Annotated in this window: 58 protein-coding genes and 2 pseudogenes (1 of these 60 only partly in view); 31 read left to right on the top strand and 29 right to left on the bottom strand. The window is 72.1% G+C overall.

Annotated elements, in window-relative coordinates; genetic code table 11:
• Positions 1-772, bottom strand: the 5' portion of a protein-coding gene (locus J7I97_RS13235) for a DUF6493 family protein (protein WP_251058756.1). 2,153 nt of this gene lie to the left of the window's left edge; the window shows 772 of its 2,925 coding nt (coding positions 1-772); it begins with the start codon at positions 770-772; its stop codon lies beyond the left edge, outside the window.
• A complete protein-coding gene (locus J7I97_RS13230; protein ID WP_214934171.1) occupies positions 769-2,181 on the bottom strand; it encodes an SWIM zinc finger family protein in 1,413 nt (470 codons plus the stop codon). The genes J7I97_RS13235 and J7I97_RS13230 overlap by 4 nt, the downstream gene beginning before the upstream one ends.
• 151 nt (positions 2,182-2,332) lie before the next feature.
• Here J7I97_RS13230 and J7I97_RS13225 point away from each other — a divergent pair, with 151 nt between their 5' ends.
• The gene (locus J7I97_RS13225; protein ID WP_214934169.1) at positions 2,333-3,181 is read left to right on the top strand and encodes a serine protease; all 849 of its coding nucleotides are present in this window, start codon (positions 2,333-2,335) and stop codon (positions 3,179-3,181) included.
• Between the two features lie 67 nt (positions 3,182-3,248).
• Here the strand turns inward: J7I97_RS13225 and J7I97_RS13220 are convergent, their stop codons facing one another.
• Both J7I97_RS13220 and J7I97_RS13215 read right to left on the bottom strand, forming a co-directional pair.
• Positions 3,249-3,755 (bottom strand): GNAT family N-acetyltransferase, encoded by a 507-nt coding sequence (locus J7I97_RS13220; RefSeq protein WP_214934166.1) that lies wholly within the window; start codon positions 3,753-3,755, stop codon positions 3,249-3,251.
• Between the two features lie 25 nt (positions 3,756-3,780).
• On the bottom strand, positions 3,781-4,305 hold the full coding sequence (locus J7I97_RS13215; RefSeq protein WP_214934163.1) for a DUF4188 domain-containing protein: 525 nt from the start codon (positions 4,303-4,305) through the stop codon (positions 3,781-3,783).
• A 93-nt stretch (positions 4,306-4,398) separates the two neighbouring features.
• Between J7I97_RS13215 and J7I97_RS13210 the strand changes: the two genes are divergently transcribed.
• From J7I97_RS13210 to J7I97_RS13200, 3 genes are all read left to right on the top strand, one after another.
• Positions 4,399-5,040, top strand: coding sequence for a MerR family transcriptional regulator (locus J7I97_RS13210; protein ID WP_214934160.1), 642 nt, complete (start codon positions 4,399-4,401; stop codon positions 5,038-5,040).
• 187 nt (positions 5,041-5,227) lie between these two features.
• A complete protein-coding gene (locus J7I97_RS13205; RefSeq protein ID WP_214934158.1) occupies positions 5,228-5,704 on the top strand; it encodes a hypothetical protein in 477 nt (158 codons plus the stop codon).
• 156 nt (positions 5,705-5,860) lie between these two features.
• On the top strand, positions 5,861-6,478 hold the full coding sequence (locus J7I97_RS13200; protein ID WP_214934156.1) for an RDD family protein: 618 nt from the start codon (positions 5,861-5,863) through the stop codon (positions 6,476-6,478).
• A 188-nt stretch (positions 6,479-6,666) separates the two neighbouring features.
• Here J7I97_RS13200 and J7I97_RS13195 read toward each other — a convergent pair whose 3' ends face one another.
• A complete protein-coding gene (locus tag J7I97_RS13195; RefSeq protein WP_214934154.1) occupies positions 6,667-7,584 on the bottom strand; it encodes an MBL fold metallo-hydrolase in 918 nt (305 codons plus the stop codon).
• Between the two features lie 100 nt (positions 7,585-7,684).
• Between J7I97_RS13195 and J7I97_RS13190 the strand changes: the two genes are divergently transcribed.
• Positions 7,685-8,602, top strand: coding sequence for an AraC family transcriptional regulator (locus J7I97_RS13190; protein WP_214934152.1), 918 nt, complete (start codon positions 7,685-7,687; stop codon positions 8,600-8,602).
• Positions 8,603-8,654: 52 nt separating this feature from the next.
• On the opposite strand, the gene J7I97_RS13185 is transcribed toward J7I97_RS13190, so the two are convergent.
• The gene (locus J7I97_RS13185; RefSeq protein WP_308365865.1) at positions 8,655-9,314 is read right to left on the bottom strand and encodes a DUF4360 domain-containing protein; all 660 of its coding nucleotides are present in this window, start codon (positions 9,312-9,314) and stop codon (positions 8,655-8,657) included.
• Positions 9,315-9,531: 217 nt separating this feature from the next.
• On the opposite strand from J7I97_RS13185, the gene J7I97_RS13180 reads away from it, so the two are divergent.
• From J7I97_RS13180 to J7I97_RS13130, 11 genes are all read left to right on the top strand, one after another.
• On the top strand, positions 9,532-11,373 hold the full coding sequence (locus tag J7I97_RS13180; RefSeq protein WP_214934150.1) for a glyoxal oxidase: 1,842 nt from the start codon (positions 9,532-9,534) through the stop codon (positions 11,371-11,373).
• Between the two features lie 139 nt (positions 11,374-11,512).
• Entirely contained in the window at positions 11,513-11,728 is a 216-nt protein-coding gene (locus J7I97_RS13175) for an acyl-CoA carboxylase subunit epsilon (RefSeq protein WP_214934147.1), read from the top strand.
• A gap of 526 nt (positions 11,729-12,254) precedes the next feature.
• On the top strand, positions 12,255-13,355 hold the full coding sequence (locus tag J7I97_RS13170; RefSeq protein ID WP_214934144.1) for a SchA/CurD-like domain-containing protein: 1,101 nt from the start codon (positions 12,255-12,257) through the stop codon (positions 13,353-13,355).
• 97 nt (positions 13,356-13,452) lie between these two features.
• Positions 13,453-13,896: a cupin domain-containing protein gene (locus J7I97_RS13165; protein ID WP_214934142.1), complete on the top strand. Its 444-nt coding sequence runs from the start codon at positions 13,453-13,455 to the stop codon at positions 13,894-13,896.
• Positions 13,893-15,164 carry a beta-ketoacyl-[acyl-carrier-protein] synthase family protein gene (locus tag J7I97_RS13160; protein WP_308365862.1) on the top strand — a complete coding sequence of 424 codons (1,272 nt, stop codon included), beginning with the start codon at positions 13,893-13,895 and terminating at the stop codon, positions 15,162-15,164. Before J7I97_RS13165 ends, J7I97_RS13160 begins: the two co-directional genes overlap by 4 nt.
• Positions 15,161-16,420 carry a beta-ketoacyl synthase N-terminal-like domain-containing protein gene (locus J7I97_RS13155; protein WP_214934137.1) on the top strand — a complete coding sequence of 420 codons (1,260 nt, stop codon included), beginning with the start codon at positions 15,161-15,163 and terminating at the stop codon, positions 16,418-16,420. The genes J7I97_RS13160 and J7I97_RS13155 overlap by 4 nt, the downstream gene beginning before the upstream one ends.
• Positions 16,421-16,502: 82 nt before the next feature.
• On the top strand, positions 16,503-16,757 hold the full coding sequence (locus tag J7I97_RS13150; protein ID WP_214934134.1) for an acyl carrier protein: 255 nt from the start codon (positions 16,503-16,505) through the stop codon (positions 16,755-16,757).
• Between the two features lies 1 nt (position 16,758).
• Positions 16,759-17,241, top strand: coding sequence for an SRPBCC family protein (locus J7I97_RS13145; RefSeq protein WP_214934131.1), 483 nt, complete (start codon positions 16,759-16,761; stop codon positions 17,239-17,241).
• 77 nt (positions 17,242-17,318) lie between these two features.
• Positions 17,319-17,651: a TcmI family type II polyketide cyclase gene (locus tag J7I97_RS13140; RefSeq protein ID WP_214934128.1), complete on the top strand. Its 333-nt coding sequence runs from the start codon at positions 17,319-17,321 to the stop codon at positions 17,649-17,651.
• A gap of 381 nt (positions 17,652-18,032) precedes the next feature.
• Positions 18,033-20,096 carry an RICIN domain-containing protein gene (locus tag J7I97_RS13135; protein WP_251051534.1) on the top strand — a complete coding sequence of 688 codons (2,064 nt, stop codon included), beginning with the start codon at positions 18,033-18,035 and terminating at the stop codon, positions 20,094-20,096.
• A 97-nt stretch (positions 20,097-20,193) separates the two neighbouring features.
• Positions 20,194-20,880, top strand: a complete 687-nt coding sequence (locus tag J7I97_RS13130; RefSeq protein ID WP_214934125.1) for a hypothetical protein — start codon at positions 20,194-20,196, stop codon at positions 20,878-20,880.
• 23 nt (positions 20,881-20,903) lie between these two features.
• On the opposite strand, the gene J7I97_RS13125 is transcribed toward J7I97_RS13130, so the two are convergent.
• Genes J7I97_RS13125 through J7I97_RS13115 form a run of 3 tightly spaced genes read right to left on the bottom strand, consistent with a single transcriptional unit; the run spans position 20,904 to position 23,640 of the window.
• Positions 20,904-21,764, bottom strand: coding sequence for a DUF4097 domain-containing protein (locus J7I97_RS13125; RefSeq protein ID WP_214934122.1), 861 nt, complete (start codon positions 21,762-21,764; stop codon positions 20,904-20,906).
• Positions 21,761-22,417 carry a response regulator transcription factor gene (locus J7I97_RS13120; RefSeq protein WP_214934119.1) on the bottom strand — a complete coding sequence of 219 codons (657 nt, stop codon included), beginning with the start codon at positions 22,415-22,417 and terminating at the stop codon, positions 21,761-21,763. The genes J7I97_RS13125 and J7I97_RS13120 overlap by 4 nt, the downstream gene beginning before the upstream one ends.
• The gene (locus J7I97_RS13115) at positions 22,405-23,640 is read right to left on the bottom strand and encodes a sensor histidine kinase (RefSeq protein ID WP_214934115.1); all 1,236 of its coding nucleotides are present in this window, start codon (positions 23,638-23,640) and stop codon (positions 22,405-22,407) included. The genes J7I97_RS13120 and J7I97_RS13115 overlap by 13 nt, the downstream gene beginning before the upstream one ends.
• A gap of 176 nt (positions 23,641-23,816) precedes the next feature.
• Between J7I97_RS13115 and J7I97_RS13110 the strand changes: the two genes are divergently transcribed.
• Positions 23,817-24,260, top strand: coding sequence for a hypothetical protein (locus J7I97_RS13110; protein ID WP_251051530.1), 444 nt, complete (start codon positions 23,817-23,819; stop codon positions 24,258-24,260).
• Here J7I97_RS13110 and J7I97_RS13105 read toward each other — a convergent pair.
• The 3 genes from J7I97_RS13105 to J7I97_RS13095 all read right to left on the bottom strand — a co-directional run bounded on the left by J7I97_RS13105 (position 24,248) and on the right by J7I97_RS13095 (position 27,010).
• A complete protein-coding gene (locus J7I97_RS13105) occupies positions 24,248-24,559 on the bottom strand; it encodes a hypothetical protein (protein ID WP_374195468.1) in 312 nt (103 codons plus the stop codon). The two genes, J7I97_RS13110 and J7I97_RS13105, sit on opposite strands and share 13 nt — an antisense overlap.
• Positions 24,560-24,604: 45 nt before the next feature.
• Complete coding sequence (locus tag J7I97_RS13100) at positions 24,605-26,146, bottom strand: aldehyde dehydrogenase family protein (RefSeq protein ID WP_214934112.1); 1,542 nt, start codon at positions 26,144-26,146, stop codon at positions 24,605-24,607.
• 264 nt (positions 26,147-26,410) lie between these two features.
• The gene (locus tag J7I97_RS13095; protein WP_214934109.1) at positions 26,411-27,010 is read right to left on the bottom strand and encodes a HutD family protein; all 600 of its coding nucleotides are present in this window, start codon (positions 27,008-27,010) and stop codon (positions 26,411-26,413) included.
• Between the two features lie 283 nt (positions 27,011-27,293).
• On the opposite strand from J7I97_RS13095, the gene J7I97_RS13090 reads away from it, so the two are divergent.
• The 3 genes from J7I97_RS13090 (at position 27,294) to J7I97_RS13080 (ending at position 31,148) form a co-directional block, all read left to right on the top strand.
• On the top strand, positions 27,294-28,718 hold the full coding sequence (locus tag J7I97_RS13090; RefSeq protein ID WP_214934106.1) for a glycoside hydrolase family 16 protein: 1,425 nt from the start codon (positions 27,294-27,296) through the stop codon (positions 28,716-28,718).
• Positions 28,719-28,738: 20 nt separating this feature from the next.
• Positions 28,739-29,998, top strand: a complete 1,260-nt coding sequence (locus J7I97_RS13085; protein WP_214934103.1) for a glycoside hydrolase family 64 protein — start codon at positions 28,739-28,741, stop codon at positions 29,996-29,998.
• A 100-nt stretch (positions 29,999-30,098) separates the two neighbouring features.
• Positions 30,099-31,148, top strand: coding sequence for a LacI family DNA-binding transcriptional regulator (locus J7I97_RS13080; protein WP_214934100.1), 1,050 nt, complete (start codon positions 30,099-30,101; stop codon positions 31,146-31,148).
• Positions 31,149-31,258: 110 nt separating this feature from the next.
• Here the strand turns inward: J7I97_RS13080 and J7I97_RS13075 are convergent, their stop codons facing one another.
• A complete protein-coding gene (locus tag J7I97_RS13075) occupies positions 31,259-31,669 on the bottom strand; it encodes an organic hydroperoxide resistance protein (RefSeq protein WP_214934097.1) in 411 nt (136 codons plus the stop codon).
• Positions 31,670-31,797: 128 nt separating this feature from the next.
• Here J7I97_RS13075 and J7I97_RS13070 point away from each other — a divergent pair, with 128 nt between their 5' ends.
• Entirely contained in the window at positions 31,798-32,271 is a 474-nt protein-coding gene (locus J7I97_RS13070; RefSeq protein WP_214934095.1) for a MarR family winged helix-turn-helix transcriptional regulator, read from the top strand.
• 27 nt (positions 32,272-32,298) lie between these two features.
• Here J7I97_RS13070 and J7I97_RS13065 read toward each other — a convergent pair whose 3' ends face one another.
• Positions 32,299-32,739: a MarR family winged helix-turn-helix transcriptional regulator gene (locus tag J7I97_RS13065; protein ID WP_214934092.1), complete on the bottom strand. Its 441-nt coding sequence runs from the start codon at positions 32,737-32,739 to the stop codon at positions 32,299-32,301.
• 137 nt (positions 32,740-32,876) lie between these two features.
• Between J7I97_RS13065 and J7I97_RS13060 the strand changes: the two genes are divergently transcribed.
• A complete protein-coding gene (locus tag J7I97_RS13060; protein ID WP_214934089.1) occupies positions 32,877-34,397 on the top strand; it encodes an MFS transporter in 1,521 nt (506 codons plus the stop codon).
• Between the two features lie 22 nt (positions 34,398-34,419).
• Here the strand turns inward: J7I97_RS13060 and J7I97_RS13055 are convergent, their stop codons facing one another.
• From J7I97_RS13055 to J7I97_RS13035, 5 genes are all read right to left on the bottom strand, one after another.
• Positions 34,420-35,148: a hypothetical protein gene (locus tag J7I97_RS13055; RefSeq protein WP_214934086.1), complete on the bottom strand. Its 729-nt coding sequence runs from the start codon at positions 35,146-35,148 to the stop codon at positions 34,420-34,422.
• Between the two features lie 133 nt (positions 35,149-35,281).
• Entirely contained in the window at positions 35,282-36,760 is a 1,479-nt protein-coding gene (locus J7I97_RS13050; RefSeq protein WP_214934084.1) for a DEAD/DEAH box helicase, read from the bottom strand.
• A gap of 267 nt (positions 36,761-37,027) precedes the next feature.
• Positions 37,028-37,231: a cold-shock protein gene (locus J7I97_RS13045; RefSeq protein ID WP_030228921.1), complete on the bottom strand. Its 204-nt coding sequence runs from the start codon at positions 37,229-37,231 to the stop codon at positions 37,028-37,030.
• Positions 37,232-37,511: 280 nt separating this feature from the next.
• Positions 37,512-37,853, bottom strand: coding sequence for a MerR family transcriptional regulator (locus J7I97_RS13040; RefSeq protein ID WP_214934275.1), 342 nt, complete (start codon positions 37,851-37,853; stop codon positions 37,512-37,514).
• Positions 37,854-38,044: 191 nt separating this feature from the next.
• Positions 38,045-38,707, bottom strand: a complete 663-nt coding sequence (locus J7I97_RS13035; protein WP_214934080.1) for an NADPH-dependent F420 reductase — start codon at positions 38,705-38,707, stop codon at positions 38,045-38,047.
• A 217-nt stretch (positions 38,708-38,924) separates the two neighbouring features.
• Here J7I97_RS13035 and J7I97_RS13030 point away from each other — a divergent pair, with 217 nt between their 5' ends.
• Positions 38,925-39,065 carry a hypothetical protein gene (locus tag J7I97_RS13030; protein WP_214934078.1) on the top strand — a complete coding sequence of 47 codons (141 nt, stop codon included), beginning with the start codon at positions 38,925-38,927 and terminating at the stop codon, positions 39,063-39,065.
• A 38-nt stretch (positions 39,066-39,103) separates the two neighbouring features.
• On the opposite strand, the gene J7I97_RS13025 is transcribed toward J7I97_RS13030, so the two are convergent.
• The 4 genes from J7I97_RS13025 to J7I97_RS13010 form a co-directional block, all read right to left on the bottom strand.
• Complete coding sequence (locus J7I97_RS13025; RefSeq protein WP_214934075.1) at positions 39,104-40,465, bottom strand: FAD-dependent oxidoreductase; 1,362 nt, start codon at positions 40,463-40,465, stop codon at positions 39,104-39,106.
• A gap of 205 nt (positions 40,466-40,670) precedes the next feature.
• Complete coding sequence (locus J7I97_RS13020) at positions 40,671-41,204, bottom strand: GNAT family N-acetyltransferase (RefSeq protein WP_214934072.1); 534 nt, start codon at positions 41,202-41,204, stop codon at positions 40,671-40,673.
• 46 nt (positions 41,205-41,250) lie between these two features.
• Positions 41,251-42,216, bottom strand: coding sequence for an isopenicillin N synthase family oxygenase (locus tag J7I97_RS13015; protein ID WP_214934070.1), 966 nt, complete (start codon positions 42,214-42,216; stop codon positions 41,251-41,253).
• A 61-nt stretch (positions 42,217-42,277) separates the two neighbouring features.
• Positions 42,278-42,763 (bottom strand): cupin domain-containing protein, encoded by a 486-nt coding sequence (locus tag J7I97_RS13010; RefSeq protein ID WP_251050450.1) that lies wholly within the window; start codon positions 42,761-42,763, stop codon positions 42,278-42,280.
• Positions 42,764-43,092: 329 nt separating this feature from the next.
• Between J7I97_RS13010 and J7I97_RS13005 the strand changes: the two genes are divergently transcribed.
• Positions 43,093-43,839 carry a VOC family protein gene (locus J7I97_RS13005; RefSeq protein ID WP_214934268.1) on the top strand — a complete coding sequence of 249 codons (747 nt, stop codon included), beginning with the start codon at positions 43,093-43,095 and terminating at the stop codon, positions 43,837-43,839.
• Between the two features lie 6 nt (positions 43,840-43,845).
• Here the strand turns inward: J7I97_RS13005 and J7I97_RS13000 are convergent, their stop codons facing one another.
• Positions 43,846-44,889, bottom strand: coding sequence for a PHP domain-containing protein (locus J7I97_RS13000; RefSeq protein ID WP_214934067.1), 1,044 nt, complete (start codon positions 44,887-44,889; stop codon positions 43,846-43,848).
• Between the two features lie 196 nt (positions 44,890-45,085).
• Between J7I97_RS13000 and J7I97_RS12995 the strand changes: the two genes are divergently transcribed.
• Positions 45,086-46,447 carry an NAD(P)/FAD-dependent oxidoreductase gene (locus J7I97_RS12995; protein WP_214934064.1) on the top strand — a complete coding sequence of 454 codons (1,362 nt, stop codon included), beginning with the start codon at positions 45,086-45,088 and terminating at the stop codon, positions 46,445-46,447.
• 4 nt (positions 46,448-46,451) lie between these two features.
• Here the strand turns inward: J7I97_RS12995 and J7I97_RS12990 are convergent, their stop codons facing one another.
• Positions 46,452-47,333, bottom strand: a complete 882-nt coding sequence (locus J7I97_RS12990; RefSeq protein WP_308364947.1) for a UbiA family prenyltransferase — start codon at positions 47,331-47,333, stop codon at positions 46,452-46,454.
• 89 nt (positions 47,334-47,422) lie between these two features.
• Between J7I97_RS12990 and J7I97_RS12985 the strand changes: the two genes are divergently transcribed.
• From J7I97_RS12985 to J7I97_RS12975, 3 genes are read left to right on the top strand one after another with little or no spacing between them, the layout of a single operon-like run.
• Positions 47,423-48,484, top strand: a complete 1,062-nt coding sequence (locus tag J7I97_RS12985) for a type III polyketide synthase (protein WP_214934060.1) — start codon at positions 47,423-47,425, stop codon at positions 48,482-48,484.
• A 10-nt stretch (positions 48,485-48,494) separates the two neighbouring features.
• Positions 48,495-49,064 carry an isoprenylcysteine carboxyl methyltransferase family protein gene (locus J7I97_RS12980; RefSeq protein WP_214934057.1) on the top strand — a complete coding sequence of 190 codons (570 nt, stop codon included), beginning with the start codon at positions 48,495-48,497 and terminating at the stop codon, positions 49,062-49,064.
• Positions 49,061-50,086: an NAD(P)/FAD-dependent oxidoreductase gene (locus tag J7I97_RS12975; RefSeq protein ID WP_214934053.1), complete on the top strand. Its 1,026-nt coding sequence runs from the start codon at positions 49,061-49,063 to the stop codon at positions 50,084-50,086. Before J7I97_RS12980 ends, J7I97_RS12975 begins: the two co-directional genes overlap by 4 nt.
• Before the next feature lie 10 nt (positions 50,087-50,096).
• Here the strand turns inward: J7I97_RS12975 and J7I97_RS12970 are convergent, their stop codons facing one another.
• Positions 50,097-51,407, bottom strand: a complete 1,311-nt coding sequence (locus J7I97_RS12970) for an AI-2E family transporter (protein WP_214934050.1) — start codon at positions 51,405-51,407, stop codon at positions 50,097-50,099.
• A gap of 144 nt (positions 51,408-51,551) precedes the next feature.
• Between J7I97_RS12970 and J7I97_RS12965 the strand changes: the two genes are divergently transcribed.
• Complete coding sequence (locus J7I97_RS12965; RefSeq protein WP_214934047.1) at positions 51,552-52,061, top strand: DUF664 domain-containing protein; 510 nt, start codon at positions 51,552-51,554, stop codon at positions 52,059-52,061.
• A gap of 54 nt (positions 52,062-52,115) precedes the next feature.
• Here J7I97_RS12965 and J7I97_RS39920 read toward each other — a convergent pair whose 3' ends face one another.
• From J7I97_RS39920 to J7I97_RS38425, 3 genes and pseudogenes are all read right to left on the bottom strand, one after another.
• Positions 52,116-52,361, bottom strand: a complete 246-nt coding sequence (locus J7I97_RS39920) for a hypothetical protein (protein ID WP_308369310.1) — start codon at positions 52,359-52,361, stop codon at positions 52,116-52,118.
• A gap of 130 nt (positions 52,362-52,491) precedes the next feature.
• Positions 52,492-52,614, bottom strand: a pseudogene (locus J7I97_RS39915) (hypothetical protein); the annotation flags it as partial.
• A gap of 133 nt (positions 52,615-52,747) precedes the next feature.
• A pseudogene (locus tag J7I97_RS38425) lies at positions 52,748-53,050 on the bottom strand (amino acid permease); the annotation flags it as partial.
• Here J7I97_RS38425 and J7I97_RS12955 point away from each other — a divergent pair.
• Both J7I97_RS12955 and J7I97_RS12950 read left to right on the top strand, forming a co-directional pair.
• On the top strand, positions 52,956-53,471 hold the full coding sequence (locus tag J7I97_RS12955; protein WP_251050452.1) for a TetR/AcrR family transcriptional regulator C-terminal domain-containing protein: 516 nt from the start codon (positions 52,956-52,958) through the stop codon (positions 53,469-53,471). The pseudogene J7I97_RS38425 and the gene J7I97_RS12955 sit on opposite strands and share 95 nt — an antisense overlap.
• Before the next feature lie 64 nt (positions 53,472-53,535).
• A complete protein-coding gene (locus tag J7I97_RS12950; protein WP_214934044.1) occupies positions 53,536-53,844 on the top strand; it encodes an antibiotic biosynthesis monooxygenase family protein in 309 nt (102 codons plus the stop codon).
• Positions 53,845-53,857: the final 13 nt, after the last annotated feature.

The raw sequence follows: 53,857 nt of genomic DNA, 5'->3' as shown, positions 1-53,857 counted from the left end.
CCAGCTCCCGTACGTGCGGGTCCTCGCGCAGTGCGACCGACAGCGGGCGGCGATCGGAGCGCGGACGGGCGGGCATGACCATGGACAGGGCCCAGCCGTGTACGAACGCGTCGGTGGTGGGGACCGGGCAGTCGGCGAGCCCGACCAGCTCGCGGATCAGCGGATAGTCGGCCGCGGCGGTGGCGGCGCGGGCCGCGAGGCGGTGGGCGACGTCGCCGAGCCAGCCGGGGTCGCGGTCGGCGAGCAGCTCGCGGAACAGGGTGGCGGAGGGCTGCCGCCAGCTGCGCAGGTCGCGCGCGCCGATCCAGGAGGCCGCGGCGGCCGCGCCGGTGGCGCACGCGGCGCCCGCGAGGAGCAGGCCGGGGCGGATCCGGTCGCGTTCCTGGCCGCGTTGCCATTCCCAGCCGCGGATCTCGCGGCGCAGGGTGGTCAGTTCGGCCAGGAGGGCCCGGCGCTCCGGCACGGTCAGGGGCGCCAGCAGCCCGGGGAGCAGGTCGGTGCGGCCTTCGCGGACCGCGTCGAGGATCGGGTCCATCGCGTTCGCCTCCATCGCGGTCGGGGTCGGGACGGTCGGGGCGGTCGCGGTCGGCGCGGTCGGGTTCAGCGCGGTCGGGTTCAGCGCGGTCGAGGTCGGGACGGTCGAGGTCGGCGCGGTCGGGGCGGTCGGGGCGGTCGGGGCGGTCGGGACAGTCGGGGCGGTCGGGACAGTCGGGACAGTCGGGACAGTCGAGGTCGGGACGGTCGGGTCCAGCGTCGGGACGGCCGGGTTCATCGCGCCCCTCCGGTGGTGAGAGCAGGGGCGGTGAGCGCGGCGCGCTTCGCCATCCGGACGGCGAGTGCGTGCTTGCACGGCCCCCGCCGGCCCCGGTAGTCGGCCCACCACTGGCAGGTGCAGCTCAGCACCCCGCCGGGCGCCTCGCGGACCTGGTAGCGCCGCTCCCCGGAGGCCACGGTGGCGGTGGTGTCCGGCCCCAGGGTGACCGCGCCCCCGGCGAGCAGGGCGCGGGCGGCGACCAGCCGCGGGTTGTGGCGTTCCGCACGGCCGGCGTCGTACGGCAACTCGCGGTGGAAGTACGCGGCGTCGGCGACGTCGTATCCGACCCGGCCGGCCGTGCCGAGGCGGGCCAGGGCCGCGCGGACGCGTGCCACGGTGAGGCCGGACTGCTCGGCGAGGTCGGCGGTGTCGATCCGCGGTTCCCAGGCCAGCAGTACGGAGACGAGCTCGGCGTCGCCGGCGGCCTCGTCGGTGGCCAGCGCCTCCAGGACGCCGCCTTCACCGGAGAAGCCGCGGGCGGGCTCAGGGGAGAGGGTGAGGGTGAGCCGCATCCCGGGCATGGTCACCTCCCAGGCGGCGGCGGTGGCCGCGCCGTCATGGGCGGCCGGACCGTACACACGCAGTCCGGTGGCGTGCCGCAGTACCCGCTGGAGCGCGGCGAGCCGCTCGGGGCCGGGCAGGCAGACGGCGCCGGGGACCGGCCGCGTGGTGGGACGCAGGGTGCGCCCGGCGGGCACGACCCACATCGGCCCGCGTCCGCCGGCACCCCCGCCGCCGGTGGTGGCGGTACGCGGAAGCGCGCGGAGGAACCGCACCGCCTCGGCGGCGGTCAGCTCGGCCCGCAGATCGAAGCCGACGGAGATCACCTGTGACTCGGCGAACCCGCGCAGCCAGCGGTCGGGCAGCGGTACCTTCTTCTCCACGACGGGCCCGTCCAGCGTGGTGACGGCCAGTTCCTCGGGGCCGACGCGCAGGTGCAGCGGCTCGTCCCCGGACAGTCGCGAAAGCGCCTCGCGGAGCGGGTTGTTCACGTCCACGTTGGTGGTTCCGTGCCCGGTGTCCGCTCCGTCGAGGCCGTCCTGGAGCACATCGAGCCGGGCGTACACCCCGCAGCATCCGGAGAACGACTCGAACCGCAGCCGGTCGCCGTTGCCGGTGACCACCGGGTCCAGCGAGGCCCGCAGGGTGCGCTGGTAGTAGCGCGCGGCGGCGACGTCGGCGACGGCCAGCAGTCCCCGGGCGGCGGCCTGAGGCGACCTCAGGAACCCCGCGAAGAACTGCGGATGCGCCTCGGCGCCGACCGGGGTGAGCCCCCCGGCGGTCTCCAGCCCGAGGAGCCGCCCGGCTCCGTCGGAGGTGAGGGCGGATGGGCGTACGTAGGCGAGTGCCTGAACGGATCGGGTCATGAACGGCACGCTAGGTGCCAGCACTGACAACGCCGTCGTGCGGAGTTCCCGAAACACGCATGCCCTCTTGTGGGTTGGGATGGATGTCCCAACAATGCGCATGACAACCGGAGGATCTTCGGTTGCATCGCCATCAGAGGGGAACCCCCACATGTACAAGCCTCTCGTCGGTGCCGCGCTCTCCCTGCTCTTAGCGGGAGCGGCGGCAGCCCCGGCCGTTGCGTCAGCCCCCCAGGACACCGACAAGGCCGCCGTCGCGGTCGCCGTCGCGGTCAATTACGCGGGGACGGTCGCACTCAGCAACTGTTCCGGCTCCGTCGTCCGTGCGCCCGGCTCCCAGCCGGGCGACCCCGCGCTGGTCCTCTCCAACGGGCACTGCCTGGAGACCGGCTTCCCGGCGGCCGGTGAGGTCATCAAGGACCAGCCGTCCACGCGTTCGTTCTCGCTGCTCAACGCGAGCGGTTCCAAGGTCGGGACGCTGCGGGCCAGCAAGATCGCGTACGCGACGATGACCGACACGGACATCTCGATCTACCAGCTGACCAAGACGTACGCCCAGATCCAGAGCCAGTACGGCATCAGCGCGCTCACCCTCAACGACACGCACCCCACGCAGGGTTCGGCGATCAAGGTCGTGTCCGGGTACTGGAAGCGGACCTACAGCTGCAACATCGACGGGTTCGCGTACCGCCTCAAGGAGGGCGAGTGGACCTGGAAGGACTCGGTCCGCTACACCTCGTCCTGCAACACCATCGGCGGCACCTCCGGCTCACCGGTGATCGACACGACGACCGGCAAGGTCGTCGCCGTCAACAACACGGGCAATGAGGACGGCCAGCGCTGCACGGACAACAATCCGTGCGAGGTCGACGAGAACGGCAACGTGACCGTCCGCGAGGGCATCAACTACGGTCAGGAGACGTACATCATCGTCCCCTGCATAGGCGCCGGCAACACGATCGACCTGAGCCGCGCCGGCTGCACGCTGCCGAAGCCGTAACACGCCACACCGCCGGCAAGGGGGCTCCACGAACGCCGGGCCGCCCCCTTGCCGGCAGCTCGGTGCGTCACAGCACGCGGCGCATGCACACCCGCGGCCACCGGTCCAGGCCGTGGGCCGCTTCCCGCTCGCGGATGTCCCGTAGGCCGGGGCCGAGCGTGCTCTCGTCGAGGGGATCGAATCCGCAGCGCGCGTAGTACGGGGCGTTCCAGGGGACGTCCGCGAACGTGGTGAGGGTCAGGGCGGGGACCGCCTCCGTCACGGCCCGCGCCGCCAGATGATCGAGCAGCAGCCTTCCGATTCGGCGGCGCGCGCTGTCCGGGTGTACGGACACCTGCTCGACGTGAAGGTTGCCGTCGACGTGTTCGGCGATGAGATAGGCCACCGGGGCATCGGCCTCGTCGACCGCCACCCAGGCCAGTCCGGCCTGCCGGTAGCGGGCGAGTTCGTCGAGCGGCAGCGGTTCGTCGTCGGCGATCTCGGGCATGCCGATGTCGCGGAAGCACAGGCCGGCGGCCCTCTCGATGTCCTGGAGGAGCGGCAGTTCGTCCAGGCGCACGGCTCGGATACGCATGGCCGCATTGTCCCAGGCGCCCCGCTCAGGCTCCCGTGGTTTTTCCCTCCGCTGCCGACGGGCGGTGCGCGAAGCGGTCGGACGCGCGTCGGCCGCGGCTTTCGACGGGAAGCGCCCCGGTCGCGGCGGCCAGCCCGAAGGGCGGCATGTCGAAGTAGATCGACTCGTACGACCCCTCGGGCACGATGTACGCCTCGTGCCACAGCCCCACATGCTGGCGCTGCTTGGAAGCGCGCACCTTGCGGTTGATGATCCCCCACACCTTGTGGTGGAACATGTCCGGCGCCGCGGCATAGGCGTAGAGCTTTTCCTTGGACTCCCAGTACTGGACCACGTAGTACGTCCGCGGCGACGCGGTGAGGAGTACGTGGCCGAGCAGCCCCCGGCTCTTGTCCCGGCCCAGTTCGCGGAGCATGCGCGGCATGGCTAGGGCTACCGGCAGCCAGTGGTGCACCCCCCGGAAATGGTTGATCCGCATCCCGATCAGCAGGACGACGACGTCCCCTTCAGCGGCTGCTGTGGTGTAGCCCGGTAACGGTTTGGCGAACACACTGCCCCCCAGGGGTCACGTGGTTGGATAGCGGCGCTGTCCATGCCTGTCGGCTTGTTGGATAGTGGCACTCACCAAGGAAAGGCACAAGAGATGCGGCTGGCGGAGTTGAGTGAGCGGAGCGGCGTCTCCACCGCGACCATCAAGTACTACCTGCGCGAAGGGCTGTTGCCGCCCGGACGCCGGGTGAGCGCTACGACGGCCGACTACGACGAAATCCATCTGCGCCGGCTGCGCCTGGTGCGCGCGCTGATCCAGGTCGGCAACGTCCCGGTGGCCACGGCCCGGAAGGTGCTCAGGCACGTCGACGACGACTCCCTGGGCCGGACGATCCGCCTGGGGGCGGCACTGTGGGCCCTGCCGCAGGGGCCCGAACCGGACGACGAGGACGAGGCCGTGGCCGTCGCGAGCCGTGAGGTGGACCGGCTGCTGGAGATGTTGGGCTGGTCGACCGCCCGGGAACTGGGCGCCCTCTCCCCCGTCCACCGCTCTCTGGTGGCGGCGGTGGCCGCGCTGGTCCGGCTCGGCTACCTGTGGGACGCCGCGCTGATGGCTCCGTACGCCCAGCTCATGCACCAAGCGGCCATGCGCGACCTGGACTTCGTGGAGACCCACCCCACCGAGGCGGAGAAGGCCGAGATCGCCGTCGCGGCGACGATCCTCTTCCAACCGGTGATGAAGGCGCTGCACCGGCTGGCCCAGGAGGAGGAGTCGGCCCGGCGGTACGGCCTGTGAGCCGCTGTGAGCGGCTCTGAGGACGTAGGACGCGACGGCCCGCGCCGGGCCGGCGGCGCATTCAGGACGCCTACAACCTGGCCTGGAAGCTGGCGCTCGCCGTCAAGGGCGGCGCGAAGTCGTCGCCAGCACCGTCCGGCACGCCGCCGAGGGAGTCCAGGCGGACCCGACCGATCCGGCGACCCTGATGCTCCGCCAGGCGCAGCTGCTCGTCGGCTACCGGGGCAGTCCGGTCGTGGGGCGGCCGGAGCCGTCAGACGCGTCCGGGCCCCAGCCCGGGGACCGCGCTCCGGACTGCGGCGGCCTCGGCGGGGACATCGCCGCCTACCCGCTGCGGCTGTACGACCTGCTGCGGGACCGCGGGCACGTGCTGCTGCTCTACGGGGACGACCCGGCGGCCGGTGACTTCGCCGGACTGGCGGCCGCCGCACGGGAATTGTCGCAGGACCGGGTGGAGGCCTGCCTGCTGCTCGCCGAAGGCGCGCCGGACGACGGCACGCCGTTGCCGGTGTACCGCGACGGCCGGGGCGAGTTCGCGCGGATCTACGAGGCGCGGGGCGGCACGGCGTTCCTGATCCGTCCGGACGGCTACCTGAGCGCCCGCCTCCCCCTGCCGGCCGGCCGTGAACTGGCCGCCCAGCTCGCCGCCGTCTTCCAGAACTGACCATCGGGCTGCGATCAGAATTGGACAAGAAGTCGATGTTGCGACCACGATGAACCCGCAGTATCGCGGCAGCACGGGGGAAATACCCGCTTGGTTCATGAAGTCCCTCCGCGTTCACCGCTCGTCCCCGTTCCACAACCTGGAGAGACCTCGCCAATGAGCTTCGGCGACCCGAACAACCCCTACGGCCAGCAGCCCCCGCAGGGCCAGCCCGGCTACCCGCAGGGCCAGCCCGGCTACCCGCAGCAGGCGCCTCAGGGCGTGCCCCAGCAGTACGGCTACCCGCAGCAGACGCCGCCGCCGCCGTACGGCGCCTACCCGCCGGCGGGGATGCCGGGCATGCCGGGCGCCGGGATGCCTCCGCTGGCCCACTGGGGTCAGCGCGTGGGTGCGTACCTGCTCGACTTCCTGATCACCATCGTTCCGTTGTACGTGCTGGTCGGAATCGGCCAGGGCATGAGCGACGACCCGGACGACGTCTCGCCGCTCGGCCTCATAGGACTGCTGTACACGATCGGTATGGTCATCTTCCAGCTCGTCAAGGAGGGTTCGACCGGCCAGACGATCGGCAAGAAGGTCCTGGGCATCAGCCTGCTCCGGGAGGCCGACGGTCGCACGCTCGGCTTCGGCATGGCGCTCGTCCGCAAGCTCGCCCACTTCCTGGACAGCGCCGCCTGCTACGTCGGCTGGCTGTGGCCGCTGTGGGACGACAAGAAGCAGACCTTCGCCGACAAGGTGTGCAGCACCGTCGTCATCCAGGTCAACAAGGGCTGAGCAGCGCCCACCGGGCCTGCGCGGCACGAAGGGGCCGGCCTTCGGCGGTACGGACGCCGAAGGCCGGCCCTTTGCCGTACCCGGCCCGGCGGCCCGGCGGACCCGGTGGCCCGGCGGATCAGGCAGGTTCGGCGGATCAGGCCGGTCCGGCGGGTTCGAAGCCGCTCGGCATCTCCAGGGCCCGCTGGTTACTCAGGGCCGTAAGCCGCCCACCGGTCGAGGGTGAAGCCGGCGCCGCTGCGGCGGACCTCCACGGCTCCCGTCCCGCCGAAGTGCGCGGGGATGACCAGCTCCCGTGTGTCCGAGGCCCGTTCGAGAATCCGGCGTCGGCTGGCCGCGGCCTGTGCGGCGTCCATGCAGAAGCAGCTGTTGCAGGACGGTTCGAGGATCTGCACCGGGCTGTGCAGCAGATCGCCGACGAAGACCGCCCGGTCCCCGCCGGAGGCGAGCCTCAGCACGGACGAGCCGGGCGTGTGGCCGGGAGCGGACTCCAGGGTGAGGTGCTCGTCGATGCGGTGCGCACCCTCCCACAAGAGGACCTGTCCGGCCCGGTGCAGAGGTGCGACGCTGTCCTCGTAGATCAGCCGGTCGTCATCCCGCAGGCCGTTCCCGTACGCGTTCCCCGGACCGAAGTGGAAGTCGTCCGCGGCCGGGATGAGGTACTGGGCGTTGGGAAACGCCGGCATCCACTCCTCCGCGCCGGCCGCGACGGTGTTCCCGCCGACGTGGTCCCCGTGGACATGGGTGTTGACGACGAGGTCGACGTCCTCCGGCCGGACGCCGACCCGCTCCAGGCCGCCGAGGAAGTCGCCCTGCCAGTGATGGAACTGCGGCGAGGTCGGCCGCTCGCGCCCGTTGCCCACCCCTGTGTCGACCACGATCGTCCGCCCGCCGCTGCGCAGCACCCAGGTCTGGAGCGCGACCACCGCCCGGCCGCTGTCCGGCTCCCAGTGGTCCGGTGCCAGCCAGTCCTCGTTGTCCTTCCACACTTCGGCCGCGGCCTCCGGCACGAGCGCCACGGCTGGCGCGAACGCCCCCTGCCACTCGACGACCCGGATGACCTCGACGTCTCCCAGGACCAGGCTCTGCTTGCTCTCGCTGTTCATGTCGTCCAGCCTAGGAAGGGCAGTTGAGCCTTTCAATGCTCGTGCGGCTCACCCGGATACGCAGCCCGCTCACTCCTGATGCCGGGGATACGCTGGCCCGATGGATGTGGTGAGTGACGCGATCGGGGCCGTCCGGATAGGAAAGCCGTCCTCCAACCGGGTGCGGGTCAGCGGAAGCTGGTGCGTGCGGTTCGCCCCGTATGACGGCGCGGGCTTCCACGTCGTACTGGAGGGCAGCTGCTGGCTGCTCCCCGACGGCGGCGCCCCGGTCTCCCTCGGCACGGGTGACGCGGTACTGCTGCCGCACGGCACCGGGCACGTCATCGCGGACTCCCCCGTCGACGCGGCGGCCGTGGCGCGGGCGGTGCCCTTCGACGGGTCCGAGGGGAAGGGGGCGCGCCGGGCGCCGGACGCGTCCGGCGGGGTGGAGATGCTGTGCGGCAAGTACCGGCTCGACCGCAACCGGGTACACCCGCTCATGACGGAGCTGCCGAAGGTCGTCCATCTGCCGAACCGGGTGGGCAGCCATCCCGAACTGCGCTCCGCCATCGACCTGTTGGGCCGCGAGGTGGGCGAGCAGCGGCCCGGCTCCTGTATCGCGGTCCCCAGCCTGCTCGATCTGCTGCTCGTCTACATGGTCCGATCCTGGATGGACGAGGGCACGACGGGAGTCTGGCCGGCCGTACTGGGCGACCCGGTGGCGTCCGCGGCGCTGCGGGCGCTGCACTCGGATCCGGCCGCCCCGTGGACCAGCGACCGGCTGGCCGCCGAGGCCGGCGTCTCGCGGCCGACCCTGGCCCGCCGGTTCACCGCCCTGGTCGGCCGGCCTCCGATGGCGTACCTCACCTGGTGGCGGCTGACCTTCGCCGCCACCCTGCTCCGCGACACCCAGGACCCGCTGGCCGCCATCGCGCGCCGCGTGGGCTACGGCACCCCGTACGCGCTCTCGCACGCCTTCAACAGGGAGTTCGGGACGACACCCGGACGCTACCGGGCGGCGGCCGCGGGGCAGTCGTGAGAGCGCGCCGCAGGTGCCGGGGCACCTGCGGCGCGCCGGCCGCCCGACCGCGTCAGCGGCCGGGGCACTGCTTCCACGAGAAGTGGTAGACGCTGTTGATGCTGCCGTCCGTGGAGTCGAGTGCCATGAAGCTGGTCTTCGACGGGTCGGAGGTGCCGACCTCGGCACGGAGCTCGGTGTTGATGTTGAAGTTGCGCAGCTCGCCACAGGGCGCGAAGGCCAGGGCCTCGACGCCGGTGGTGTCGGTCACCTGCCAGTTGTCGTCCAGCTGGCCCGCGAACTTGTGGGTGCGCTGCGCGGTCTGGCTCATGCCCTGGAAGTAGTAGCTGGCCTTCTGGGTGCCGATCGCGCCCTCCTGGAGGCTGCCGAAGCCCCGGTAGTCCGCCTGGGCCACGGCGTAGGTGTAGCCCTGGGGGACGTGGACGACCAGGGAGAGCTGGCAGTTCTTGCGGCCTTCGGTCGCGGGGGCGCCCCCGCCGGCCGAGGCCACGTACTCGCTGTAGGTGACGGTGAAGGCCGTGTTGTCGGGGGATACGGCGACGGCGGCGCTGCCGGGACGACAGCCGGTGCCGTTGACCGTGGCGACGTCCACGGTCACCTGGTCCGTGGGGGCCGAGGCGGACGGGGCGGTGGCTCCGGCCGACGGGGTGAACGAGACGAGAGCCGCGGTGACGGCGGCTGCGGCGAAGGTGGTGCGAAGTGGCTTGATCACGCCGATATGGAAGCGGTATTCGGCCGCCGCGGCCCGTGACCGGGTGCGCGGTCTCACCCTGATGGACGGCCAGGTTCACCGCAGAAGCGTATCGGCAGTGCGGACCCGACGGCCGAATGGCCCACACGGGAGGCGCGGATGCCCTCCACACCCGATGAGCGCCAGGATTCGTCCATGTTTCTCCTACTATGGGCATCCCGTTGACTGAGGAGGGCCCATGGCCGGTCAGTTCGCACGGCGGTCCGCCGTGCTGTCCGCAGGTCTGCTTCTCGCCACCCTCTGCCCTTTGGCGAGGGCGCAGGCTCATGAGGCGGAGCCGAGGGCCGACGAGGTCACGGCGACGGCCGGCACGGGCACGGCGACGGCCGGCGAGGTGGCCCTGCTCGGCGAGGAGCACGCCCGGGAGCACGCCAGGCGCCGGCTGGCGGTCGAGAACACCGGCGAGTATCCGCAGGCGACCCGCACAGCGAGCCTGGCCTCCCTGACGGCCTCCCAACGGCAGGCCAACAAGAAGTTCGACCCGGTGCGGTTCGGCCGGTTCACCGACTTCTTCCCCTCCCCCGACTTCGGCGTCCACATCGCCCAGCTGCCCACCGGCAAGGTGCTGCTGTTCTCCTTCGAGCGTGTGGAGGTCAATCCCACCAAGGAGACCGGCCCCACGGACAGGATCGGCCGGACGAACGCGGGCCGCGCCTTCCTGTGGGACCCGGCCAGGGGAACCGGAGCGGGGGCCTTCAAGAAGGTGCCGCCGCCGACCGTCCTGATGCCCGACGGTACGTATGTCCCGCGTCCCGCACCGTTCTTCTGCGCCGGGCACGCGTTCCTGCCCAACGGCATGGTCGGGGTGTTCGGCGGCAACGCGGGCGGGAAGGGGGGCAGCGGCGCCAAGCTGTCCTTCGTCTTCGACCCGTGGACCGAGATCTGGTACCGCAACCGCGACATGTCCGTCGGCCGGTGGTATCCCTCGGTCGTGACCGGGGCGGACGGACGGCAGATCATCATGTCCGGCCAGTCCGAGCGCGGTACGGGCACCCCCACTCCGGTCGTGGAGCGCTTCCCCGCGCTGAGGCATCCCGTGCCCCGGCGGGCGTACGACATCCCGCTGGACATCGCCTCGGAGCGGTTGCGGTCCGACGCGCCGTTCAGGAACGACTATCCGCACCTGTTCTCGCTGCGCGACGGCATGATCTACGGGCTCGGCCGCGACGCCGATCAGCAGTGGCTGTTCGACCTGGTCAAGGAGACCCGTACGGACCTGCCCAGGCGGCCGGCCGACTTCCGCGGCTACGGCTCCGCCGTTCCGCTCCCCGCCGGATTCCGCGGCCCCGACTCCGTGCTGGTGCTCGGCGGCGACCCGCGCGACCCGAACACGTACCGGCTGTCCGGCGGCGGCTGGAGCACCGAGGAGCCGCGGGCGTTCGGCCGCACCCAGGACGACACCCTGATCCTGCCGGACGGCACGCTGCTCACCGTCAACGGGGCGCTCGACACCCGGGACTACGGCCACGGGCCGTTCAACCCGAAGGCCGACCTCAAGTACCGGCAGACCGAACTGCGCGACGCGCGGGGCCACTGGAGGCTCGGGCCGGCCCAACGGCTGCCGCGCGGCTACCATTCCAACGCCCTGATCATGCCGGACGGCCGGATGCTGGTCACCGGGGACGAGCTCCAGCAGATCGCCAACGACCCCGACATCGGGGACGGCATGGACGGCAGCATCGAGCTGTACGAGCCCGCGTACCTGCACCGGGGCAGCCGGCCCGCCCTCGACCAGGCACCCGCGGGCGAACTCGCCCACGACGCGGAGTTCCGCGTGCGGACCTCGACCCCCGCCGACGTCAAGCGGGCCGTCCTGCTGGCGCCGACGACCGTCACCCATGCGGTGAACACCAGCCAGCGCCATCTGGAGCTCCGTTTCACCGGCGTCCGGGGCGACACCGTCGGGCTCCGGACCCCGCCGACCACGGCCGATGCCCCGCCCGGTTACTACATGCTGTTCCTGCTCAATGCGAAGGGCGTGCCCAGCACTGCCAAATGGGTGAAGCTCGGCCTGCGGTGACCTGGTCACAGCCCGGGCGTGTCGCCCGGACGGGTGTGGACAGAGCCCCCTGACACGACAGGCCCCCGGCGGGCTCGTAGCGTCGTCAGCGTCAGGGGTCCTGGTGGCCCGACAAGGAGAACTCTCCTGATGAGAGGCCATGTCGATGCTCAATGACGTCCCGATATCCAGCCTTCTGCGCATCCACCGCGGCTGCGCCGAACCCGAGGAACTGGCCGCGATCTCCGTCGTGGTCGCCTGTCTGGCGGGCCGGGCCGCCCACACCGCGCGAAGGTCCGCCGGCGGTATGCACCGCCGCCCGGGCCCGGTGCTCAGGAACCACGGCTGCTGGGCGGGGTGCTGGGCCTGCCGGTGACGCCGGCAGGTCTGTGCCGACAGCTGTTCGGCCACCTTCCCCGCCCCCTCCCGCCAGGGCGTGCCCTGGCCGCCGAGCAGCACGGACGACCGCTCGTACAGGTCCAGCGTGGAGATGCGCGGCCCGGCTCTCGACACCCACGCAGGAGTACCGCTCCGCGACCCGTTCGGCGGCGTGCCAAGGGGCCTTCCCGCTGATGTCCACGCCGTTGCCCGTCTGGGGGACGCGCAGCGCCTCCCGGACGGAGCTGCGCGGGCCGTCCGCGGCGACCTGTGCGGGGCAATGGATTCCCGATGCCACCGATCGGCTCATGAGCCCAGGCGATTCGCCGCTTGTCACCCGCTTGATCCTGAGATCTAGCGGTCTGTGCCCGACCGGATGACGATGAGCGACAGCGGCTTCCCCTCAGGTGCGCCGGCCTGCCGTTCCCGGGCGGCGTGGCCGCCGGCTCCCGGCGGATTCCGCCGATGACGGACGAGGAGTCCGTACGCGATGGGTTTCCAAGCCCTCACGAAGGAGTGAATAGATGACAACCACCCTGTCCGAACGGGTGTCACAGTCCGCCTTCGACGGCTCCATGCTCCGGGTCGTGCTGCTGATGGACCTGCACGAGGGGGCCCAGCAGCAGTTCTTCGAGGCGTACGAACAGCTCCGCCATGACATCGCCTCGGTGCCGGGCCACCTCGGCGACCAGCTCTGCCAGTCCTTCGAGAACCCCTCGCAATGGCTCATCACCAGCGAGTGGGAGAGCGCCCCGCAGTACCTCGCATGGGTCAACAGCGAGCGGCACGTCGAGCAGGTCCGGCCGCTGGGCGCCTGCGCGCGCACCATGCGCCCGCTCCAGTTCACCGTGCTGCGGGAGACCGGCAGACGGTACGACGAGGTGTCGCAGGCGCCCCGGGGCAGGCTCCAGCCCGCCCCGCGCCTGGGCGCCGGAATCGTCCGGCACGCCCTCACCTTCACGGTCAAGAAGGGCAGCGAGAAGGCGGTCGCGGACATCCTCTCGTCGTACGCCTCCCCGGCGGCCCAGGTCGACGACCACACCCGACTGTGCCGCACCTCCCTCTTCATGCACGGCAACCGCGTGGTACGTACGGTGGAGGTCCAAGGAGACCTCATGGCGGCGCTGCGGCACGTTTCCGAGCAGCCCGAGGTCCGCGCCGTCGAGGAGGCCATCAACCCGTATCTGGAGCAGGACCGGGACCTTTCCGACCCCGAGTCCGCCCGGATGTTCTTCATGCGCGCCGCCCTCCCGGCGGTGCACCACATCGACGCGGGCGGGCGCGAGTCGGCCGAGGTGCGCCGGCACGCGCTGTTCTACCCGGCCAAGCCGGGCTGCGGGACGGCGCTCGCCAAGTTCCTGTCCCAGCAGGACGAGGCCTCGGCGCAGTGCGCGTCGAGCCCCGTTCGGAGCAGCAGCATCTTCCAGCGCGACGACATCGTCGTGCGCCTCTTCGACGTGGCGGGCCCGCTCGACGCCCGCCCCGGCACCGCCTTCGGCGTCGAAGGGCCGCGCAAGGCGGCGGTACTGGACCGGCTGCTGGCCAAGCCGTCCGGCAGCGGACCGGCCGCGCCGCCCCACCCCATGAACCTGATCACCGACCGCCGGGCTCCGGCGAAGTCCTGATCCGGACGGGCCCACGGGTTTCCCGTTCCCGGCCTGCACCACTCACCACATCGAGGGCCCGCATCCAGGCTCCTCACTTCCCAGGAGGAAGTCAGCCATGACGAAACACCGCCCACGAATCGTCGATCTCAGCGAGACACAGCCCAACCGCCGTCGTGGAGGCGATCTGCGAGCCGTGCTCACCCCGACCTCGGTCGGCTCGACCAGCGGCTTCATGGGCCTGGCCGTCATGGCCCCCGGGGAGTCGATCGCCGAGCACTACCACCCGTACTCCGAGGAGTTCGTGTACGTGGTCAGCGGAATGCTGGAGGTCGACCTCGACGGGGACGCCCACCCGCTGCGGACCGATCAGGGGCTGCTGGTGCCGCTCAACGTGCGCCACCGGTTCCGCAACGTCGGGGACGTCGAGGCCCGGATGGTCTTCCACCTCGGCCCGCTGGCCCCGCGTCCGGAGCTCGGCCACGTGGACACCGAGGAGGCCCCGCACCCGGAGAGCACCGGATGGGACCGTCCGCCGGAGCACACCCGGGTGGTCTCGTGAACGGGCGGCGGGTGGCCGTCACCGGAGTCGGCGTCGTGGCGCCCGGCGGAATCGGCGCCCGCGCCTTCTGGGACCTGCTGTCCAACGGCCGTACGGCCACACGCGGCATCACCCTGTTCGACCCGGCCGGCTTCCGCTCCCGGATAGCCGCGGAGGTGGACTTCGACCCCGCCGCACACGGTTTCGACGACGACGGGGCCGCGCGGGCGGACCGTTACATCCAGTTCGCCCTGGTCGCCGCGCGTGAGGCGGTGGCCGACGCCGGCCTCGACCTCGGCAGCGACGAGGCGTGGCGCACGGGGGTCTCCCTGGGCACGGCGGTCGGCGGCACCACCCGTCTGGAGCACGACTACGTCGCCGTCAGCCAGGAAGGCGCGTGGTGGGACGTGGACCACCGGCTCGCGTCGCCCCACCTGCACCGGGCGTTCACGCCCGCCACCCTAGCGTCGGCCGTGGCGGAGCAGACGGGCGCACGCGGCCCGGTGCAGACGGTCTCCACGGGATGCACCTCCGGGCTGGACGCCATCGGCTACGCCGTCCACTCCATCCAGGAGGGCCGGATGGACGTGTGCATCGCGGGCGCGTCGGACTCCCCCGTCTCCCCCATCACGGTGGCCTGCTTCGACGCCATCAAGGCGACGTCGGCGAACAACGACGACCCGGCGCACGCCTCACGGCCGTTCGACGCCAACCGGGACGGCTTCGTACTCGGCGAGGGCGGCGCCGTCCTCGTGCTGGAGGAGCTGGAACACGCCCGGGCCCGCGGCGCGACCGTGTACTGCGAGATCAGCGGCTACGCGACCTTCGGCAACGCCCACCACATGACCGGGCTGACCGCCGAGGGCCTCGAAATGGCCCGGGCGATCGAAACCGCCCTGGCGCAGGCCCGCGTCGACGCCAAGGACATCGACTACGTCAACGCGCACGGCTCCGGGACCAAGCAGAACGACCGCCATGAGACCGCGGCGGTCAAGAGGGTCCTGGGCGACCACGCGTACAAGACGCCGATGACCTCCATCAAATCCATGGTGGGGCACTCACTCGGCGCCATCGGGGCGATAGAACTCGCGGCCTGCGTACTTGCCATGAGGCATCACGTGGTGCCGCCGACCGCGAACTACGAGACCCCCGACCCCGAGTGCGACCTGGACTACGTGCCGCGCACGGCGCGCGGCCACAAGCTGCGCAACGTGCTCTCCGTCGGCAGCGGATTCGGAGGCTTCCAGTCCGCCGTGGTCATGACCCAGCCGAAGGAGGTGCGCGCGTGAACAGCCGAACGAGCAGTACCGCGGGCCGCACAGTCGTCACGGGCATCGGGGTCGTCGCCCCCAACGGGATTGGCTCCGACGCCTTCTGGAAGGCGACGCAGTCCGGCGACAGCGTCCTGGACCGCGTCACCCGGCAGGGGTGCGAGCACCTCCCGCTGCGGGTCGCCGGCGAGGTGCGGGGATTCGACCCCGGCTCGCTGGTCGAGGAGCGCTTCCTCGTCCAGACCGACCGGTTCAGCCACTACGCGCTGGCCGCGGCGGACCTCGCCCTGGAGGACGCGCGGCTCGGCCGGGCCGACTACGAGGACGACCCCTACTCCGTGGGCGTCGTCACGGCGGCCGGATCGGGCGGCGGCGAATTCGGGCAGCGCGAGCTTCAGCGGCTGTGGGGGCAGGGCCCCCGCCATGTCGGCCCGTACCAGTCGATCGCCTGGTTCTACGCCGCCAGCACCGGCCAGATCTCGATACGGCGCGGGTTCAAGGGCCCGTGCGGTGTGGTGTGCGGTGACGAGGCCGGCGGCCTGGACGCCTTCGCGCACGCGGCCCGGGCGATCCGCCAGGGCAGCCGGGCGATGCTGGCAGGCGCGACCGAGGCACCGCTCGCGCCCTACTCGGTGGTCTGCCAGCTCGGTTACGAGGGGCTGAGTACGGAGGAGGACCCCGAGCGGGCCTATCGGCCGTTCACCGAGAAGGCGTGCGGTTTCGTCCCGGCGGAGGGCGGCGCGATGTTCGTCGTCGAGGACGAGGCCACGGCCGGGCGGCGTGGCGCGACGGTGCGGGCCGTACTGGCCGGCCACGCCGCGACCTTCACCGGTCCGGCCCGCTGGGAGGAGTCCGGGGAGGGCCTGGCCCACGCGATCCGCGGCGCGCTCCGGGAGGCCGGATGCGCCCCGGAGGAGGTCGACGTCGTCTTCGCCGACGCCCTGGGCACACCGGAGGCCGACGCGGCCGAGGCGCGGGCCATCTCCGACGCGCTGGGCGGGCACGGGAGGCGGGTGCCGGTCACGGCGCCCAAGACCGGTACCGGCAGGGCGTACTGCGCGGCCGGCACCCTCGACGCGGCCGCCGCGGTCCTGGCACTGGAGCACGGCGTCGTACCGCCGACCCCGAACGTCTTCGACGTGTGCCACGACCTGAACGTGGTCACGGGCGGCGCGCGCGCCGTGGAGCTGCGGACCGCGCTCGTACTGAGCCGGGGCCGGATGGGCTCGAACTCGGCGCTCGTGATCCGCAAGGGACCCGAATACCCGGGTTAGGGCTCGGGATCCACCCGCGGGACTCGCGGGACCCGCAGGACCGCAGGACCGGCAGGACCCGCAAGAAGAAAGAAGGCAACCCATGTCCGACCGACTGACCATGGAAGAGCTCGCGGCCCTGATGAAGACCGCCGGCATCACCGTCGACCCCGCCGAGATGGCGAAGCGTCCGGACTCCAAGTTCGACGACTACGGCCTCGACTCGCTGGGCCTGCTCGGCATCGTCGGCGAGCTGGAGAACCGGCGCGGCCGCGCGCTCCCCACGGACGCGGACCGCTGCAAGAGCCCGGGCGAGTTCCTCGACCTCGTCAACAACAGCCTCATGACAGGAGCTTGAGATGCCTGGACACACGGAGAACGAGATCACCGTCAACGCACCTGTGGACGTGGTGTGGGACATCACCAACGACCTCCCCAACTGGCCGCGGCTCTTCAGCGAGTACGCGTCCATCGAGATCCTCGACAAGGTCGGCGAGACCACGAAGTTCCGCCTGGCCATGCACCCGGACGAGAACGGCGTGGTCTGGAGCTGGGTCTCGGAGCGGACCATGGACCGCGACGCGCTCACCGTGAAGGCCCGCCGGGTCGAAACCGGCCCGTTCGAGCACATGAACATCCACTGGGAGTACGCCCCCGTACCCGGCGGCGGCACGCGGATGCGGTGGGTCCAGGACTTCGCGATGAAGCCCGAGGCCCCGGTCGACGACGTGTGGATGACCGACAACATCAACCGCAACTCCAAGATCCAGATGGCCCTCATCCGGGACAAGATCGAGCAGCGCGAACGGGAAAGCCGTACGCCCGTGGCCGGCCGCCGCTGAGGCATCGGCCCCGGACACCGCGCCGGCCCGTTGACGGACCGGCCCGTTCAGCCCCCAGACGAAAGGCACCCCTCCCGATGCACCAAGCTCTCATCGTGGCCCGCATGGCGCCCGGTTCGGCGCCGGATATCGCCGGCCTGTTCGCAGCCTCGGATGCGGGCGAGCTGCCCCACCTGGTCGGAGTCAGCCGCCGCAGCCTCTTCCAGTTCGGGGACGTGTACCTCCACCTGATCGAGTCCGACAGCGATCCCGGCCCGGCGATCGCCAAGGTGACCGGGCACCCGGAGTTCAAGGACCTCAGCGACCGGCTGTCGGCGTTCATCAGCCCGCACGACCCGGAGACCTGGCGCAGCCCGAAGGACGCGATGGCGCACCGGTTCTACAGCTGGGAGCGCGACGCCCGCAGGTAGACCAGCGGCAGTTCGACGCGGCCGGCATCCCGGATTTCCGGGATGCCGGCCGCGGGCGTGTGCGGATCTGACGATTCCTCACCGCTCGTGACGGAAGGAATTCGGCAGGTAGTAATTAGATGAATCCCTGACTGAATCACCGTCAATAAGCATTTCCGTATATCTCGATTCGATAACGACATCCCCGAAAAAGGCCTGGACCATTCACCCTCAACGCGCGTAACTCCCTTGATTTTAAAGGGAATTGACGGTTCATCAAATAAAGACTCGAAGGTAACAGACAGGTATCTCCCATCGGGCTCCCGTTTGTCCGAATTCTCCACCACGCCCGTCTGGCAGGCTTCCGCGCACCCACTCTCCTCACTCAGAATTGAGGTGCGCATGACCAGACATCGCAGGCAGCGTGAACAGCGTGAACACCGCCGCAAACCCCGGCGGTTGATACTCGTCACCGCCGCCATGGCCACGGCGGCGGTGATAGCTGGAGGCATTGCCTACTCCGGACTGGGCGACAAGGCCGAGGCGGTGCTCCCCGCACAGGCCGGAGCCCCCGCCGCGGAGACGCTCGTGCCGGCCGCCGCACCGGCCCGGGACGACGAGCCGGCTCCCATCGTGGGCGAGTCCGCCAACGAGGACGCCCGCGGCATGGTCTACAACGGCCTGAAGCCCGCGCCGAAGGGAGACCGCTGCGTCGGCGTCTACCGCACGGAGGCCGGACTCTGCACGCACGGCCCCGACGCCCCGCCCAAGGGCGTGGACATCAAGAAGGAGATCGCGCCCGTCGTGAAGACGACGGCGCCGGCCGCTGACCCCACCCGGCCCGCGAGCGCCGACCCGGCAACCACGGAAGGTGGCGGGCGTCCTCAGGACGCGCCCGCCGCCGACGCCTCGGCCGCCAAGTCCGCCAGCACTCCGTCGCCCGCCGCGGCGTCCGGCAGCCAGACCGTCGCCGCCGGACCCGCGGGCCAGACCGTCCAGTGCGACGGCGACGGCAGCACCGGTAACCGCGTCCAGGTCGTGTACGTACACGGCTCCGACCGCGACCGGTACTCCGAGTACGTCGCCTCGTTCCGCAAGTGGGCGGCCGACGCCGACGTCATCTACTCCGCGAGCGCCAAGGAGACCGGCGGCGTACGGCACATCCGCTACGTGACGGCCGCCGACTGCACCCCGACCGTGCTCAACATCGAGCTGCCGGCCTCCGCGCTGTCCGAGTTCAGCGCGACCAACGCCGCCCTCGCCGGCAAGGGCCTCGACCGCCGCGACCGCAAGTACATGATCTTCGCGGACACGCAGGTCTACTGCGGCATCGGCACCTTCAACGGCGACGAGCGCCCCGGCCAGAACAACCTGAGCAACTTCGGTCCGTCCTACGGGCGTACGGACTCCGGCTGCTGGGGCGGCCACACCGCCGCGCACGAACTGGGGCACAACCTCGGCGCGGTGAACAACAGCGCCCCCAACACCAGCCGCGGCGCGCACTGCACGGACGAGTGGGACGTCATGTGCTACTCGGACACACCGTACTACCCGCAGATGCGCAACGTCTGCACCAATCAGGCGTCCGAGAACATCCTGGACTGCAACCACGACGACTACTTCCACACCAGCCCGAAGGCCGGCAGCTACCTGGCCACGCACTGGAACATCGCCGACAACCAGTTCCTGATGCGCACCAACGGCGGCGGCACCGACCCGGATCCGAACCCCAAGCCGACTCCGAAGCCGACACCGACGCCGACCAAGAAGCCGACCGGCGGACCGGATGTGACGGCCAGTCAGATCCAGTCGGGCTCCGTCGTGGTGAGCTGGCCCAAGGTGGACGGCGCCGCGTGGTATCAGGTCCTGCTGAACGGCAAGCACCTCACCTGGGTCCAGTCCCAGGCGCTGCGCATCTACAACCTCCAGCCCGGCACCGGGTACACCGTCGCCGTCTCCGTCCGTGACAGCTCCGGCCGGGACAGCGGGCCCGGCAAGGCCGCCTCCTTCCGTACGACGAGCGCGGGCGGCGGGGCCACCACCCCCAACACCCGCTACCTGCTCGGCAACGGCAGCACCGGCATGGCCGCTGAGCTGTCGGGCGGCCGTACCGCGAACGGCACGGTGCTCGTCGGCGGGCGCGCCAACGGGTACGCGCAGCAGCAGTGGTACTTCGACGACGCGGGCAGCGGCCTCGTCCGCATCCGCTCCGCGGTCTCCGGCAAGTGCCTGCAACTGGGCGGCGAGGCCACCGCGGGCATGTGGGTCGCGCAGCAGACCTGCGGGAACTCCGGCGCCCAGCAGTGGCGGCTGACGTCCCGCGGTGGCGCGGTGACCGTGTCGAACCCGGGCGGCGGCTACGCCCTGGCCGTGAGCAACCGCCCGTACTACGGGGACTGGCTGCTGGAACTCCAGCGCGCGGACGGCCGTCCGGCGCAGGTCTGGACGGTCCAGAAGGCCGCCTGACCGGCCGTAGCCCTGTGACACCCACCCGGCGGGCGGTCGCCTCGTGCGACCGCCCGCCGGGCACCCCTCATCTCAACTCGCCCGGAGGACCGAGACGATGCGCTCAAGACACGCTTTCCCGCCCTTCACCGGAGTCGGCCTCTGGTTCGTGCTTCTTCTCCAGGCCGTGGCCGTCGCCGTGGCCGTACCCACCACCGCGTACGCCCATGGAGACACCCTGAAGGTGGTGGTGACCGGGCAGAAGGCGGGCCGTGTCACCGCCGACATCACGTGGGAGAACGACGGGGACGCCGTCGACGAGACGGTCGCCGGCACGGTCAACGCCGTCAGCGCCGACGGCGCCCGCTCCGCGGGTCCCTGGCGACTGGTCCGCGATACCGGCGACAAGGCGGGCTGGACCACGGCCGAGGTTCTTCCGCCGGGCACCTGGAAGGTCAGCGTCGACGTGGGGTTCCCCTCCCTCGGGCACGGGGACCGCGAGGTCAACGTTCCGGTGGTCGACCCGGCGCCGCCGGCCACGCCCTCGGTACCGGCGACCCCTGAGCCGACGGTCTCGTCCGCCACGCCGGCCACGTCCCCCGCGCCGGCCACGCCTGCCACATCAGCGGCGCCGTCGCCCGCCGCCCCCTCCGCGTCCCCTACGGCCAACGGCCGCGACAGCGGTGACAGGACTGACAGCGGTGACGGCACCGTCTGGTGGACCACCGCGGGCGTTGCCGCGACCGCCCTGGCCGGCGCCGCCGGCGGCCTGTTCCTCCGGCGCGCCCGGGCCCGCAGGCGCTGAAGGACGGCCTGGTCAGGGACCGCTCACGGCGTCCGGTCCGGATAGCCGGCGTACGCCCGCCCCGAGTCCGCCGAGATGTCCAGGCGCCGGGGCGAGGCGGGGTCGTTCAGGGCTTCCGCCGCCTCGCAGCGGCCCTGCCCGGTCACACAGCGGACGCGGAAGCGGGTGGCCGGGGGCACGGTGAGCGCCAGCCGGCCCGAGCCGGCCCGGGCGGTCACCCGGTCCGGCGGAGTGATGAAGGCGGCGACGGCCCGGCCGGAGCCGACCCGGATGTCGGCCTGCGCAGAGGTGAGGTCCGTGGCACGGAGCATGCCGGATCCGACGTCCGCGCGCAGGGCGCCCCGCAGCCCGGTCAGGTTCACCTCTCCGGAGGCGACCTCCACGTCCACGGTGCCGCCCAGGCCGCTGATGTCGACCCGGCCGGAACCGGCCGTGACCTTCACCGGAATTCCGACGGGTACCGCCACCCCCAGTTGGATGGAGCAGCCCACTCCGGCCGTCAGCACGGCCCCCTCACCGGGGCAGCGCGGGCTCAGCCTCAGGGTTTCGCCGAGCCAGCTCGCCTCGATGGTGGGCGCCTTGAGCGACCAGCTGACTTCGGCCCGGTAACCGACCTGCTGGTCCGAGCGGGGGGTGACGGTGACGTTCGCGTCGCCGGCCACGATTTCGAGCGCGGTCACCGGCCGGCCGTCGCTGCCGCCGAGCAGGGTGCGGCTCTCGGTGCTCCCGTACGCCCACACCTGCAAGGTGGCCGGCACCACGACGAACACCGCGCTCAGCAGTGCGCTGACGATCCAGGCGAGGCGATGTCCAGGGCGGGGCGGGGCGGAGCGCGGCTCACCGGAGCGCGGCTCACCAGAGCGCGGCTCACCGGCGCGCGTCACCGCGTACCGTCCAGGAAGCGCAGCACCGCCAGTACCCGGCGGTGGTCGCCGTCGGCCGGGGACAGGTCGAGCTTGGCGAAGATGTTGTTGATGTGCTTGGCCACCGCGCTCTCGCTCACCACGAGTCCGGCCGCGATGCCGCCGTTGGAGCGGCCCTCCGCCATCAGCGCCAGTACTTCGCGCTCGCGCGGGGTGAGTCGGGAGAGCGGGTCCGGCCCGCCGCCGCGGCGCAGCAGGAGCTGGGCGACGACCTGCGGGTCGAGCGCGGTACCGCCGGCCGCCACCCGGCGCACGGCGTCGATGAAGTCCTCCACGTCGGCGACCCGTTGTTTGAGCAGGTAGCCGATGCCCGCGCCGCTCTGGGCGGCCAGCAGGTCGGCGGCGTAGCGCTCCTCGACGTACTGCGAGAGCAGCAGCACGGCTGTGCCGGGGTGTTGTTGACGGATCATCAGGGCAGCCCGGACGCCCTCGTCGGTGAAGCCGGGCGGCATCCAGACGTCGACGAGGGCGAGTTCGGGGCGGTGTTCCTCGACGGCGGCGAGCAGGCCCTCGGCATCGCCCGTCTCGGCGGCCACCTCGAATCCGGCCATTTCGAGGACTTTCACCAGTCCTATGCGCAGCAGGACAGAGTCCTCGGCGATCACAGCCCGCACGGCAGCTCCACAGTGATGACGGTCGGGCCCCCGAGGGGGCTGTTGATCATGATGGTTCCGTCGACCGACCCTACGCGCTTGCGCAGGCCCACCAGCCCGGTGCCGCGGACGGGGTCCGCGCCGCCGGCGCCGTCGTCGGTGACGGTGACGCGCAGCCGGTCTCCGGGGCGTCGCCCGCTCACCCGGCTCACCCGCACCGAACAGTGCCTGGCACGGGCGTGCTTGGCGACGTTGGCGAGAGCCTCGGAGACCACGAAGTACGCGACGGCCTCCACGGTCGGCCCCGGCCGCGCGCCGATGTCCACGGACAGCTCGACGGGGAGCGGGGCGCGGGCGGCGATGCCGGAGAGGGCCGCGTCGAGCCCGCGGTCCTCCAGTACGGCCGGGTGCAGGCCCCGTACCAGGTTGCTGAGCTCCTCGATGGCTTCCTTGGCCTCGCGGTGGGCCTCGTCGATGACGGCCTTGGCCTCGGGTGGCAGGACCTTCAGGGTGGCGCGGGCGATACCGAGGTTCATCGCGAGGGCGACCAGCCGCTGCTGGGCGCCGTCGTGCAGGTCGCGTTCGATGCGGCGGCGTTCGAGGTCTGCGGCGTCCAGGACACCGGCCCGGCTCTCCGCGAGGTCCTCGACCCGCCGCTCCAGCTCCTGGGCCCGGTTGGGGCCGAGGAGGGCGGCCGCCGCGATGGCGTCGAGCCGGGTGAGGAGGGCGGCCAGCCAGGGGGCGGCGAGCAGCAGCAGGACGCCGGAGGCCGTGATGACGTCGTAGTCGGCCCATCCGGGGGTCCGGGCGTCCAGGGGCATGACCCCCCAGCCGTACACGGTGGCGGCCGCGGCGCCACCGGCCCAGGTGAGCACCAGCAGGGCGCCCGCGACTCCGGCGAGCGGGCTGACCAGGAAGTGGTAGCAGTACTGGCGCCAGGTCGCCTCGGAGCGCACCCGCTCGGTGAGCCCGCGCAGGCTCGACCAGCTGTGTTCGCGCGGGATTTCGGGCACGTCGAGGCCGAGCAGGGACCAGAAGCGGCTGCGCTGGAGCGAGCTGAGCAGCGGCCCGAGCACGAGTACGAGGAGCAGCCAGACCGGCTTGGAGGCGAATCCGAGCGCGGCGGGCAGGGCGGGCGGGATCGCGGCGACCGCGAAGGCGGTGTTGCGCCAGGCCCACGCCGACCACGGGGCGTGCGCGGCGATCCATGTGTACGTACGCCTCAGCGCGCCGCGAAATGCCATAGCCGTACGGTAATCGCACTGATCGGAGCGCTCACACCCCACTGGTGCCCGCCCGGGGGTGTAGCCAGCACCACCCCCGGTTCGGACAGTGGGGTTACTGATCTCGGCGGCCTGGCGGACGAGTGTGGTGGTGTGCCCGGGGGACGGACCGCCGGGCCGGAAGGAGACCCGCCGCCATGGCCCTTGTCGCCCCGCAGCTCCACGCCCGTCGCAGCCCGGCCGGCGGCCTCCGGCTGGGGCGTCCGGACCGGCGTGTGTCCCGGCCTCGGCTCGCCACGGTGCTCACCGGGGCCGGGATCGCGCTGCTGCCGTGGATGGTGGTGCTGGCGCGGACGGTGCCGCAGACCGCCGAGGTCTCCAACTGGTCCACCGCCTGGATCGGCCTGGACCTGATGCTGGCTGCCGGGTTGACCGGGACCGGCGTGCTGCTGCGCAAGGGCGACCCGCGGGTGTCCCCGGTGGCCGCGGCCACGGCCGCGCTGCTGGTGATGGATGCCTGGTTCGACGTCACGACCTCGGCCGGGAGCGGCGGTCAGGGGATGGCGCTGCTGCTGGCCGCCGGAGCGGAGCTGCCGCTGGCGCTGGCCTGCGCGGTCGTGGCCGCCCGTCAGTCCGCCTGACCGGCGCCCGCGCTCGCGCCGCAGCGCAGGGCGGCCGTGAACCAGGTGAACACGGGAGCGAGACTGGGCGGTGTCGGCCATCCGTTGATCACGGACAGGAGCTGCCAGTAGCGCTCGGCACTGGGGTCGGCGGCTGTCTCCAGGCGGGCGAGGAGCCAGCGGCGCAGGTCGCCGTCGTCGGCACGCTCGAAGGCGTGGGCGTAGAGGGCGGTGAGGGAGGGCCGGGCCAGCTCCCCGATGGAGTAGAGCGCGTCGCGTTCATGTCCCCACCTTGCTGTCTCCCCCTGCGGGAGACTCAAGTCCGTCCCGGGAGACGATGATCGCCGACGCGCTCCGGTCCCCCCTTACGGCATCAGCTGGTACTCCGGGAAGTTGCCCGGCAGGCGTTCGCCGTCCGGGCCCTGGGTCACGGCGTGGATGAGCAGTTCGCCGCCGACGAAGGCGCCGCGCCAGGAGGCGCCGAACCCGCCGAAGAGTTCCTCGCGGTCCCCACGTGAGCGGGGCGTGCCGTGGCCGAGCTTGAAGGCGCGGATCTGCGGGGCGAGGCGGGCGAAGGTGGCCGGGTCGTCGGTGGACAGGGTGGCCACCAGCGCGCCGTTTGAGGCGTTCATCGCCGCCAGCAGCTCCGCCTCGGTGTCGACGAGGACGATCGTGTCGACCGGGCCGAACGGCTCCGCGTGGTAGAGCGGCGAGGAGGCCGGCGGGCTGAGCAGGGTGAGCGGGGCGACGTACGCGGACACGTCCTGGCCCGGCAGGAAGCGGGCCGGGTCCAGGTTGCCGCGGAAGAGCGGTACCGCGCCGCGGTCGATGGCCTCCGCGGCGTGGTCGGTGAGCTCTTTGGCCTTGGCGGCGTTGATGAGGGGACCGAAGTCCAGTTCGGGCGGGGGATCGTCCGGGTGTTCGACGGCGAGCGGGTGGCCCGTTCGGATGGCCGCGACCGCCGGGAGGTAGGCGGCGAGGAAGGCGTCGAAGGCGGTGCGCTGTACGACGAATCGGGGGTAGGCGGTGCAGCGCTGTTTGCCGTAGTCGAAGAGCTTGGGGATGACCGTGCGCAGGGCGTCCCAGTCGGTGTGCTCCCAGACGCCCCAGGTGTTGAGGCCCTCCTGTTCCAGGATGTGGCGTTTGCCGAGGTCGGTGACGGCGGTGGCGATCCGGGCGCCGGTGTCGCGGCCGCCGACGAAGGAGACACAGCCGATCTCCGGGGAACGGACCAGTGCCTCGGAGAGCTCGCTGCCGCTGCCGCTGACCAGGGTGACGGGAATTCCGGCGCGGTGGATGAGCGCGCAGGCGAGCGTGAGGCAGGCCAGGCCGCCGTCGGTCGGGGTCTTCGCGATGACCGCGTTCCCGGCGAGGGCCTGCACCAGCATCGCGTGGACCAGCACCGACATCGGGTAGTTCCAGCTGGCGATGTTGGAGACGGGGCCGTCGAGGGGGGCGCGGCCGTCGAGCATGCCCTCGATGTGTTCGAGGTACCAGCGGACGCCGTCCACGGCCCGGTCGACGTCGGCCCGGGCGAGGCGCCAGGGTTTGCCGATCTCCCAGACGAGGAGGAGGGAGAGCAGTTCCCGGTGTTCGGCGAGGGCGTCGAGGGCGGCCGCGACACGGGCCCGGCGGTCGGGCAGCGGGACGTGCCGCCAGGCGCGGTGCTGGTCGAGGGCGGCCCGTACGGCCCGGGTGGCCGACGCCGCGTCCAGACGCGGCGGGCCCGCGACCGGGCTGCCGTCGACGGGGCTGGTGGCGGGCAGCGGGCGGCCGTCGGGCTGCCAGGCGCCGCCCCAGAGGTTGAGGACGTGGTCGGCGCGGAAAGCCTCGGGGGCGACGGCCAGGGCGCGCCGCCAGGCGTCGGACCAGGCCGTGCCGGGCTTGAGGGTGAGGGTGGGTGCCATCTGTGGTTCTCCGCTCAGAGGTGGGCGGGGCAGGGAGGTGGCTCGTCGTCCACGGCCGCCTTCGCACGGGCGTCCGCACATCGAGGTTACGGGGACGCCCGGTCCGGCCGTACGCGGTACTCGTGCGGCATGAGCGAAGTCACGTACGCGCGGCGCGCCACCCGAGGACGAGCCGCCGAGCCGGCCACCGCCGGGACGGCCACCGCCGAGCCGGCCACCGCCGAGCCGGCCGCCGCCGGGCCTGCCGCCGCCGCTCAAGGGCGGCTACCGGGGGCGTGGCCGGAAGGTGACCACCGCCGCGCGGCCGGGTGTGCGGACGCGGCAGGTGAGCCCGCCCGTCGCCAGGGCCGCGTCGTGCGGGGCGAGCTGGACGGGCGAGTCCGGGCCGCCGGTACGGTCCAGGACCGCGGGGCCCTCCAGCGCGACCACGAGCAGTGTCTCCCCCGGCGGGACGGTGACCGCGAGAGCGCCCCGTACGACGGCGGTATCGGCCTCCGTGGCGTCCCTGCGGTACATCACGTTGAAGTTCACCACGGGGCCGTGCAGGAGACGGCAGTCGGTCGGCCGGTCCCCCGGGAAGTCCTGCGGCGCGTAGCGTTCGTCCACCACGCGGTGTACGCCCGCCACCGCGAGGTCCATGCCGGAGCCCTCGGCCAGGGTGAGGGTGCGGTCGACGCCGGGGAACGCCGAGAAGGGCCCGTCGGCGGCCACCTCGGCCAGGCTCACCCGCCACGCGAAATCACTCATCCCGGCGCCCTCGGGCCAGGCCGCGATCTCCCGGGTGACTCCCCCGCCGTTCTTCCACACGGCGGCCGGACGGTCGGCCGCCCTCAATACCCGGACGACCTCGTTTCCGCTGGTCATGACCGTGTCCCTTCCCTCGACTCCGCGGCCGACCCTATCCGGCCCGCACCGCCCGGGGCGCCACCGCCGGGCCGGCCCGGCGCGCGGTGGCCGCGAACGCTTCAACGCCTTCAACGTATGAACTCCCGCTGCCCGCAAGGCTCTTGTCGGCTCCATCTCTTGACGCCAGGTGCGGTGGGGAGCACAGTGACGGGCGGCGCGCCTTGAGAGCGCTCTCAAAACGCGTCCCTCCCCCTGTCGCTCCCCCCACACCGCGCCCTACGGCGCCTCAGAGAGGGCACCCATGCGTGAGACATCCAGTAGAAGGCGGCGGCCGTCCGTCCGGCGGGCCGTCGTGGCCGCGCTGAGCATGACGGCCTTGGCCGCGGCGGCCGCCGTGACCGTCGTCCTGCCCGCGAACGCCGCCGCTCCCCCGGTCCCGGCAGGCTGGTCCCAGGTGTTCCTGGACGATTTCAACGGGGCTGCCGGCACCGGGGTGAACACCGCGAACTGGCAGTACACGACGGGCACGAGCTACCCCGGCGGCCCCGCGAACTTCGGTACCGGCGAGGTCGAGACGATGACCGCCGACACCGCCAACGTCTCTCTGGACGGCGCGGGGAACCTCCGCATCACGCCGAGGCGGGACGCCGCCGGCAACTGGACCTCCGGCCGCGTCGAGACCAAACGCGCCGACTTCCAGCCCCCGGCGGGCGGCAAGCTGCGCACCGAGGCGCGGATCCAGATGCCGAACGTGACCGGCCCCGCGGCCAAGGGCTACTGGCCGGCGTTCTGGATGCTCGGAGCCCCCTATCGCGGCAACTGGTGGAACTGGCCGGGCATCGGCGAGCTCGACATCCTGGAGAACGTCCAGGGCATCAACAACGAATGGGCCACCATGCATTGCGGCACGAGCCCGGGCGGCCCGTGCAACGAGACCTCCGGCATCGGCGGCCAGCGCGCCTGCACCGGCACCACCTGCCAGGGCGGCTTCCACACGTACGCCGTGGAATGGGACAGGTCCACCGCCGTGGAGGAGATGCGCTTCTACCTCGACGGGGTCAACTTCCACACCGTGCGCGCCAATCAGGTTGACGCCACGACGTGGACCAACGCCACGAACCACGGCTACTTCATCATCCTGAACGTCGCCATGGGCGGCGGCTTCCCGGACGCCTTCGGCGGCGGACCCGACGCGGGCACGCAGCCCGGATACCCGATGGTCGTCGACTACGTGTCCGTACTCCAGTCGACCGGCACCACCACCCCGCCCACGACTCCCCCGACCACCCCGCCGGCCACGCCTCCGGCCGGCAACCGTGACGCGTACACCGCCATCCAGGCCGAGTCGTACGACGAGCAGTCGGGGACGGTCAAGGAGAACACCACCGACACCGGTGGCGGCCAGGACCTCGGCTCGCTGGCCAACGGCGACTGGGCCCTCTACCGGGGCGTCGACTTCGGCACCGGCGCGGCGAAGCAGTTCTACGGACGGGTCGCCAGCGGCGCGGCCGGCAGCGTCAGCGGACTCGTCGAGGTCCGGCTGGACAGTCGCACCAGCGCGCCCATCGGCAGCTTCGCCGTCGCCAACACCGGTGGCTGGCAGAGCTGGAGGACGGTCCCGGCGAACACCACGGGCGTCACGGGCACCCACGACGTCTATCTGACCTTCACCAGCGGCCAGCCCGCCGACTTCGTGAACGTCAACTGGTTCGACTTCGGACACTGACCGGACCGAGGAGTGCGCTCATGAACACACCGCATCCACGCCGGCTCCCCCTCCTTCTGCCGGCCGCGCTGCTCGCCCTGCTGGGATCGGTCCTGGCCGCCCCCACCCGGGCCGCGGCCGGCCACACCCAGGCAGTCACGGCACAGGGCACCGGCTCCGCGCAGATCCGGGTCAAGGCCGGGAGTTTCCCGATCACCTTCCAGAACAACACCCGCGGCACCTACTCCGATGCGCAGATCCACGTGACCGTCCTCGGCCAGGTGACCCCCGGCCAGTGGTCCTACATGAAGCCCGACGGCACCATGGCCCACATCAACCACCTCGACGCCACCGCACCCGGCCACCTCGTCAAGAACGGCGTCGATTACCCCGACATGTCGTTCACCCTGGCCCAGGTGGGCGGGACGGTGCCCTCCCCGCCGGCCATCCGCGGGGGCCGGATCTACCTCTCGCTCGGCTCCCCGGTGTTCATTCCGGTCTCCCCCGACGACCAGGGCTGGGGCGGCCCCGATCCGCGCAACCCGGGGGACCCCAACAGCGATGTGTACTACGACTGGTACGAGTACACGTACGTCCACGGTGAGGTCGCCTTCGGCGGGAACACCACCCAGGTCGACCAGTTCGGCTTCCCCATCACCTCGTGGCTCCGCCAGTCCTCCACCGGCTACGACAACACCCAGGGCATCACCCGTACCCGCGCCGATGTCGTGCAGCAGTACGCGGCGTCCGTCGGCGCCGCCTTCGCACCGCTGCGCGGCACCTACCGGATCACGGCGCCCCGCTCCTCGGACCTCTTCCTGGAGGGCGGCGCCCAGCAGAACCATCTCACCGCCGCCATCGACCAGGCCTGGGCCTACTACACCACCCACCAGTTCACCCTGAACCGCCTCGGCGAGACCTTCTCCGGGCGGGTCACCGGATCCACCCTCACCTTCAGCAAGAACGGCGCGGGCCCGTTCACCCTCCGCAAGCCGACCTCGCCGGACGTCATGGCCTGCGCGGGCCCGCTGGCCTCGGGCAACGACACCGAGAAGCAGCTCGGGGCGGAGTTCTGCGCCGCGCTCAACCGGGGCGTCGCCCTCGACACCGCCGTCTGGTACACCCCGGCGGCCTACTACACCGGCGCGGCGAAGAACGACTACGCCGGGTTCTTCCACACCGTCGGCCTGGGCAAGCGCGCCTACGGATTCCCGTACGACGACATCAACGACCAGTCGTCCGTGCAGATCCTGAACAACGCCGACCCGCCGACCGGCCTCACCCTCGGCATCGGCTGGTGACGACTCCGTACCGCCGGGAGCGCTCTCAGGCACCCGGCGGTACGGGTTACCCTGCTGCCCGGCGAGCCAACCGCCCCCGGATACGCGTGAGGAGCCGCCGGTGCCCGAACAGCTTCCCGCGCCCGGGAGCCGCCCCACGCTGGAGGCGGTGGCCGCACGCGCCGGGGTGTCCCGGGCCACCGCGTCCCGCGTCGTCAACGGCGCCGAGGGGGTCCGTACGCACGTGGCGGACAAGGTCCGGGAGGCCATCCGGGATCTCGGCTACGTACCCAACCAGGCGGCCCGGACCCTGGTCACCCGGCGCACCGGGGCGGTCGCGGTGATCATCGCCGAGCCGGAGGTCCGGATCTTCTCGGACCCCTTCTTCTCCCGGCAGATCCGCGGAATCAGCAAGGAGTTGACCGCGCACGACACACAGCTGGTGCTGCTGCTGGTGGAGGACCGCGGGGACTACGACCGGATCGAGCGCTACCTGGCGGGCGGCCATGTCGACGGGGCGCTCGCCTTCTCCCTGCACACCGACGACCCGCTGCCTTCGATCACCCGGCGCATCGGGATGCCCACGGTCTACGGCGGCCGCCCGGGCTGGACGGCGGGGTCCGGGGAAGACGGCGTCGAATACGTCGACGCGGACAACCGCGGCGGCGCGCGCGAGGCCGTCCGGTACCTGCTGGACCAGGGCAGGCGGCGCATCGCCCACATCGCGGGCCCGCTCGACCAGACGTCGGCGACCGACCGGCTGGACGGGTACCGGGACGTACTGCCCGACGGGGACCCGGCGCTGATCGCCGAGGGTGACTTCACGACGGCGGGCGGGGCCCGCGCGATGGCGGAGCTGCTGGACCGCGGCCCGCGGCCCGACGCGGTGTTCGCGGCGAACGACCTGATGGCGACGGGCGCGCTGAAGGTGCTCCGCGAACGCGGCCTCGCCGTTCCCCGGGACGTGGCGGTGGTCGGCTTCGACGACGCCGAGCCGGTGGCGGAGGCCGCCGACCCGCCGCTGACGACCGTGCGCCAGGACATCGAGGGCATGGGCCGCCTGATGGCCCGGCTGCTGCTGCGCGCCCTGGCCGCCGAGCCCCAGGGCGCCCACGGCCTCCCCGGATCGGTGATCACCCCGACCGCGCTGGTGCGTCGCGCCTCGGCCTGACCTGTGCTGACGGGATGACGGGATGACAACGCACAGAGCCCCCTGTCGCACCGCTCCGGGAGGGCGATGCGACAGGGGGCGGCAGGACCGCGGGGGCGGCCGTCGGGGAGTTACTCGATCACGAGCTCGACGGGGATGTTGCCGCGGGTCGCCTTGGAGTACGGGCAGACCTCGTGCGCCTGCTTGACCAGCAGGGTGCCCGTCTCGCCCGCGAGGGACTCGGGGAGCTCGATGCGCAGGGTGACGGCCAGCGCGAAGCCCGTGGCGTCCTGGCCGATGGAGGTCTCCGCGGTGACCGAGACGTCGCTGGTGTCGACCTTGGCCTGACGGCCGACCAGGCCGAGGGCGCTGGCGAAGCAGGCGGCGTAGCCGGCCGCGAAGAGCTGCTCGGGGTTGGTGCCCTGACCGTTGCCGCCCAGCGCCGGCGGCATGGCGAGCGCGAGGTCGATCTGGCCGTCGGAGCTGACGGCACGGCCTTCGCGGCCGTTGGCGGTGGCGACAGCGGTGTACAGCGCGTCCATCGGGGTTCCTCTCACAGGCGGTGAAACCGTCGCGGCCGGTGGGTCGACCGCTGTCCACTAATAGAGCACACAATTCAGTTGTGCACAACTAAATGGCTTACAAGCGTCCCCCGGGTACACTTGCCACCATGACCGAGCAGCCGACCGACGCCCTCCGCGACCAGGACTTCCTCCGCCTGGACGGCCAGATCTGCTTCGCGCTGAACGCCGCGAGCCGCGCCTTCGGCGGCCTCTACCGCGTCGTCCTCAAGGACCTCGGCCTGACCTACCCCCAGTACCTGGTGATGCTGGTGCTCTGGGAGCACGGCGAGATGCCGGTCAAGGAGCTCGGAAACCACCTCCGGCTCGACTCGGGCACGCTGTCACCGCTGCTCAAGCGACTGGAAGCGGCCGGCCTGATCAGCCGCGAGCGGAGCGCCGAGGACGAGCGGTCGGTGCATGTCGGCCTCACCCCGGACGGCGCCGCACTGCGCGCCCGCGCGGTGGAGGTGCCCCGCCGGATCGCCGCCGCCACCGGTTTCGAGCTGGCCGAGATCCGGGATCTCCAGGCCCGCCTGAACCGGCTCACCACCGCCCTCGACGCCGCCGCGCTGGAGGCGTAGCAGGGGCGAGCGCGGGGACAGGGCTCGTCAGGCGTCCTTCTCCAGGGGCCGGCGCAGCCGCTCCAGCAAGGCGTAGAGCGTCTCGCTCTCCGCGGCGTCCAGCGTGTCCAGCGCGCCGTGGGTCGCCTGCATCTCCTCGCGCACCCGCCGGATGATGTCGCGGCCCTCGTCGGTCGCAACGACGTTCTTGACGCGGCGGTCGGCGGCGTCCGTCTCGCGGCGCACGAGCCCGCGCCCCTCCAGTCGGTCCACGATGCCCGTGACGTTGGACGCGTCACACACCAGCAGCGTGGCCAGGCCGCGCATCGGCAGCGGGCCGTTGAGCTGGGCGAGGACCCTCGCCTGGGTGGACGTGAGCCCGTGACCGGCGGCCGCGGCGGCGAAGTCGCGCCACTGGGCGGCGCCGATGGCGGCGAGCAGCTCCAGCAGCTGGAGCTTGGTGGGGGCCTGCGGGGTGGGGGCGCTCATGGCTCGAGCGTACTTCAAGATGGTTGGCATTATCAATTGTTTACTTGACCTCCTTAACTAATCCGGCCTACGGTCTATCCAAGTACTTGATGACATCAAACATCTGCGATCTGAAGCACTAAGAAGGTCCTGCCTCCATGAGCACCGCCGCATCCGCCCCCGCCGCCGCCCGGCCCAGGAACGAGACGGTCATCGTCTTCGCCTTGAGCCTCGCCGCCATGGTCGTGTCGATGATGCAGACCCTGCCCGTACCGATCCTGGGCCTGATCCGCAACGACCTCGGCACCTCGACCGCCAACGTGAGCTGGGTGACCACCGCCACCCTGCTGTCCGCCGCCGTCTTCACCCCGCTGCTCGGCCGCTTCGGCGACCAGCACGGCAAGAAGCCCACCCTGGTCGCCGTCCTCGGCGTCATGGTCGCGGGCTCGGTGGTCGCCGCGGTCGCGACCTCACTGCCGCTGCTGATCCTGGGCCGGGTGCTCCAGGGCGCCGCCACCGCGATCTTCCCGCTGGCCCTTTCCGTCCTGCGCGAAGAGGTCCGGCCGCAGAAGCTGCCCGGTGCGATGGCCCTGGTCAGCGGCACGCTCGCGTTCGGCAGCGGGCTCGCGCTCGTGGCCACCGGCCTGCTCACCTCCGGCGCCGACGCCGACTACCGCAACGCCTTCTGGATGGCGACCGGCTTCGCGGCTCTCGCCCTGCTCGCCGTCGCCTTCCTGGTCCCCGCGACCCGGCACAAGACCGGCGGCCGTACGGACTTCCTCGGCGCGCTGACCCTCGGCATCACCCTGCTGCTGCTCCTGCTGCCGATCTCCCAGGGCCACGAGTGGGGCTGGACCTCCGGCCGTACGCTGGGCAGCTTCGCCGGCGCGGTCGTCATGACCGCCGTGTGGGTCTTCACCGAGCTCAAGGTGCGCGAGCCGCTCGTCGACATGCGGATGTTCATCCACCGCCCGGTGCTCATGGCCAACCTGGCCGGCATCCTCGTCGGCTTCGGCATGTTCGCGAACTTCCTCGGCGTCTCGTACCTCGTCCAGATGCCCAAGGCGCTCACCGGCTACGGCTTCGACGCGTCCATCCTGCGCGCGTCCGTCCAGTTCCTGCTGCCCGGCGCGATCGTCTCGCTGCTCGCCTCTCCCGTCGGCGGCCAGCTGGTCCGCCACCGCGGGCCCCGCGTCGCACTGGGTCTGGCCGCCGCGCTCGGCGCCGCCGGCTTCGGGTGGCTGGCCCTGGACCACGGCCACACCTTCTCGGTGATCGGCGCCGGCCTCGTCGTCGGTGCGGCCGTCAGCTTCGGCTACGCGGCCATGCCCGCAGTGATCATGGCCAGTGTCCCGCCCCACCAGAGCGGTATCGCCAACGGCATCAACTCGATCTCCCGCTCCACCGGCAGCGCGATCGGCAGCGCCATCGTCACCACGATCCTGGCGTCCAAGACCATCGAGCACCTGCCCGCGGGCGTACCGGCGCTCCCCGCCGAATCCGGGTTCACCCTCACCTTCGGGATCGGGGCCGTCGCCTTCGCCCTCGTCGCGGTGATCAGCTGGATCGGCCTGCGCGGACAGCACGGGCCCCGGACGGCGGAGACCGGTTCGGCCGTCGCGGCCGGCGCGGCTCAGGCTCCTGCGGAGAAGGTGGCCGACAAGGCCGCCGCCGTCTGAGCCCGCTGGGAGTCTTTCCCGGTCACGGCCGGCGCTTGGTGGTGTGGGGCAGGGAGTAGTACCCCGGGCGTTCCTGCGCCGGCGAGGCCCCTTCGGGGGCGTCGGTGTCGATCACGGAAACCATCACCGGGGTGCTGCCCGTCGCACCGGCGGCGGTGGCCCGCAGACGGTACCGCTCCACCCGGACGGCGTCGCGCGCGAGCGCGGCGCCGCCTTCGTACAGCCCGTACGGCTTGAAGTCGTTGGCGATGCGCAGGTCGGCGGGGCGCCAGGTGCCGGTCGCGGGATCGCGGCGTTCCAGGAGGAAGTCGGTGCCTGTGCTGGGGATGTCGCCCGGCCCGGGAACGAGCGACTCCATCTGGAAGGCGAGCAGCAGGTGCCGGTACTCCTTGGAGTTGCCGTTGCGGAGGGTGACCGTGAACTCCTGCGCCGGGCCGCCACGGACCAGGTTGAGACGGCCGCCCGTGGTGGCCACGCTCATGGAGAGGTGGGTCTTGACGACCGGTGTGGCCGTACGCACGGGGTCAGGCGTGGGCGCGGCCGGGGACGCCGACGGGGTTTGCGGAGCAGCCGTGGCGCTCGGGGCGGGCGACGGTGTGGCCGAGGGGGTCACGGAGGGGGTCGCGGAGGCGGTGGCGCCGCCCGCCGGTGAAGGAGCCTTCGGCGTCGCGGGGGCGGCGTGTCCGGTGCAGGCCGCGAGGGTGGCCGACAGCACCGCCGTGGCGATGAGCAGGCGAGGTCTGACGTACATGGCGGCCCTCCAGCGGCTCCGTCTTCAGTGACGGAACGTAGCAAGGCCGAAAGGCCCCTGGCAGCAGGCGTCGGGTGACACTTCGGTCACGGTTGCCGCCTGCCGCCGGGGGCCTTCGCGTTCGGCCGGCCGGTTACGCGGCGGCGCTGCCGACGGCCGGGCCGCGGCGGGGCGGGGCCGTGCGGCCGCGGCGGGCGCGGGAGGAGGGGCCGGCGCCACCCGTGCGCCGCTCCGACGGCGGTGCGCTGATCGTGACGGGGACACCGGAGGGAGCCTGGGCTCCCGTGATGCGGTTCAGTTCGGCTTCGCCCGCGCGGACCTGGGTGGTGTGCGGGGTGATGCCGGCCGCGGCCATGAGGCGGATCATGTCCCGGCGCTGGTTGGGCAGGACCAGGGTGACGACGCTGCCGGACTCACCGGCGCGGGCGGTGCGGCCGCCGCGGTGGAGGTAGTCCTTGTGGTCGGCGGGCGGGTCCACGTTGACGACGAGGTCGAGGTTGTCGACGTGGATGCCGCGCGCAGCGACATTCGTCGCCACGAGCGCGGTCACGCGCCCGGCCTTGAACTGCGCCAGGGTGCGGGTCCGCTGCGACTGCGACTTGCCGCCGTGCAGCGCGGCAGCCCGTACACCGCTGTTGAGCAGGTGCTCGGTCAGCCGGTCGACGGCGTGCTTGGTGTCCAGGAACATGATCACGCGGCCGTCGCGGGCCGCGATCTCGGTGGTGGCGGCGTGCTTGTCCGTGCCGTGTACGTGCAGCACGTGGTGCTCCATCGTCGTGACGGCGCCGGCCGAGGGGTCGACGGAGTGCACTACCGGGTCGGTCAGGTAGCGGCGGACCAGGAGGTCGACGTTGCGGTCCAGGGTCGCGGAGAACAGCATCCGCTGGCCTTCGGGGCGCACCTGGTCGAGCAGGGCGGTGACCTGGGGCATGAATCCCATGTCGGCCATCTGGTCGGCCTCGTCCAGCACGGTGACGGCAACCTGGTTCAGCCGGCAGTCGCCGCGCTGGATGAGGTCCTTGAGGCGGCCCGGCGTCGCGACGACGACCTCGGCCCCGCCGCGCAGGGCCGAGGCCTGGCGGCCGATGGACATACCCCCGACCACGGTCGCCAGCCGCAGCTTCAGCGCGCGGGCGTACGGGGTGAGCGCGTCGTTGACCTGCTGGGCGAGCTCGCGGGTCGGTACGAGGATCAGGGCCAACGGCTGCCGGGGCTCGGCGCGTTGTCCCGCGGTGCGGGCGAGCAGTGCCAGGCCAAAGGCGAGGGTCTTGCCGGAGCCGGTGCGCCCGCGGCCCAGGACGTCCCGGCCGGCGAGCGTGTTGGGCAGGGTGGCCGCCTGGATAGGGAACGGCACGGTCACGCCCTGGGCGGCGAGCGCGGCCAGCAGCTGCTCGGGCATGGCGAGCTCGGCGAAGGCCTCCACGGCGGGCAGGGCCGGGGTCAGGGTGACGGGAGGTGCGAACTCGCCCTGTATCGCGGCGGGACGGCGGCCGTAGCCACCGGAACGGCCAGGGGCGCCGGAACGGCCGGGGGCACCGGAACCGCGCGAACCGGCGGAGGCACCCGTACGCGTGCGGGAATAGCGGTCATTCGTGCGAACTGATCGGTTCATACAGAACCTTCCTCGATGCGGCGCGTATCGAGGAATTCGGATGAGGATTCTCACGTACGAGCCGAAGAAATGACAAGACAAGGCGGGCCGAAAGAAGTGGGCCGACTCGGTGTCGAAAGGGCGGGGCAATACCCGTCGGCGCAAAGACAGGCCGATCGTTGCCATGCCGCTCACGCGGGCCGATACGGCCGGCGGAGCACGGGAAACACAACGAGCTGGGGCCCGCACCCCAAGGTGCGGGCCCCAGCTGCGTCGTACGCGTCAGCGTCAGGCGGGAACGATGTTCTCGGCCTGCGGGCCCTTCTGGCCCTGCGTGACGTCGAAGTTCACCTTCTGGCCTTCCTGAAGCTCACGGAAGCCCTGGGTGGCGATGTTCGAGTAGTGGGCGAACACGTCAGCGCCGCCGCCGTCCTGCTCGATGAAGCCGAAGCCCTTTTCCGCGTTGAACCACTTCACGGTGCCAGATGCCATATGAATTCTCCTTTGGGGCAGTACCCGGACCCGCACTGTGCGGCTCCGGCGTCGCCGTAATGATCGCCCCGTCCGAAAAAAGCACCGGTAACAAAAAAGTGCGCCCGCCGGAAAACCGGAGAGAGCACTTGAAGTCTTTGGGAACCACAACTGCAACTGGGATCACCGTAGCACAGCACGGGGCGGTTAGTGCGGAAATTTTTCTGGTCGACCGCCGGGACATAAACCCTCATGGCACATTAACTATAATTCTACAGCGGCGGCGATAGATATTCGGCGCTCAGTCGTCCCCCACGGCGGGGGCGGCGTTGTGCCGGCGCAGCTCCTCGTTCACCCGGAGCGCTTCCTCCAGCTGGTCTTCGAGCGAGATGATGCGGCACGCGGCCTCCACGGCCGCGCCGACGTCGACGAGTTCGCGTGCGCGCGCGGCGATGCGCAGCTGTTGGCGGGAGGACCGGCGGTGGCCGCCTTCGGAGCGCAATGGCGTGATCAGCCGGGCCTCGCCCATGGCCCGCAGGAAGGCCGGTGTGGTTCCGGGCATCTCGGCGGCCCGGCCCATGGTGTACGCGGGGTACTCGTCGTCGTCGAGGCTGTCGGGGAACGGGGACTTCTCAGGGGGCAGGACGCCTTCGTTCGCTCGACTTCTTGGCTCCCCAGAAATACTAGTCCCGGTGGGACCCAATCCCTACAGCCGCGATCACAGATTCCCGCGGCCGCCGCGCGCACGCCGATCCGGGCGCCCCGGCCGGCCGGCGGGCCGGCGGGCCGGGGCGGCCACGGCGTGGCGCGATCGAACCGGGTGAGGCGTAACCGTCAGCCGCGGAAGGCCTCTTGGCGGACCGGAGAGGCCTCGGCGAGTGCCTTGCTGACGGCGTCGGCGCCGGCCCGCAGTCCGTAGACGGGGGTGTCGGGCTGCTGGCGCCAGGAGTCGTCGAGGCCGCCGGCGTCGACGGTGTCGAAGCCGATTTCGTCGATGAGGGCGCGGACGGCCTTCTTCGCCGTCTCGTCGTCACCCGCGACCGGCAGGGCCATCCGGTCCGGGGAGCCCGCCGGGCGGGGCTTGCTCAGGATGTCCTCGGCGTAGGTGCCGTTGAACGCCTTGATGACCGGGTGGCCGAGGTGCCGCTCGGTCCAGCGGCTCTCGGTCAGACCCTCGTCCTCGATGCCGGCGATCCGGCCGTCGCGCTGCTTCGGGTAGTAGTTGTTGGTGTCGATGACGGCGAAGCCCTCGGCCGCACCGTCGAAGAGGCCGGAGGGCAGGTCGGACACGTTCTTCAGGGGGATGGTGACCACGACGATCTCGGCCCCGCGCGCCACTTCGGCGACGGTGACGGCGGTCGCGCCGGTCTCCTCGGCGAGGGCGGTCAGCGTCTGGGGGCCGCGGGAGTTCGCCACGGACACCTCGTGTCCGAGGGAGGTGAGCCGGCGGGTGAGGTTGCCGCCGATGTTGCCGGCGCCGATGATGCCGATCTTCATGAGCTCTCCAGGTGCGTTACGGAATCGGGTATCGCGCTTGTCCGAACCACCCGGCGTGGCAGGGCATTCCGCCCTGCCACATCACCTTTCGGCCAGTTTGCGCTGCCCGCGAACCCGCCTGAGGTGATAGCGCGTCATTCAGGGCAGTGCCGGCGGGACCGTCCGCAACGGCACTGCCCTGAATGACGCGGGATCACCACGGGGAAAGGTACGACCGATGTTCAAGCTCACGCCCAAGCGCACCGTCATCACCCTCGCCACCACGGCCGCCGTCGTCGCCGTCGCCCTGAACGTCTTCGGCAGCGCCTCCGCGGCCACCGGCCGGCCCGTGCCCGCTGCCGCGCTCCCCTCCGTGTGAGGCCGGGCCCGCCGCCGAAGGCGGGCCCGGCCCGGGACCTACGCTCCGCTCGCGTCGAGCATGCCCTCGCGCTCGACGATCTTCACGCGCTCGCGGCCCTGGGGCTCGCCGAGGGCCTTCTCGGCCGCGTCCAGGAGGTACCAGCCGTCCCACGTCGTGTAGCGGATCCGTCGCTCGCCGAGGAAAGCCTCCACGGCCTCCGGCTCGGGTGCGGCCGGGGTGAGCAGGCGGCCCTCCGCGTGGTCGGCCAGGAGGTTGGCGACGGTCTCGTTCGCGTCGCCCTTGGTGTGGCCGATCAGGCCGATGGGACCGCGCCGGATCCAGCCGGTGACGTACGTCGACTTCAGGTGCTCGCCGGCTTCGATCACGCGGCCGCCCTCGTCGGGGACCGTGCCGGAATCGACGTCCCAGGGGAGCTTGGGCAGTTCGTCCGAGAGGTAGCCGACGGCCCGGTAGACGGACTGGACGTCCCAGTCCGTGAAGGCGCCGGTTCCCTTGACGTTGCCGGTGCCGTCGAGCTCGGTGCGCTCCGTGCGCAGGCCGACGACCTTGCCGTCCTCGCCGAGTACCTCGACGGGCGACTCGAAGAAGTGCAGGAACAACTTGTGCGGCCGCTCGCCTATGTCGCGGATCGCCCAGTTCTCCAGGGTCTTGGCCACCATGTCCGCCTGCTTGTTGGAGCGGCGGGTCGCGATCGAGCCCTCGTCGTAGTCGATGTCCTCGGGGTTGACGATGACCTCAATGTTGGGCGAGTGGTCCAGTTCCCGGAGCTCCATCGGGCTGAACTTGGCCTGGGCCGGACCGCGGCGGCCGAAGACGTGCACCTCGAGGGCCTTGTTGGCCTTGAGGCCCTCGTAGACGTTCGCCGGGATCTCGGTCGGCAGCAGCTCGTCGGCGGTCTTGGCGAGGATGCGGGCGACGTCGAGGGCGACGTTGCCGACGCCGAGGACGGCGACCTTCTCCGCCTCCAGCGGCCAGGTGCGCGGGACGTCGGGGTGGCCGTCGTACCAGGACACGAAGTCGGCCGCGCCGTACGAGCCGTCCAGCTCGACGCCGGGGATGCTGAGCGCCCGGTCCGCGGTCGCGCCGGTGGAGAAGATCACGGCGTCGTAGAACGAGTGCAGTTCGTCGAGGCTGATGTCGTTCGGGTAGTCGACGTTGCCGAAGAGCCGGACCTGGGGCTTGTCGAGGACCTGGTGCAGGGCGGTGATGATGCCCTTGATCCGCGGGTGATCGGGGGCGACGCCGTACCGGATCAGGCCGAAGGGCGCCGGCATCCGCTCGAAGAGGTCGATGGACACACCCGGCTCGGCAGCGGCCTCCGACTTCAGAAGCGCGTCAGCGGCGTAGATGCCGGCGGGGCCGGCACCGACGATTGCTACCCGGAGGGGGCGTGGCATGACAGGTTCCCTTTCGACCGACAACAGGCTGGATCAAGGGAACCCTAAACTAAGGTCACCCTAACCCGGCACCCGGCCCTTGTTTATGACCCCATAAACACTTCTTATGGCCATCCCAAGGGTTGCTTTGATGCCTATGGACAATCGATCTTCGCAAGGAACCCTGACATACCCCTGACAAACCCCTGTCGGGAGGGCGCGGGCCTCAGGCCTCGTACTCCGTGAGGTCGATGCTGTGCACCTGGAGCAGGTGGCCGTACTCGGGGTGGGTGGTGTCCCGGTCCTGCTCCATGCCGAGCTTGCGGATCACGTTCTCGGACTCGTCGTTGCCCGCCCGGTTGACGGCGATCACGCGGTCGAGGCCGCGGTCCTGGAGCGCGAACTCAAGCGTGGCCTGGGCGGCTTCGGAGGCGTAGCCCTGGCCCCAGAAGGACCGGCCGAGGCGCCAGGTGATCTCCACCGCGGGCAGCACCTCCGGCAGCCACTCCGGCACGGACAGCCCCACGGCACCGATCAGCTCGCCCGAGGCCAGCAGCTCGACGGCGAAGAGACCGAAGCCCTCGTCGTCCCACTCCTCCTCCCAGCGCTCGATCTCCTCGGCGGTCTGGTCCAGGTCGAGGGTGGAGCCGTCGCCGATCCAGCGCATCACCTCCGGGTCGGCGTTGATCTCCGACAGGGGGACGAGGTCGTCGTCGGTCCAGCGGCGGAGGAGGAGTCGGGGGGTACGGATCTCGGTCATGCCCCACATCCTGCCGAACGCGGCTGGTCAGGGGTAATCGGGGCCCTCAGGAGACGCTGATCGCGTCGAGCTTCGCCCTCAGGTACGTGTGGGAGTCGACCGGATCGTGGACCACGCGGCCGACCGGGGCCGGGAGGGATTCCACCCGGGTGTGCGGGTCGCATTCGTAGAAGTAGACCAGCGAGACCAGTTCCTCGGCGGGCGCGTCGGCGGGCGGCGGGAGGACCCGGTGGCGGCCCGCACGCCAGCGGTCGCCGGTCCAGCGGGCCAGCAGGTCGCCGATGTTCACGGTGAGCGCGGCCGGGTCGTACGGGGCGTCCTGCCAGCCGTCGGCATCGGTGTGGATCTGGAGGCCGCCCGCGCCCGGTTCACGGTCGAGGACGGTGACGGTGCCGAAGTCGGTGTGCGCCCCGATCCGGAACTGGCCGGGCATCGCGGCACCGACGACCTCGGTACCGGGATACCAGTTGATGTTGAACCCCCACGTGGGGTGTCCGGTGTGCCGTGTGAAGTGGTCCGCGGGCATTCCCAGGGCTGTGGCCAGCAGTTCCAGCAGCTCGTCGGAGAGGGCCTTCATCCCCGCGAGGTACTCCGCCACCAGCGGCTGGAGCGCGGGTACTTCGGCGGGCCAGGCGTTCGGGCGAAACCATTCGGCGTCCACCGAGGGCACACCCGTAGGGTCCTCCGCCGCGCACGACCACGACTCCTTGAGGTCGGGCGGCGAAGCCGTGCCCTCCGCATAGCTGTTGGCCTCCGCGCCCGGGCCGAGCCAGCCGCGGCCGCCGACCGTGACCGCGTACGGGTCCTTCACCGCCGCCGGGAGCCGGAAGAGCTCGCGCGCCACCTCGCGGATCCGCGAGGGCAGCGTGGGCTCCACACCGTGCCCCGTCACCAGCAGGAAGCCGGCGGCCTGAAGCGCCTCGTCGACGCGGGCGGCGATCCGAGCACGCGGTTCGGGCTCGCCCGACCGCCACGGCCCGAGGTCGATCACGGGGATCTGGGAACTCACCACGGCGGACCTGCCTTCCGAGGGCGTGTCGGGTCTGGAGCGTCCGGTACGGAGCGTAGCCGCCTCAGCCGGGCAGCGGGCTGCCGCACCGCGAGCAGTACCCGGCGCCTTGTTCGGCGGCGAGCCGGCCGCAGTCGGGGCAGACCCGGGGGAGCATGCAGGCCGCCTCGCCGCCCTCGGCCGGGGCGGAGGCGATGCCCAGGCCGGGGCGCCGGGTGTGCACCGTCAGGTACGTCATCCCGTCCGGCCCCGCGGTCAGCGAGCGGCGCGACCCGCGCGGCAGCCAGGCGACCGAGTGCGGCCCCAGCCGGTGCGGGCCGTCCTCGGCGTTGAGCCGCCCCGCGCCTTCGATGACGACCAGCAGGACGTCGAGGGCGGGTTCGGCGTGTTCCGCGATCACGCCGCCGGGCGGCAGCCGGATCAGGTTGGAGTCCAGGCCGCGGCGGCTCCCGGTCAGCCGCCACAGTGCGCCGGTCGCGTCCGCGGGGGCGTCCGCGATCACCCTGTCGAGATCCGTCAGGACCTCGGCGAAGCGGGAGTGCGTCATCATGCTCGTCCTTCCCAGGGCCCTGTCCGACCCCTGTCCGACCCTTCGGAATCGGGCGTGGCCCTCAGTGGTGCAGTCGCAGTCATACACGATCAGGACCGGCCGTTCGGCGTTGATTCGGTTTTCACCCACTCCCGACGCGGTTCACAAGCCTAAGGTGGTGGTGACCGGACGGATCCGTCCCCGCGATGGCGCGCCTCCACGACCCCCCGGGGACCGGGGCGCTACTTCTTGAGCTCGGGCGGCCCGCTGATCGCGGCCGATGACGGGCGGAGCAAGCGGTGGAGATTTCGACGAAGGACGTCTTCGGAGCGCCGTGCTGGGTGAGCCTGATGGCTCGCGACCTCGCGACGGCTCAGCGGTTCTACGGTGCGGTAGCGGGCTGGACCTTCCGGCCGGCCCGGCTCGGCGAGGCGTTCACGGTGGCCGAGCTGGACGGCGTGCCTGTGGCAGGCATCGGGGCGCTGGCCGCGGACCTGGGGGTGCCGGTGGCCTGGACCCCGTACTTCGCCGTCGACGAAGCCGATGTGGCGGTGGACCGGATCCGGGAGCGCAGTGGCACCATCGCGGTGGGCCCGGTCTCCTTCGAAACGGGGGGCCGCGGGGCCCTGGTGGCCGACCGGGACGGCGCGGTCTTCGGGATCTGGGAGGGCCCGGTGTCGGCCGACTGGCGGGTGGGCGAGGGTCAGGCGCCGGCGTGGCTGGAGCTGCGCACCAGGAACGCGTTCGATGCGGCGATCTTCTACGGCGAGGTGCTGGAGTGGGCCACCGGCCGTCCCGGATGCTGTGAGGTCTCGTACGAGGAGGAGCAGGTCGTCCTGCGCCGAGGCGGGGAGCCCGTCGCCCGGCTCAACAGCGGCCCGGTCGAGGCCGCGGCCTACGCTCCGCACGCGCGGCCCCGCTGGCACGTTCACTTCCGCGTCCCGGAGCTCGAGCCGGCCGTCGAGGCGGCCGCCTCCCTGGGCGGGCGCACCGTCTCGGACGTCACCGGCAACGCCACCGAGCGGTGGGTGGCCCTGCGCGACCCGGACGGGGCGCTGTTCACGCTCACCACCTCCCGCAAGACGGAATCCGGCTGACCCGCGTCACGCGGCCGCGGCGGGACGGCGGGTGCGGGTCCAGGTGCGGAGCTGTTCCGCCGGCCAGGTGTTGACGATCCGCTCGGCCGGAACTCCGCACTCCACGGCCCGTTCGCACCCGGTGATCTGCCAGTCCAGCTGCCCCGGGGCGTGTGCGTCGGTGTTGATCGCGAACAGGGTCCCGGCCTCCACCGCGAGCCTCAGCAGCCGTCGCGGCGGGTCCAGCCGCTCGGGCCGGCTGTTGATCTCCACGGCGGTTCCGGACTCCGCGCACGCCGAGAAGACCGCCTCCGCGTCGAACTGGGACTCCGGGCGGCCGCGGCCGGTCACCAGCCGCCCGGTGCAGTGGCCGAGGACGTCCATCAGGGGGTTGCGTACCGCCGCGAGCAGCCGCCGGGTCATCGCGGGCGCGTCCATGCGCAGCTTCGAGTGCACGGAGGCGACGACGACATCGAGCCCGTCCAGCAGGCCCGGCTCCTGGTCCAGCGCCCCGTCAAGGAGGATGTCGCACTCGATGCCGGTGAGCAGCCGGAACGGGGCCCAGGTCTCGTTCAGCTCCGTCAGCACCCCCAGTTGCTCGCGCAGCCGCTCCGGCGAGAGCCCCCGGGCGACCGTCAGGCTCGGCGAGTGGTCGGTGAGCACCGCCCACTCGTGGCCCAGCGCCGCCGCGGCCCGCCCCATGGCCTCGATCGGGCTGCCGCCGTCGGACCACTCGGAGTGCAGATGGCAGTCTCCGCGCAGGGTGGCCCGCAGGGCGCGGGCCTCGGGCGTGGCCGACGGGCCCTCGGGATGCGCCGCGATCTCGTCCTCCAGCTTCTGCAGGTATCCCGGGACCGCCCCGCCGAGCGCCTCGCGGATGACCTGGGCCGTCTTGGGGCCGATTCCCTTGACCGCTTCCAGCGAGCCGGCCTCGGCCCGCTGGGCCGCCTCGCCTTCGCCCATGCCCTCCAGCGCGGCCGCCGCCGTACGGAAGGCCCGGACCCGGTACGTGGGCGCCTGGGCACGCTCCAGCAGGAAGGCGATCCGGTCCAGTGCCGCAACGGGGTCCATCGCGTACCTCCTGGTCCCAGTCTGGCCACGAAACCCTGCCCCGAGCACGCCGAGAACCCGCGGCGGGCCCGGCCGTCGGCCCGAAATCGCCGTGCAAGGCCCGCCTCGCTGGGCAGATGAGCAGAAGAGCCGAAGAGTCGATGAGCGGAAGAGTCGATGAGCGGACAACCAGGCAGGCTGCGAAGGGACGTACACCGTGTCTCGATCGAGGATTCTCGTAGTGGGCGCCGGCTTCGCCGGGGTCGAGTGCGTCCGGCGGCTGGAGCGCCGGCTCTCCCCCGCCGAGGCGGAGGTCTCGCTGGTCACGCCCTTCTCGTACCAGCTCTATCTGCCGCTGCTGCCCCAGGTGGCCGCCGGTGTGCTGACCCCTCAGTCGGTGGCCGTGTCGCTGCGCCGGAGCCACAGGCACCGCACCCGGATCATCCCCGGCGGCGCCATCGGGGTGGACACCGAGGCGAAGATCTGTGTGATCCGCAAGATCACCGGGGAGACGGTCGACCAGCCCTACGACATCCTCGTACTGGCCCCCGGCAGCATCACCCGCACCTTCGACATCCCCGGCCTCCTCCAGCACGCGCGCGGAATGAAGACCCTCGCCGAGGCCGCCTACCTGCGCGATCACGTGATCGCCCAGCTCGACCTCGCGGACGCCAGTCAGGACGAGGCGGAACGCGCCTCTCGGCTGCGCTTCGTGGTGGTCGGCGGCGGGTACGCGGGCACGGAGACGGCCGCCTGCCTGCAACGGCTCACCCGGCACGCGGCCACGCGCTACCCCCGCCTGGACCCGCGGCAGATCAAATGGCACCTGGTCGACCTCGCGCCCAAGCTGATGCCGGAGCTCGGCGACACCCTCGGCCAGACCGCCCTGGGCATCCTGCGCAGGCGCGGCATCGAGGTCTCCCTCGGGGTGTCGGTGGCCGAGGTGGCCGCCGAGAAGGTGACGCTCACCGACGGGCGCGTACTGCCCAGCCGCACCCTCATCTGGACGGCCGGGGTGGCCGCGAGCCCGCTCGTCGCCACCCTCGGCGCCGAGACGCTGCGGGGCCGGCTCGTGGTGCGGCCCGAGATGACCGTGCCCGGCGCCGATGGCGTCTTCGCCCTCGGGGACGCGGCCGCCGTACCGGATCTCGCCCACGGTGACGGTGCGATCTGCCCGCCGACCGCGCAGCACGCCATGCGGCAGGGGCGCGCGGTCGCCGACAGTGTGGCCGCCACCCTGCGCGGCCGGCCGCTCCGGCCGTACGTGCACAAGGACTTGGGCCTCGTGGTGGATCTCGGCGGCACGGACGCCGTCTCCAAGCCGCTCGGCATCGAGCTGCGCGGCCTCCCGGCGCAGGCGGTGGCCCGCGGCTACCACTGGTCGGCGCTGCGCACCAATGTGGCCAAGACCCGGGTGCTGACGAACTGGCTGCTCAACGCCGTCGCCGGTGACGACTTCGTCCGTACGGGCTTCCAGGTCCAGCAGCCGGCCACCCTGCGCGACTTCGAGTTCACCGATGCCTACCTGACTCCGGAGCAGGTCCGCGAGCACACCGCCGCGCTCCGCGTCCAGGGCTGACCGGTCAGCGGAGTCCGGCGCCCCGCACCAGCAGCAGCGCCACATCCGCGGCGGCGATCGCCAGCGTGGCGTGGAACGGGATCCGGCCGCCCGGCCGGGTGCCCGCGAGGAGCGCCGCCGCGGCCGTCACCGCCAGCAGGCCCCAGCCGTACGGGGTCACGCGCCCCGGTGGCCCGACGACCAGGGCCAGGGCCGAGCCGAGTACGAGGAGCCCGGCCAGCGCCCCGGAGCGCCGGGCTCCGAGCCGGTGCGGCAGGCCGACGACACCCGTGGCCAGGTCGTCCGCGATATCGGGCAGGGCGTTGGCGAGGTGTGCGCCCGCGCCGAGCAGCGCGGCGGCCGCCGTGAGCCAGAGCGGCGGCCAGGGCGCTCCCGGCAGGCCGAGCGTGACGAACGCGGGGAGCAGGCCGAACGCCAGGGCGTACGGCACCCAGGAGGCGGCCGTGCCCTTCAGCCTGAGGTTGTACGCCCAGGCGGCCGCGACCCCGCAGAGGTGCACCGCCCCCGCGAGCGGGCCGCAGGCCAGCGACAGCGGCACGCACAGCAGCAGGGCCGTGAGCGCGGCGGCGGTCACCGTGGCGGGCCGTACCCTGCCCGCCACCAGGGGTTTGTCGGGGCGGCCCGTCGCCAGGTCCCGGCGCAGGTCGACCCGGTCGTTGCACCATCCCACCGAAAGCTGTCCCGCCCCGACCGCGCACGCGGTGGCGGCGGTCCCGGCGAGACCGCGTCCCACGGCGGCTGCCAGAGCAGCGGCGAAGAACGTCACGGCGGCCGCCGGCAGGGGGTGGCAGGCCGCCAGCAGCCCCTTCACCTCGGTCAGCGGCGGCAGGGGCGGGGCGGCCGCGGGCACGGACACGGGCACGGTCTCTCGGGTTCTGGCGGGCACGGCGCCACGCTAGGCCGTCTCGTCCGGCGGCGGCACGCCTGGTTCACCTGATTCGTGAGGAACCGTCAGTTGTTCCCTATGTTGGGCCAATGACACGTGTCCTGTCAGTGAGCAGCGTGTTCCCGCCCCACCGCTATCCGCAGCCGCAGATCACCGAAGCCCTCGCCCGGTTCCTCCCGCCGGGTTTCGACAGCGGTCTGCTGCGCCGGGTCCACGCGTCGGTACGCGTCGATTCCCGCCACCTCGCGCTCCCGCTGGAACGCTACGGCCCGTCGAACGACTTCGGCGCCACGAACGCCCTGTTCGTCGAGTCGGCACTGGAGCTCGGTGCAAGCGCGCTCCGAGCCGGCCTCGCCGGGGCCGGATGCGCGGCCCACGACATCGACCTCGTCATGTCGACCACGGTGACGGGTCTCGCGACGCCCTCCCTGGAGGCCCGGCTCGCCACCCGCACCGGCCTGCGCCCCGACGTGAAACGCGTGCCGCTCTTCGGCCTCGGCTGCGCGGCGGGCGCCGCCGGGCTCGGCCGTCTCCACGACTACCTGACCGGCCGCCCCGGCCACGCGGCGCTCCTGCTGTCCACCGAGCTGTGCTCGCTCACCCTCCAGCCCACGGACACCTCCATGGCGAATCTGGTGGCCGGGGCGCTGTTCGGCGACGGGGCGGGCGCCCTGGTGGCGGTGGGCAGCGGCCATCCCCTGCACGACACCGGCACCGGGCCCCGCGTCGTGGCCTCCCGCAGCCGCCTGTACCCGGGCACCGAGGACCTGCTCGGCTGGGACATCGGGCACTGGGGCTTCCGCATGGTGCTGGGCCGCGAACTCCCGGATCTGGTGCGGCTGCACGTGGCCGAGGAGATCGAGTCGTTCCTCGCCGGGCACGACCTCAAGCCCGCGGACGTCGACGCGTGGATCTGCCACCCCGGCGGGCCGAAGATCCTTGACGTCCTGGCGGAGGCCCTCTCCCTGCCGGACGCGGCGTTCGCGGCGAGCCGGCGCTCCCTGGCGACCGCCGGAAACCTGTCCTCGGCCTCGGTCCTGCACATCCTCAGCGGGATCCAGGCGGCGGGGCCGCCCGCACCCGGCTCGGTCGGGCTGATGCTCGCCTTCGGTCCGGGCTTCGCCTCCGAACTCGTCCTGCTGCGCTGGTGACCCCGTGCCCATGACCTCCACCCTGTACGCGCTGCTCGTCGGCCTCGTCGCGGCCGAGCGGCTCGCGGAGCTGGTCACCGCCCGCCGCAACCGGGCCTGGAGCCTGGCCCGCGGCGGCCGGGAGTACGGCCGCGGCCACTACCCGGCCATGGTCGCCCTGCACACCGCGCTGCTCGTGGGCTGTGCAGTGGAGCCGTGGGCCGCCGACCGTCCCTTCCTTCCCCCGCTCGGCTGGTCCGCGCTCGCGCTGGCGGTCGCGGCGCAGGGCCTGCGCTGGTGGTGCATCGCCGCCCTCGGGCCGCGCTGGAACACCCGGGTGCTCGTGGTGCCCGGACTGCCACTGGTGGCGCGGGGACCGTACCGCTTCCTGAGGCACCCCAACTACGTGGCGGTCGTCGTGGAGGGCGCCGCGCTGCCGTTGGTGCACTCGGCTTGGGTGACCGCGTTCGGCTTCACCGTGCTGAACGCCGCCCTGCTGCGCGTGCGCATCCGCTGCGAGGAGGCGGCCCTGGATGGCGCCCCGGGGGATGCGACGCCGGCTCATGGCCTCGCCGCGCCGGCGGGCGGTCCCGCGTCGTGATCGATCTGCTGGTCGCGGGCGGCGGCCCGGCCGGGCTGGCCACGGCCATCCACGGCGCCATGGCCGGACTGGAGACCGTCGTCGTGGAGCCCCGCCCCACCCCCATCGACAAGGCCTGCGGTGAGGGCCTCATGCCGGGTGGGGTACGCCGGCTCCGGGAGCTGGGCGTGCCCCTGACCGGCCGGCCGTTCCACGGCATCCGCTACCTGGACGGCGCCGGCGGGCGGCAGGCCGAGGGGCTCTTCCGCACCGGTCCCGGACTCGGCACCCGGCGTACCGACCTCCAGGCGGCCCTGGCCGAACGCGCCGCCCGGCTGGGGGTCCGGGTGGTCCCGGGCCGCGTCGAGGAGGTGCACCAGGACGAGCACGGGGTCACCGCCGCCGGGCTGAGCGCCCGCTACCTGGTCGCGGCGGACGGCCTCCACTCCCCCGTACGGCGCAGGCTCGGCCTGTCGGAGCGGCCCGCGCCGGGACGCCCGGCCCGCTACGGGCTGCGCCGGCACTACGCCGTGGAGCCCTGGAGCGACCTGGTCGAGGTGTACTGGTCGGCGCACTGCGAGGCGTACGTGACCCCGCTGGGGCCCGACCGGATCGGCGTGGCCGTACTGACCTCGGAGCACGCCCCCTTCGACGTACAGCTCGCCCGGTTCCCGCCACTGTCCTCGCGGTTGCCCCCGTCGGCCGGCTCGGCGGTGCGCGGTGCCGGGCCGCTGCGGCAGCAGGCGCGTACCCGGGTGGCGGGGCGGGTGCTGTTCGTCGGGGACGCGGCGGGGTACGTGGACGCGCTGACCGGTGAGGGCCTCACGCTGGCGCTGGCCGCAGCGGGTGAACTCGTGCGCTGCGTACGGGCGGGCAGGCCGCAGGCGTACGAACGGGCGTGGCGGGAGCTGTCGCGCAGCTATCGCACCCTCACCGCGTCCCTGCTCTGGGCCCGCCAGCAGCCGCGGCTCGCCGGGCGGATCGTCCCGCTGGCCGCCCGGCTCCCCCGGGTGTTCACGGGGGCGGTGAACCTGCTGGCGTAGGGGGCGCGAGTTACTCCTTCCCGGTCCCGGTCCCGGTCTGCTCCGGCCCCGCCCGCCCCGCCCCGGCGTCGGCATGGCTGACCGCGTGGAGCGCGGCGTGGGCGCGGAGATAGCCGGTCACGGTGTTGACGACGGCCACGAGCGGCACGGCGACGACCGCTCCGCCGATCCCCGCGACCGTGCCGCCGGTGGCGACGGCGATGACGACGCCCAGCGGATGGACCCGCACGGCCCGGCCCAGAATGAACGGCTGCAGGACATGGCCCTCGATCTGCTGCACCAACAGCACCACCAGGAGTGCCATGAGCGCGGCGAAGACGCCCTGGGTGACGAGGGCGACGACGACCGCGAGTGCGCCCGAGACCACGGCACCGACCAGCGGGACGAACGAGGACAGGAAGATCACGACCCCGATGGGGACGGCGAGCGGCACCCCGAGGAAGTAGATGCCGATGCCGATGAAGACGGCATCGATCATGGCGACGACCAAAGTGCCCCGTACGTACGCGGTGAGCGTGCCCCAGGCGCGCGGACCGGCCCCGGCCACGCCCGGCCGGGCCGCGGCCGGGACGAGCTTCAGCGTCCACTGCCAGATGCGCTGGCCGTCGTACAGCAGGAAGAGCGTCGAGAACATGGCCAGCAGCAGGCCGGTGATCACCTCCACCAGCACCGTCACCCCCCGCAGGCCGGTGGAGGTGATCTCGCTGGTGCTGGTGCCGATGGAGTCGCTGAGGTTCTTCGCGATGTCGTTGATCTGCTGCTCGGTCACATGGAACGGGCTGTTCAGCAGCCATCGTTTGAGCTCCTCGATGCCCTCCTGGACGCGCCCGGTGAGGTCGCCGAGGTTGTCCAGCACCTGCCAGACCACAAACCATCCGACGAGCCCGAGCACGACGAAACCGGAGATCGCGGTCAGCGCGGTGGCGAGGCCTCGGGGCAGTCCTCGGCGGTGCAGGCGGGCGACCGTCGGCTGGAGGAGGGCTGTGACCAGGAGCGCGGTCACGAACGCGAGGGCGACGAGGCGCACGGCGCCGATCACCCGCATCAGCACCCACAGCGTGGCGGCGAGCACCAGGAAACGCCAGCCCGTCGCTGCGGCCACCCGGATGCCCCACGGCACGGCCGCGGCCGGGTCACGTAGGGCCGGGCTCGCGCCCGGCGGTGTCAGCGAGTGCGCTTCGGCGAAGGGCGCCGCGGCCTCCGCCTCCTCGTCGTGCGCCGCGTACTCCGCCTCCTGCCGGGCCTCATCCCGCGCCCGCCGCTCCCTGAGCGCGGCCGCACGCTCCCTGACTCGGTCGAACCACCCACGCACGCCGGACATGTCGCCCAGCCTGAGCCATCCGGCGCGCTCCGGCATCCGCTGCCGGCCCGTTCCGCCGGGCACAGCGGCAGAGCGGCTTGCATAGTGGGTGCAGAGCGGCCGCCGGACCGGCGGCGCCCCCGACGGACAGGGCTGGGACGGCGCATGAAGGGTACGGAGCTGCTGGCCGACGGGTACGGACGCATCAGGGAGGTGGTGCACGAGGTGGTCGAGGGGTTGTCGGCCGAGGAGCTCAACGCGCGGATCGACGCGGAGGCGAACTCGATCGCCTGGCTGGTCTGGCACCTCACGCGGATCCAGGACGACCACGTGGCCGACGCCTCGGGGCTGGAACAGGTGTGGCACGCCCAGGAGTGGGCGGCCCGGTTGGGCCTGAAGCTGCCCGCCGACGCCACCGGCTACGGGCACACCGCCCGGCAGGCGGGAAGCGTCCGTGTCGACTCGGGCGAGCTGCTGCTGGACTACTTCGACGCGGTGCACGAGCAGACCGCGCGGTTCGTCGGGGGCCTCGCCGCCACCGACCTGGACCGGGTGGTCGACGAACGCTGGGATCCGCCGGTCACTTTGGGGACGCGCCTGGTCAGCGTGCTGGCCGACGACCTCCAGCACGCCGGCCAGGCGGCCTACGTACGCGGGCTGCTGGAGCGACGCTAGTGCCGTGGCCGGAAAGGTTCACCCGGGGTGACGGTTCGTTCCAGGGTCTACGGGTCAGGACGGTTCGGCGGCCGGCGAGTCCGGGGTGAGCGCCTCGGGGGCGACTGCCCGCTCCTCGCGCGCCCGCGCCGCGCGCAGTGTGTGCTGCGGCTTCTTCGCGATCAGGTAGAGCAGCCCCGCGGTGATCACGGCGCCGGTACCCAGCAGACCCGCCCAGACCTGGTACCAGGGGGCACCCGGCGGGGCCAGGATGGCGCGCGGCCAGCAGACGTTGACGACCTCGAAGGCGGTCCAGAGCACGGCCAGAACGTTGAGGACCGTGCCCTTGCGGCCCAGCCGGATGTGACCGGAGGGGAACCCACGTGCCGCGCAGGCGGGCGATCAGTGCCGCCAGGCTGACCAGGAAGAACGGCAGGAACGTGGCAGCGGTGCCGAAGGCGATCAGGCTGCCGATGGCCGTGGCGTTCAGGCCGAGGAGCAGGCCGGCGCAGCTGACCAGGGTGGAAGCGATCAGACCGCCGATCGGGGCCTGGCGCCGGTTGACTTTGCGCACCAGCCCGGAGAACGGGAACGCCCCGTCGCGCGCCAGCGAGTACACCCCGTGGGCAGGCCCCGCCCTGGGAGGCCATCGCGCAGGCGAGGAACCCGACCAGGACCACGGCCACGAAGGGCTTGTCGGACCAGGAGCCGAAGGCCGTGGTGACAGCGGTGGTCACCGGGTCCAGATCCTCACCCGCGACAACGGCCCGCGGGTCCGGGTGGGCGAGGGCGACGGCCATCGCGTTGAGGATGACGACCAGGCCGACGCTGAGCAGCGCCCACCACATGGCACGCGGGACCTGCCGGCCGGCGTCCTTGGTCTCCTCGGCGGTCGAGACGCAGGCGTCGAACCCGATGAAGCCCCAGCCCGCGACGGCGAGCACGGCGAGGAAGGCCATCACGGTCGATCCGCCGGACAGCTCTTCGGCGCCGAGCGTCTCGGTGAACATCGAGAAGCCGTGCTCGCGGAAGAACAGCAGCAGGGCGAAGCGCGGCTACCGCCAGGTGTACCTGCGCCACCCGAACGCGATCGCCCCTGCGGCCCGGCGCCAGGTGGAGGCCGACAAGGCCCTGCGCGGATACGACGCGCTGCTCGCCGCGCTCATCCGGGCCGGCTGCACCCCGGCACGCGCCGCCGAGGCCGCCGCCGCGATCGACTACCTGGTCCTCGGCTCGGCCCTGGAGACCTTCACGGCGGGCTTCACCCGCTCCCCCGACGGCTACCGTCCGGACTACCCGGCTCTCGCCGACTCCCTCACGGACGCGGCCGCCATGCCCCGGGGCGGCCTGGCAGCGCTCGACGACCGGGGCTTCGAACTCGGCCTCGGCCTTCTCCTCGACGGCCTCGCCGCGCAGGCGGCCCAGAGCTAGGACACGGCAACCCGCCGGTACGGCTCTAGCCTGATGGAGGGGCCCCTACTCAAGGTGGTGTGCCATGTCCGAGGAGAGCAAGTACTGGAGTTCGGGGAGCTGGATGGTCTCGGAAGGCAAGGCGGATGAGTTCATCGAACGCTGGACGGCCTTCCTGACCTGGACGAAAGAGGCCAACGAGAACTTCCACTACGCCCGTCTGGTGCGCGACGTGGGAGACCCCGGCCACTTCATCTCCTTCGCGTCCTGGCGTGATCCGGATTCGATGGCGGCCTGGAAGGAAAGGCCGGAGTTCGCCGAACACTTCGGCGGCTGCCGCGCCCTGTGCGACGACGTGCAGGCGGGCGGGTACGTGCTGACCGTCTCCGTCTAGTGCCGTGGCCGGA

Origin of the sequence: Streptomyces sp. ISL-87 (genome assembly GCF_018614095.1) — a bacterium.
Classification (GTDB): domain Bacteria; phylum Actinomycetota; class Actinomycetes; order Streptomycetales; family Streptomycetaceae; genus Streptomyces.
Note: the sequence above shows the minus strand (reverse complement) of the source record. Positions and strands in the feature narration are given on the sequence as shown.

What these genes read in the sequence shown, in the direction of transcription:
- J7I97_RS13230 (WP_214934171.1), bottom strand. Translation starts at nt 2,181, where the DNA reads ATGACCCGATCCGTTCAGGCACTCGCCTACGTACGCCCATCCGCCCTC.
- J7I97_RS13225 (WP_214934169.1), top strand. Translation starts at nt 2,333, where the DNA reads ATGTACAAGCCTCTCGTCGGTGCCGCGCTCTCCCTGCTCTTAGCGGGA.
- J7I97_RS13220 (WP_214934166.1), bottom strand. Translation starts at nt 3,755, where the DNA reads ATGCGTATCCGAGCCGTGCGCCTGGACGAACTGCCGCTCCTCCAGGAC.
- J7I97_RS13210 (WP_214934160.1), top strand. Translation starts at nt 4,399, where the DNA reads ATGCGGCTGGCGGAGTTGAGTGAGCGGAGCGGCGTCTCCACCGCGACC.
- J7I97_RS13205 (WP_214934158.1), top strand. Translation starts at nt 5,228, where the DNA reads ATGCTCCGCCAGGCGCAGCTGCTCGTCGGCTACCGGGGCAGTCCGGTC.
- J7I97_RS13200 (WP_214934156.1), top strand. Translation starts at nt 5,861, where the DNA reads ATGAGCTTCGGCGACCCGAACAACCCCTACGGCCAGCAGCCCCCGCAG.
- J7I97_RS13195 (WP_214934154.1), bottom strand. Translation starts at nt 7,584, where the DNA reads ATGAACAGCGAGAGCAAGCAGAGCCTGGTCCTGGGAGACGTCGAGGTC.
- J7I97_RS13190 (WP_214934152.1), top strand. Translation starts at nt 7,685, where the DNA reads ATGGATGTGGTGAGTGACGCGATCGGGGCCGTCCGGATAGGAAAGCCG.
- J7I97_RS13180 (WP_214934150.1), top strand. Translation starts at nt 9,532, where the DNA reads ATGGCCGGTCAGTTCGCACGGCGGTCCGCCGTGCTGTCCGCAGGTCTG.
- J7I97_RS13175 (WP_214934147.1), top strand. Translation starts at nt 11,513, where the DNA reads ATGTCGATGCTCAATGACGTCCCGATATCCAGCCTTCTGCGCATCCAC.
- J7I97_RS13170 (WP_214934144.1), top strand. Translation starts at nt 12,255, where the DNA reads ATGACAACCACCCTGTCCGAACGGGTGTCACAGTCCGCCTTCGACGGC.
- J7I97_RS13165 (WP_214934142.1), top strand. Translation starts at nt 13,453, where the DNA reads ATGACGAAACACCGCCCACGAATCGTCGATCTCAGCGAGACACAGCCC.
- J7I97_RS13150 (WP_214934134.1), top strand. Translation starts at nt 16,503, where the DNA reads ATGTCCGACCGACTGACCATGGAAGAGCTCGCGGCCCTGATGAAGACC.
- J7I97_RS13145 (WP_214934131.1), top strand. Translation starts at nt 16,759, where the DNA reads ATGCCTGGACACACGGAGAACGAGATCACCGTCAACGCACCTGTGGAC.
- J7I97_RS13140 (WP_214934128.1), top strand. Translation starts at nt 17,319, where the DNA reads ATGCACCAAGCTCTCATCGTGGCCCGCATGGCGCCCGGTTCGGCGCCG.
- J7I97_RS13135 (WP_251051534.1), top strand. Translation starts at nt 18,033, where the DNA reads ATGACCAGACATCGCAGGCAGCGTGAACAGCGTGAACACCGCCGCAAA.
- J7I97_RS13130 (WP_214934125.1), top strand. Translation starts at nt 20,194, where the DNA reads ATGCGCTCAAGACACGCTTTCCCGCCCTTCACCGGAGTCGGCCTCTGG.
- J7I97_RS13115 (WP_214934115.1), bottom strand. Translation starts at nt 23,640, where the DNA reads ATGGCATTTCGCGGCGCGCTGAGGCGTACGTACACATGGATCGCCGCG.
- J7I97_RS13110 (WP_251051530.1), top strand. Translation starts at nt 23,817, where the DNA reads ATGGCCCTTGTCGCCCCGCAGCTCCACGCCCGTCGCAGCCCGGCCGGC.
- J7I97_RS13100 (WP_214934112.1), bottom strand. Translation starts at nt 26,146, where the DNA reads ATGGCACCCACCCTCACCCTCAAGCCCGGCACGGCCTGGTCCGACGCC.
- J7I97_RS13095 (WP_214934109.1), bottom strand. Translation starts at nt 27,010, where the DNA reads ATGACCAGCGGAAACGAGGTCGTCCGGGTATTGAGGGCGGCCGACCGT.
- J7I97_RS13090 (WP_214934106.1), top strand. Translation starts at nt 27,294, where the DNA reads ATGCGTGAGACATCCAGTAGAAGGCGGCGGCCGTCCGTCCGGCGGGCC.
- J7I97_RS13085 (WP_214934103.1), top strand. Translation starts at nt 28,739, where the DNA reads ATGAACACACCGCATCCACGCCGGCTCCCCCTCCTTCTGCCGGCCGCG.
- J7I97_RS13075 (WP_214934097.1), bottom strand. Translation starts at nt 31,669, where the DNA reads ATGGACGCGCTGTACACCGCTGTCGCCACCGCCAACGGCCGCGAAGGC.
- J7I97_RS13070 (WP_214934095.1), top strand. Translation starts at nt 31,798, where the DNA reads ATGACCGAGCAGCCGACCGACGCCCTCCGCGACCAGGACTTCCTCCGC.
- J7I97_RS13065 (WP_214934092.1), bottom strand. Translation starts at nt 32,739, where the DNA reads ATGAGCGCCCCCACCCCGCAGGCCCCCACCAAGCTCCAGCTGCTGGAG.
- J7I97_RS13060 (WP_214934089.1), top strand. Translation starts at nt 32,877, where the DNA reads ATGAGCACCGCCGCATCCGCCCCCGCCGCCGCCCGGCCCAGGAACGAG.
- J7I97_RS13055 (WP_214934086.1), bottom strand. Translation starts at nt 35,148, where the DNA reads ATGTACGTCAGACCTCGCCTGCTCATCGCCACGGCGGTGCTGTCGGCC.
- J7I97_RS13050 (WP_214934084.1), bottom strand. Translation starts at nt 36,760, where the DNA reads ATGAACCGATCAGTTCGCACGAATGACCGCTATTCCCGCACGCGTACG.
- J7I97_RS13045 (WP_030228921.1), bottom strand. Translation starts at nt 37,231, where the DNA reads ATGGCATCTGGCACCGTGAAGTGGTTCAACGCGGAAAAGGGCTTCGGC.
- J7I97_RS13035 (WP_214934080.1), bottom strand. Translation starts at nt 38,707, where the DNA reads ATGAAGATCGGCATCATCGGCGCCGGCAACATCGGCGGCAACCTCACC.
- J7I97_RS13030 (WP_214934078.1), top strand. Translation starts at nt 38,925, where the DNA reads ATGTTCAAGCTCACGCCCAAGCGCACCGTCATCACCCTCGCCACCACG.
- J7I97_RS13025 (WP_214934075.1), bottom strand. Translation starts at nt 40,465, where the DNA reads ATGCCACGCCCCCTCCGGGTAGCAATCGTCGGTGCCGGCCCCGCCGGC.
- J7I97_RS13020 (WP_214934072.1), bottom strand. Translation starts at nt 41,204, where the DNA reads ATGACCGAGATCCGTACCCCCCGACTCCTCCTCCGCCGCTGGACCGAC.
- J7I97_RS13010 (WP_251050450.1), bottom strand. Translation starts at nt 42,763, where the DNA reads ATGATGACGCACTCCCGCTTCGCCGAGGTCCTGACGGATCTCGACAGG.
- J7I97_RS13005 (WP_214934268.1), top strand. Translation starts at nt 43,093, where the DNA reads ATGGCTCGCGACCTCGCGACGGCTCAGCGGTTCTACGGTGCGGTAGCG.
- J7I97_RS13000 (WP_214934067.1), bottom strand. Translation starts at nt 44,889, where the DNA reads ATGGACCCCGTTGCGGCACTGGACCGGATCGCCTTCCTGCTGGAGCGT.
- J7I97_RS12985 (WP_214934060.1), top strand. Translation starts at nt 47,423, where the DNA reads ATGACACGTGTCCTGTCAGTGAGCAGCGTGTTCCCGCCCCACCGCTAT.
- J7I97_RS12980 (WP_214934057.1), top strand. Translation starts at nt 48,495, where the DNA reads ATGACCTCCACCCTGTACGCGCTGCTCGTCGGCCTCGTCGCGGCCGAG.
- J7I97_RS12970 (WP_214934050.1), bottom strand. Translation starts at nt 51,407, where the DNA reads ATGTCCGGCGTGCGTGGGTGGTTCGACCGAGTCAGGGAGCGTGCGGCC.
- J7I97_RS12965 (WP_214934047.1), top strand. Translation starts at nt 51,552, where the DNA reads ATGAAGGGTACGGAGCTGCTGGCCGACGGGTACGGACGCATCAGGGAG.
- J7I97_RS12955 (WP_251050452.1), top strand. Translation starts at nt 52,956, where the DNA reads ATGAAGCCCCAGCCCGCGACGGCGAGCACGGCGAGGAAGGCCATCACG.
- J7I97_RS12950 (WP_214934044.1), top strand. Translation starts at nt 53,536, where the DNA reads ATGTCCGAGGAGAGCAAGTACTGGAGTTCGGGGAGCTGGATGGTCTCG.